The organism is Shewanella sp. SR43-8, assembly GCF_014163775.1.
GTDB lineage: Bacteria > Pseudomonadota > Gammaproteobacteria > Enterobacterales > Shewanellaceae > Shewanella > Shewanella vesiculosa.
Window position 1 is genome coordinate 57,672 of the sequence record NZ_JACJDX010000015.1, and the last position, 57,671, is coordinate 115,342.

A 57,671-nucleotide genomic window follows, 5' to 3' on the forward strand; every position below is an offset into this window, starting at 1 on the left:
CAACCAATACAGGTTAAAATGGTGCCTAATAGCGACCCATTAAAAGAGATATGGCAGATCCAATTAGCGGTTGATGAATCAGTGGTGATACTGGCACAAACACATTTTGAATTTGAGTTAGTTGGTCCTGCCGGTTTATCGCTGCCTTTAACCGTTCAAACCGTGACCAGTGCAAATCAAATTCTCTTTTTACCTAAAGTGACCGAATATGGCAGTTATCGTGTTCAAGGGCATGCGTTCTCCACGACTGTCGATGGTCGTGAAATTGTCCTGAATTTACCTGAAATGTTTTTTAATTTGATTGAGCCTCCAGCTCCGGCTCCATCGGTTGAAGAACTGGCTGAAAAAGCGGCTATTCAAGCTGAATTTGAAGAGCAAGAGGCTAAAGATAATGCAATGTTCTGGATTATTACCATCAACGGAATACTGTTTTTGTTCGGTGTTGTGGGCTTAGTTATATGGCGTAAAAAGCAGACTCTTGCCAAAGCGATGGCTGCAGCAGAAGAAAGGCTAAAGCAAAATCCTGAAAGTAATCAAAATTCCCAAGAGGGTCTGCTTGAAAGTGTTGATTTAGACGATATTGACCTGACTATGCCTGATGATAAAAACTAATATTTTGAGTGTTTTTTAGTCACAAAATGCGCAATTGAGCAAATTTTGACTAATTGAGCTAAAACAATTAAAAAACAGTTGACGATTAATTATCACAACTTTATTATTCATCGCACTTGTGTGGAGCGGTAGTTCAGTTGGTTAGAATACCGGCCTGTCACGCCGGGGGTCGCGGGTTCGAGTCCCGTCCGCTCCGCCATTCAAGTACCTGTTTGCACTTAATAAAATAAACAGTAAATCGTTTAATATTGTTAGTTTTATTAAGTGTATACAAACCGTTTTGGAGCGGTAGTTCAGTTGGTTAGAATACCGGCCTGTCACGCCGGGGGTCGCGGGTTCGAGTCCCGTCCGCTCCGCCAAATAAATAAAAAAGCCTCTACAGCAATGTAGAGGCTTTTTTATTTTAAGACGGAGCTGAATGCTTAAGCCAATCGAGATAACCACAGAGTGATTTCAGCATCAGATTGAGTAAATAGCCATTACGGCGCAAAGCAAAACATTATCCTTAGGGTAGGTGACATCTAAATCCTACCCATCAAGTAAGCCGCTTTATCGAGCTTGTTTTGCATTCAATTAACCGCAGTATGAATTGTAGCGTCTTGGCTGACGACTCCGTCTAAAAGCTAACTTTTATTTATTTAAACATAATTCATTCGAGGCTATATCGCATCTTGGCTGTTGCCATTATTGATAACTATCACCGCTGCTCAGCAGCACCCACTCAGTTCCGGTCATAGTGGGTGCTTTTAATACTGAAAATATATAGCTAAGCAATGTGATCTCGACGGCTTAAGGTAATTGTAATCGATACTTTTTTCGCTAGTATCTACCCAGCACTAGAATGCGTAATTAATATTCAATTCAAGCGATCGTCCAGCTCCGGCTATTTGTTCAAAGCCGTTACTGTTGTCTGTTTTGTATTGTGCAATACTGACCCCGCCTAAAGGCAGTTGATAATATTCGGCGAGTAAGTTTTTCACGGCGACAGTCATTGTTGCACCTTGCCATTGGATACTGCTGCTTAAGTTAAGCAGAGAGTAACTGTTGGTTGTATTTTCTAAGCGCTGACTATCAACGCGATCTTTGCTCGCGACCCATTGCCAGCTAAGGCTATTTTTCCAATCACCAAGTTCTTGGTGAAGAGCAAGTGCAGTTTGTAATGGCTTTATTTGATACAGAGGCTCGTCACCGTTATCTCTTTCGCCGTGAGTGGCAGTGGCATTAGCAACCATGAGCCATTTGCCACTGCGGTTTTCTGCTAGTTGGTATTCAGCATCAATACGTGCCCCAAACAGAGTCGCGTTAACATTGGTAAACTGTAAAATATTGCGGCGAGTATTAGTCATAGGTGTTTTGTTAAAGCTATCAACCTCATCGGCATCAATATAATCATTTATTCTGCTGTACCAAGCGGTAGCGCTGAAGGCTAAGTCATCTTGTATCAATTTATAGGCTGTACTTAAGGTATGTGCTGTTTCGGCATTGAGGTTTGGGTTACCTATATAGCCATTTCCATCACCAAACCAACCGATCATGGTTGTTGCCATGGTGCTTTGACCCCAACTGTAACGTTCATATAAATTTGGCGCTCGGCTTTTTCTCGCTAAACCAACCTCTATGACTTCAGTGTCACTCAATTGATATCGAGCCAGAAGAGTAGCGTCGATAATATTGTCATTACGCTTACGATAAAGGCTGTTAAATTCATCTGCGGCTATGGCATTGACATTGGTGATGCCCATCATCGCCATAGTGTTATAGGGTTGTACTTCAGCAGCGTTTGTTGACACGTATTCATATCGGACGCCAGCTGATAACCACCAACGACTATTTAGAGTGTGTTGCCATTCACCATAAAGAGCAGCACGTTGACGCTTGCCGTCATTAATATTGACATAATCATTAGGTCCCATCATAGATGAACCTTCGATAGCGGGCCAAGTATCGTCAAGTTGATAAACATAATATTCTTGTCCAATCAACAAGGTACTGTCTGAACTTATGGGTAATTGCCAATGCAACTGGTAGCTATAATCTTTTCCTTTGGTTTCCATCGGCATCTTGCCGGTTTTTTCGTCAGTAAAGAATCCCATTTCATGTTCGACGCTGTGCCAATTGGCTTGTGCTGTAAACTCGGCATCATTTTCTAGTGAACGCTGATAACGCACTAACGCTCCATAGCTGTCATTGTTAGTCATATCCATATATTGGTTAGCGAAACCCTGATAAGGAATATGTTGATGAGTGAGCTTAATGGCTATTTGTTGGGTCTCATCTTGCCAAGCTGCCGTTAGCGCATGGTTTTGAGATTGATATAGGGTGTCGAGTACTTTATCGCCATGACCATCGGTATAACTGTTGGCATCTTCAAATGCCCCTTGATAGCTAAAACTTAACGTTTTACTGGCAACGGTGGCATTGACGCCAGCAAGAAAAGCATCATCGGTACTGCGATAACCACTAGAAACATTACCACTGTGCCATGTTACAGCGTCGCTATCAGTGAACAGTGGGTTTAAACTGCTGATTTTTATCACACCAGCAATATTATCACCGCCAGCACTTACCGGAGAGACTCCCGCGACGACTTGCGTTGAACTGATTTGATTTGCAGATACATATGAGAGCGGCGGGTTCATCTGGTTTGCACATGATGAAGTGATGTCACTACCATCGATAAGGATTTTTATCCGATCGCCCATCATGCCGTTTAAGACGGGTAAGGCTGACACACCGCCAGCCTCAGAGAAATCGACGCCTTGCTTTTTTAAGAGGTTTTCAGCCGAACCTAGTAGGTCTTTATGTGTTGTGTGCTGTCCTTGTACTTTGACATGTTCAACACCTTGGCTGTTTTGTATGTCATACGATTCAGCTCTTACTTGCGGCGTTATGGCCAGTGTTACTGCCAATGCAATTGATGAGTAAGCCCATGGGGCGTTATTCGTTAATTTAATGGTTTGCATTACTTTGTGAGTCAAAGCTATCACCTTTATTGTTTTTTTATAAACCTTTGATGAGTTAATTTCAAAGGAGATTGTTCACCTTAATAAATTATAACCTGCTAATAAATATGAAGAGTGCGACATGATGTCGCACCTTTATAAATATATGCATCAAGTGTTGAGTGAATACGATAGATAAGGGATAAAGCTAAACTAATGCCGGCATGTTAACTCATAGATGTCATAGCAATAGATGATAGTTAGGGCTTGATATTTTGTTTAAAGCTTGCCTATACTGACGCACATCTTGTCGGAGTGCCATTATGGCTGAGACCGTTTATTCGGGATCCGTTGAACCTGATCAGGCTAGAACCTGCGAAGGAAACAAGCGTAATAATCATTATTATTGGGAAGATAATAACGTTTTAACAAGACAGTAAATGGACGTTTACCTCCGAGTTTTTTATCGGTTTATATGTCCAGTTAAGTTATTACTTTAGTATTTTTCTATGTGGTTATTGACGTAAGCGATAGTATTTTTATTGTTTACTGCTGCTATCAACACCTCTCCAGACAAGCAACTCTACTCTTAATAATGAGGTTGCTAATGTCAAATCCAAACCGTCGTCAAACTCGAGCTAATGCTCAACAATTTATTGATACCCTTAAACCGTTACAACATCCTAATTCTGAAAAAGTCTATTTAACGGGTAGTCGAGCTGATATCAACGTTGCTATGCGTCAGGTTAATCAAACTGAAACCGTCATTGGCGGCACCGATGCAAAGCCCATTAAACAAGCCAATCCACCTATCATGGTCTATGACTGTGCGGGCGCTTATTCTGATCCCCTTGCCGACATTAATGTGCGTCAAGGTTTAGCTAAAATCCGTCAAGCATGGATTGATGAGCGACAAGATACCGAGCAATTAACCGGTGCAAGTTCAGGTTTTACTCAACAGCGACTGGCGGATGATGGCTTGGATCACTTGCGTTTTGATGTCCTAGTTGCGCCGAAGCGAGCCAAGCCGGGCAAATGCGTGACCCAAATGCATTATGCTCGCCAAGGTATTGTTACCCCTGAAATGGAATACATTGCCATTCGTGAAAACATGGCTCGTGCTGAGCTAACTGACACCGTATTGACTCAAAAGGCACCAGGAGAGGCTTTTGGTGCGCATATTGGTCAGCTGATCACTCCTGAGTTTGTCCGCGATGAAGTCGCTCGAGGTCGAGCGATTATCCCACTCAATATTAACCATCCTGAAACCGAACCTATGATTATTGGGCGTAATTTTTTGGTGAAGGTGAATGCCAATATTGGTAATTCGGCGGTGACATCGTCGATTGAAGAAGAAGTGGAAAAACTGGTGTGGTCAACTCGTTGGGGCGCCGATACCGTCATGGACTTGTCGACCGGACGTTATATCCATGAGACCCGTGAGTGGCTTATCCGTAATTCGCCTGTTCCAATTGGTACTGTGCCGATTTATCAAGCATTAGAAAAGGTTAATGGCGTTGCCGAAGATCTCAGTTGGGCGGTATTTAGAGATACGCTAATAGAACAAGCCGAGCAGGGAGTAGATTATTTTACCATCCATGCTGGGGTGTTATTGCGTTATGTACCCATGACCGCCAAACGCCTTACTGGTATTGTGTCGCGTGGCGGTTCAATTATGGCTAAGTGGTGTTTAAGCCACCATCAAGAAAGTTTCTTATATGAGCATTTTCGCGATATTTGCCAGATTTGCGCCCAATACGATGTGTCCTTGTCGTTAGGCGATGGTATGCGCCCCGGTTCAATTGCCGATGCCAATGATGAAGCGCAATTTGCAGAATTAGAAACCTTAGGCGAATTGGTTAAAATTGCATGGGAATATGATGTGCAAACCATCATCGAAGGCCCTGGTCATGTGCCAATGCAGTTGATTAAAGTCAATATGGAAAAGCAATTAGCTCTTTGTGATGAAGCGCCTTTTTACACCTTAGGCCCACAAACTACCGATATCGCGCCGGGTTATGATCACTTCACCTCAGGGATTGGCGCTGCCATGATGGCTTGGTATGGCGTGGCGATGTTGTGTTACGTCACCCCCAAAGAACACTTAGGCTTACCTAACAAAGAAGATGTAAAACAAGGCTTAATTGCCTACAAGATTGCAGCTCATGCTGCTGATGTCGCTAAAGGTCATCCAGGTGCACAAGTGCGTGATAATGCGTTATCCAAAGCCCGCTTTGAATTCCGTTGGGAAGATCAATACAACCTAGGCCTTGATCCTGATACCGCTCGTGCTTACCACGACGAATCGTTACCACAAGAATCAGCAAAAGTGGCTCATTTTTGTTCAATGTGTGGGCCTAAATTTTGCTCGATGAAAATAACCCACGAAGTGCGTGAATATGCCGCGAATCTTCAACAAGCAGAAGCACTTAAGATTGAAGTCTCTGCTGCTAGTGCTTATCAAACTCAACCTATGGCTCAAGCCATAAATCCGTCCGAGGCTATGGCGCAAAAGTCGGCTGAGTTCAAAGCGTCGGGATCGGCGCTGTATCACGCCGTCAAACCAGCAGCACAAGTTGATACCGACTTAGCGGTAGAGGTTGAATAACTATCATGAATTCATCGACATTTGTCACTGAATCCATAACGCAAACCCCACCCATTGTCTGGACCATAGCCGGTTCAGACAGTGGTGGAGGTGCGGGGATTCAAGCTGATTTACTCACCATGCAAGACTTGTCATGTCACGGGTGTAGCGTAATAACCACATTAACTGCGCAAAACTCAGTCAGTGTAAGTCTTGTTGAAACTGTTTCTGAATCCATGTTACTGGCTCAGTTGACCAGCTTATGTGCAGATCTGCCGCCGGTAGCGATTAAAATTGGCCTGTTGGCATCCCAAGCACAGGTAAACATTTTGGCTGATTGGTTAACCCAGATACGATCTAGACTAAATATGGCTCCTTTTGTGGTGCTTGATCCTGTGATGGTCGCCAGTAGTGGTGCCAGCTTTAATCCTATGGATCTCGATTTTAGTCCTCTCATTGGCTTAATTGACTTATTAACCCCTAATCAGCATGAGTTAGGTCGCTTATGTCATCATTGCGTTTTAGCGCAACATCGAAATGATAACCTTAATCTCGAATCATCGCTTGAGATCGATCCCATGAGGACTCTGCAACTGCAGATGATTAATGACGCTAAGTGGTTATCAAATATATTTAAATGCCATGTACTCGCCAAAGGTGGTGATGCTCATTGGCAGCACGATGCGACAGATATTTATGTCAGTTCAAGCGTGCTAGGCGCCAGTGTTGCACACAGTAATGCAGTGTTTATGTTAAGCAGTCAGCGGATAGTCACTAATAACAATCATGGCAGTGGTTGCACTTTATCATCTGCAATAGCGTGTTTTATTGCCCATGACTTCGTGATCCATGATGCTATTGTGTTGGCAAAAGCTTATGTCAATAAGGGCTTAGCATTAGGTTTCAGTCTAGGGCAAGGTCCTGGGATTTTAGCCCGTACCGGTTGGCCCGATGATTTACAGGCTATGCCGTTAATCAACTTGATTACATCAGACGATCTCGCTCAAGCTTCATTTAAACACACAGCCCATAATGACTTTAAATCGCTGCTAAAACCACTCGGTATTTATCCTGTTGTTGATGATCTAAATATACTCAAACAGCTGCTATCAGCTGGCTGCAAAACCATTCAATATCGCACTAAACTCGATAGCGACACTTGTTCGGACAGTCTGCAGCGATTAACACTCGAAACTAATATTATTGAGGTGATTAAACTGGGTCGAGAGTTTCATGCTCAGTTATTTATCAATGATCATTGGCAACTGGCGGTTAAACACGGTGCGTTTGGGGTTCACTTAGGCCAAGAAGATTTGGCGACTGCAGATTTAACCGCGATAGCTGCAGCTGGAATGGCATTAGGGTTATCGAGCCACAGTTATTTTGAAGCCTTGTTAGCTCACCAATACTCACCTTCCTATATTGCCCTGGGGCATATTTTTGCTACCACCACGAAACAAATGCCATCAGCCCCCCAAGGGATCACTAAGCTTACACGTTATGTCAGCTTATTTTCGCGTCATTATCCAACGGTAGCGATTGGCGGAATTAATCTCAGTAATCTTGAGGTCATTGCCATGACTGGGGTGGGTGATGTTGCGGTTGTCAGGGCCGTGAGCGCTGCTGCAGATCCCGCTAAAGCTTATCAAGCGTTAAATCATAAGTGGTTACAGTTGACGCGATCATTATCGAAACCGAGTGTCTCTGCGGAGGTGAGATGAATATACTATCGGATCAGCAGTATATCCAGTACTCACGCACCATGTTACTCAGTGATATTGGCGAGACTGGCCAACTCGCCATTATGAATAGTTCGGTCGTCATTATTGGCATGGGCGGATTAGGGCATCTAGTCGCTCATTACCTCGCGGCGGCTGGTGTTCAGCATATGTTGTTGATTGACCATGATGTTATTGAACTATCTAACTTGCCACGGCAGCTATTATTTACTGCCACAGATATTGGCCAAACCAAAGTTGCTGTTACTAAAAGAGTGCTTAATCGTGCTTACCCTGAAATCAACATCAATACTATCGCGGAAAAAGTGACTGCCCAGCATTTTTATCAGCTTATCAAGCGAAAAGTAACCAAGCCTTTAGTATTTGACTGCACTGATAATTTCAAGACACGGCAGCTTATTAATCAACTCTGCGTTGAACAGAAATTGACTTTGGTTAGTGGCGCAATCAGTGGCTATCAAGGACAACTATTTTGTATTGATTTTTCAGACTCAGGCTCTAATTTACACCCAAATAGCGGCTGTTATCGTTGTTTATATCCACTTGATATGACGATTACGCAAAATTGTACTCGAGCAGGAGTTCTTGGGCCTGCTGCGGGCATTATTGCCAGTATGCAAGCGCTGGTGGGCATACAACATCTTAGTAATACCTTCACTCAATACGGTATTTTACATTGCTTTAATGCTAAAAACTTACATTGGCAGCATGCCCACATGAGCCAAGATCCTGAGTGTGCAGTATGTCATCAGCAGTCAGTCACTCAGCTTTCGGAGCAGCCCAATGACGCATATTAATTGCCACTCTCAGATTGCCTTGCAACTCAATGGGGTCGAACAAATCGTTCGGGCTAATTTGAATTTGGCCGAATTACTGATTTTAAGTGATCTACCCACTCAAGCGGTCGCCATAGTCGTCAACGATAGTGTTGTACCACGAAGCCGATGGGTGCACGTATTGTGTCAAGCGAACGATAATATTACGGTTTTTTCTGCCGTTGCTGGAGGTTAATAATGTTAACGATAGCCGATCATCAATTTTCGTCTCGATTATTCACCGGGACGGGAAAATTTTCAGATCACAACACTATGTTACAAGCTATAAACAGTTCGGGATCGCAGTTAGTTACCTTGGCGATGAAGCGGATTGATTTAACCCGCGGCCATGACAATTTACTCGGGCCGCTGCAAAGTATGGGGGTAAAGTTATTACCTAATACCGCGGGTGCGCGTAATGCCAAAGAAGCTATTTTTGCTGCCGAACTGGCTTATGAAATACTTGGCACTAAATGGATTAAACTTGAAATTCATCCAGATCCTAAATATCTCATGCCAGATCCTATTGAAACATTAATCGCGGCTCAACAATTATGCGAGCAAGGCTATATTGTCATGCCTTATGTGCATGCCGATCCTGTGTTATGTCGCCGATTAGAAGAAGTCGGCTGCGCCGCAGTGATGCCTCTTGGTAGCCCCATTGGCAGTAACCAAGGCCTGGCCACGGAAACCTTTTTACGCATTATCATCGAACAAGCCTGCATACCAGTGATCATTGATGCGGGAATTGGTGCACCCTCGCAAGCTTGCAGAGCAATGGAAATGGGGGCCGCAGCCGTATTGGTTAATACCGCGATTGCAAGTAGTGCTTATCCTCAGCAAATGGCGAAATGCTTTGCTGATGCGGTCGCGACAGGAAGACAAGCCTTTCTTGCAGGATTAGGGGCTGTGAATCATCACGCCGATGCAACCAGTCCATTAACCGGATTTCTGACAGAAGCATCAATCAATTCACTGACGCAGTCAGTGAACATCAAGGAGGGTTAGCATGTCATATTCAAGCGTATTTACGCAATTAGCCCCCGATGCATTATCGATGAAATTGTATTCGACTACCGCCAAAGACGTTGAATTGGCTTTGCAAAATCCAAACGGCAATCTTGATAGCTTGTTGGCACTATTATCTCCTGCCGCAATGCCATATATTGAACCGATGGCGCAGCAAGCAGTTCAGCTGACTCGAAAGCGATTCGGTGCCAATATCGGTCTTTTCTTACCCTTGTATTTATCAAATCTGTGCGCCAATGAATGTGATTATTGTGGCTTTAGCATGAGCAATAAGGTTAAGCGTAAAACCCTTAACAGTGATGAACTCACAGCAGAAATGGCTATTATCAAACAACGTGGCTTCGATTCGATATTGCTGGTGTCTGGTGAACACGAAACTAAAGTTGGAATGGGGTATTTTGAGTCGGTGTTACCGTTAGTTAGTAAGGCTTTTAATTACGTGGCAATGGAAGTTCAACCATTGGAAACAGAACAATATCAGCGTCTTGGTAAGTTAGGTGTTGATGCCGTTATGGTATACCAAGAAACTTACCGGCCTCAAACTTATTCAAAACATCATACTCGCGGTAAAAAACAAGATTTCGTTTATCGCTTAGATACCCCAGATCGAGTCGCAAAAGCAGGGATCGATAAAATAGGTTTAGGGGTATTACTTGGGTTAGATGATTGGCGACTCGATGCATTATTAATGGGGTATCATCTTGATTATCTAGAAAAAACCTACTGGCGTAATCGTTACAGTATTTCATTACCTCGCTTACGTCCATGCACTGGTGGTATTTCACCTAAGGTTGAATTAACCGATGCCGGATTAGTGCAATTGATCTGTGCATTTAGGTTGTTTAATCCGCAACTTGAAATCAGTTTATCAACACGTGAACTGCCGTCGTTAAGAGATAATTTACTGCCACTTGGAATTACTCACATGAGTGCCGGAAGTTCAACCCAACCAGGAGGCTACATGACACCTGACAGCCAACTTGATCAATTTGAGATCAGTGATAATCGCTCTGCAGAGCAAGTGATAATCCAAATGAGGCGACGAGGATTGAATCCGGTATGGAAAGATTGGGAGATGGGCTGGAATAATGATTAAAGTTTAAGATTGGTTTGCTTATAAACTGTACATATTAGTCGGTTTAGATCATACTAAATGAAAGTTTTTATGATCAGGAGTCGTCATTATGCAAGTTCAATCAGCGTATTCATCTGGTTTACAAGGTTTACAAAGTGCTCAGCAAGGTTTAGCGCAAGCAACAACATCTGTAGCAACGCCAGATCAGCAAAAGCCAGCAGTCGCTAATGCATCAACTCAAGATACTGTGACACTTAGTTCACGTGCAGTTGATCAAACTGACACCACAGCAGCTTTAGTCTCTGCAACTCAATCATCGAATCAAGCTCAAGCTTCAACACGAGTGATTGAAGAGGCTTCTGAAACAGTGGGTAGTTTGATTGATATAGAAGTGTAAACATGAGTGCGCCAATGGTTTCTGCTAACATTGGTTCATTCATTAATGCTGCCCATCACAATACAATATCCGCAGCAGCTATTCACACCAGTAGCGTTGCAAACAACAGTCTTAAAATCTCTGCTATTGAAACTACTAGTCATATTAAACCCACTAGTATTAATCCAATCAGTACCAAATCTATCAATACTGATGTCGGTCAAAACTTCACTTCTCAACAACACGCTTATCAGCCACAAACGGCTCAAGCTACAGCGAGTCAAACTGCTGCAGCAGACAAAACTCAATCTTATAAAATTGTCGGTTCTGATCCACTTAACAGTTATAACCTAAAGAGCGGTCCTGCGAATCTGGCTGGCGTATTGAATAATTCATCCGTGCCTGCAGTCACACTTGCTGAAAAATCAGTCAGTGCAGATGTTACAACTAATATTTCAAGTGATGCGGCAAATACGCAACAGCCAGTGGTTAGAACTATTGCGGCAACAAATGACACAGTAGCGGATCCCTTTGCTGCTGAGTCTGATTCACAATCAGCTCCTCAGGCATCAAATAATCAAGATGAAACAGCTACACAGCAAGTTGAGCAACAGATTGTAAAAAAGCAACAGCAAATAGAACAAGCTCAAACAAAGCAGATTGAACAACTTGTACAACGAGATACCGAGGTTAAAACTCACGAACAAGCTCATGCAGCAGTGGGCGGTAGTTTAACTCAGAGCCCTAGTTATCAATATGAAAAAGGGCCAGACGGCCGGCGTTATGCCGTAGAAGGTGAGGTGAGTATTGATGTGTCGCCTGTTTCAGGCGATCCTAAAGCAACATTAAGTAAAATGCAGAAGGTATATGCGGCAGCGATGGCGCCAGTGCAACCATCAATGGCAGATATTCGTGTGGCTGCGCAAGCGCTACAAAACATGAATGAAGCAAATAAACAGTTGATACAAGACCGCCAGCAAGATACTGGTTCAACACTGAATAATCAAACCTCAGCTGAGAGCGGCAATATTTTTACTCGCGCACAGAATCAACAGCCATTGACTCCAGCAACTAACTCAAACAACTCTATCGCGCCAAATAGTAGTGTTTTGAAAATAGACACAACACATGGTATTGATAACGCAAATATCAATTCATCGTCGTCTAAGCGTCCTGTATCTGCAGCACAGGGTAATGAGGCATTGGTTAATAATGGTCTTGCTAATAATACAGTTACAAATAATGCAGCGATAAATAATAACAGTAATGACGAACGAGACTCTAATCGTCAAATACAAACGTCTTTATCTTCATCAGAACGCGACCAATATCAATCGATTGAAATTTATGTGTAGTCCTTCAGCACCTCCTGCTGATTTAATCCATTCAACCTGTTCACGACCAACTCAAACATTGGCTCATCTGTTAATCGGAACGTGAAACTCGTATTATTAATTGTATTGTGAGTATCTTCAGCGACTTAACAAATAACCTCTGCTGCTCAGCATTAGCCATTAAAGGGTAAATCATGTTGTTTCAAAATGAGGCTTTCTAATAATTTACAGGCGGGTCCTTGTTGATCTCGATTGGGAATGACCAAGTTAAGCATTATTTTGCGCTGATAACTGCCACGTAAATGTAAGCGGATAAGCTGTTTATTGGCAATTTCTTGTTCAACTAAAAAGCTAGGTATCCAACAAAAGCCAATATTACGGGCCAGAATACTCTTTGCTTCGTGAAAGTTAGAGACGGTCCAACGTTGTTCTGCTTTTAACCACCCAATATCGTTACTGGCATTAATTCCGGTATCTTTAATGACAATTTGTAGGTGCTGGGCTAATTGCTTGTCATCTTCAATTAAAGTCAGTGTTGCCAGAGGATGATCTGGATGGCAAACCAGTTCAAAACTTAATTCACATAATGGTTCAGATATATGGCCTTTAGGTGCGGTGGCACAAATAGCAATATCAGCTTGATTATTATTGATAAGTTCGTGGGTTCCGGAAATAACAGAATCAATAATGGTTACCCGAGTACCACGGCTGTCCGGTAAAAATTCTCTCAATGATTCCACAAGATTGTCCATTGGGTAAACAATTTCTCTGGCAATAGTGAGGTTAGGTTCCCAACCTTGGCCTAAATTTGAGGCCAGTTGTTCAAGTTCTTCAACAGATTGAGTTAGGTGGCGAGAGCGACGCAATAACACTTCACCTTGCTCAGTTAAATATGCTTTTCGACCTTTGACTTCGAGTAGATTGATCCCCAATTGATGTTGTAACTTGGCCACGGCATGATTTAACGATGATTGGCTTTTGTTGAGTTTTTCTGCCGCTTGAGCATAGCCGCCAAAATCAACAACAGCTTGGACTATTCGCCATTGTTCTAAGGTTGATTTTGCTCTGCTCATTAAGTGCTCTCTTTATTGTTGGCTGAAAATGAAGGAAACTAGCGTATTTTTTATCATAAAAAAGGCAAATGCACTGCAGCATTTGCCTCAAATATATCTTGGCTAGTATTGAGTGTTATTTAGCATTGTTCAGAGAAGCTTTAGGCTTCACTAATTTTGGTAAGTACTTTTTAGTACTCGCAATATTATTTAAATACGGACCTTTGTGTAATGTTTCAGGCCAATTTAATAACATCATTGCTAGCACGTTTCTGTGTTCACCAGAAGATAATTCAGCTTTGCCATGTGGTGACGGGATCATCATGATTTTTGGATCATAAGCCGCAATCACGTGTTGTTTCACTTTATCCACAACTGGGTTATCGCCGTTACCCGTAATTAAGAAACTAATCCCAACTTCAGTAATAATATCTTCAGTCGTATCGGTCAGAATACGATCAATATTTTTCTCAAAGTAATCTAAAATCCACTGATATTCTTTTGGATCGACAGGGTGTTGATAATACTCGCTGGCAGAAAAAATAAAGTGAGTCATACCATAGACTTTGTTTTTATATTGGCCTTTTTTGAGTTTATCATCATTGCTATCTGGATAGGTTTTAATAAAAGCTTGTTTGTAAGCTTGGTAATAGTCGCCAACGCCGATTTGTTTGGCCCAATATACATAGTTGATTAACTGCGCGGCCCAAGCCTTAATCATTTTTGTATCAGTGAAAGCAGGCTCTAAATTAGCATTTTTTAGGGTTTTTATCATTAAATCATGACAAGGTCCGGTAAAACCAAACTCATCCACTCGACTGGCATAGCGCAATAGCACGTCGGTATATAACATAAAATTAGGGTAGGGAGCGATGGCTTCTTTACGGGCAATAGCCCGTGGGCCTGAACCTAATTTATCCGCCTCAATTTTTGATTCACTTTTAATAAAACCGGGCTTATCCAGATTACATGAATAGTAAGCTTGACGTTCAGCAATAGTGAGGAGATCAATTAATGAGCCGTTAGCGTATTTTGGTTCCCCAGTCATACGGAATTGGCGTATAGCATAGTGGCCTTGAACTCGTGGGGGTAAGGAGTAAAGGTTGGTTTCTAAATTGGATTTTATGCCTTGATAAACTTGTTCAGCTGTTAAAGTATGGGCGGTTTTTTCTGCCGATTCTTTTGCGAAAGCCACACTACTAAACAACGTAGCTGACAATAGTAAATACGAGAGTGTTTTACTCTTGCGTAGTTCCAGCATGTTTAAATCTCCTGATAAGTGAATGTGGGTCAATCGGTAAGCCTATAAGCTGCTCGAGTTGATCGTTTAAGGTTAAATGTGTTTCATTGACTACCAGTAAATTAAATATCTCTCCAGTCGATATATAGGCTGGTGTTTGATTCATAATTAGCTGAGTCAATGCGCTTTGCCATAGCGGAAGATAATAATTAACTCCTTCGTTAGCAATAGCTTGATAGCTGTATATTGCATCTGTTGCTTGCGGCCATTGTTGACCAAAACTTTGTTCAAAGTACGCTGATAGCTGATGGTTATGACTTAACCATGTGTCCTGTTCAGTGTTGTTGAAGTCGCCATCATATTGATAAAAATCCAGTGCAACCTTGGCTCTAAATACCCATAACTGTTGCTGATATTGAGCGACTAACTGATATCGTTTAGAGATACTTTCTAATTTAAGCTGCTGTTTAATATAGTTAACTAGCCACAGTGTTGCAATGGCGTGAGCATCCGTATTCTGCGCTTTATGGTTGAGAAAATAAAACTCTCCACCTTGTGCTAAGGATACTATTGCTTGGCTTAATTGGTTAATTAATTTTTGTTGTTGTGTTGCACGGGTTAATTGTGGTGGAAAACTGAGTGCATATTGGCCAAATTGATGACCAACGACGGTTTGTTTTATCAATTGACCATTAACGTCTTGACGTGATTGTTGATCCGCTTGTGGATAAGTAAAAATTTCACCGAGTAAGCGTTGTTGATGCCATACCCGAATAATCTGGGTTTCATTTAAGCTGTTTTGTTGACCATCATCAGATGACGTTTCTCCCTCTACTCTCTGCTTTTCGATTGTGATGAGTTCAAATTTAAGGTTAAGAGGCTTAAGACTGGTGAATATTTGCTGTAGAAATACATTTGTTGTCATCATTTCCATACTAGATGATTTACTTATGTCACTTAACGTCTGGGCAATATTCCAGGGCGCAATATCGATATTGGCAGTTTGGCTATCTAAAAATTGTTGTAATAACTGCGGCGTTAAGCGATGAGAGGCCAGCTGAGCTTGAGCTGTATTGGTATATCCTTGACGATGGGCTTGCTGCTGTTGCAGAAAATGGATTGATTCAACCGCTGCTACCTGTTGTTCTTTAGCGCGAGTTTGATAGGCGAGCCAGGCTTGTTTTCTGCAGTATTCTTTGGGTTGTTTAATTAAGTATTTGGCAATACTGATATCAATATTCGTATTTTGGGTAGGCTCAGTATCTTGATGCTTGTTTGTGGTTTCTGTTCGTTGTGGTAACACACAATCTTGTTGATTAAACTGCAGGGTAAAGTGTTGCTGCGATAACGCTTGATCTATGCTGGCTTGGGCACCATGCAATTTTGATTTTTCGATGACTGGCCATTGTGCACGTTTTATGGTCTCTAAACGTTGTCCTAATTGGTTATAAGGCGGAGCAAGGTAGGGTAATTGGTCAATGAGATATAAGGTTTGTGGTGCGCTAACGACTGCATTAAGTTCATCAGCAAGGTGAAGTTGGCACCATAATAAGCCTTGTCTATTGATGCTGTTATTGGCAAAAGGGCGATAGTATTGAATTCTGTCGTTAATATTATTTAACGCCAGTGTATTTTTTTCAAATGTAACCGCTTGTTGCTCTACAGACTGAAAAGAAACAAGCGTCTGTTGTGCTAAATCTGGTTGATATTGTAAGCACTGTTCGATGAACAGTGCTAAAGGATTAGCCACAGCATGTGTTGTGGCTAAAAGATTAAAAAATAGGGTTGCTACAAAAATGCTTTTTAGCATAAGCCACACGTTCCTCAACTGACATTGCTGAGCTATTCATCGCTTCAACATGCTTAAGTCGAGGTAAGATCCCTCTTCCATTGGCAATTTGAATTGTTAAACCGGGGCGGGCATTCAATTCGAGTAACAATGGGCCTTTGTTTTTATCTAGCACCATGTCAGTGCCTAAATAGCCTAATTCACACATTTCATAAGCACTAGATGCCGTGTGAAGTAAGGTTTCCCAATGAGGAACGACTATGTTCGACAGCGGGAAGTGGGTATCTGGGTGTTTATCAACAGGCACGTCAAATTGCACCGCGTGTAAACTGTTACCGGTAGCAATGTCTAAACCAACACCGACAGCGCCTTGGTGCAAGTTTGCTTTACCGTCAGACGCCGCCGTCGATAATCGCAACATTCCCATGACAGGAAAACCTTTAAATACAATTAAGCGGATGTCAGGGACACCCTCATAACTTAACCCTTCAAAGACCGGATCAAATTCAATTAATCCTTCGACAATCGCCACATCAGGCTTACCACCAAGTGAAAATAAACCACTTAAAATATTAGATACATGGCGGTAAATTTCATTCTGAGTCACTTCGTGGCCATTGGGTTTATAATAACAACCATTGCTCACCCTAGTGATCACCATAATACCTTTGCCACCAGAACCTTTGGCAGGTTTTATCACAAAACCACTGCGGTCAAGGACCATTGCTGGTATTTCTTGGATTTTATGTTGCTGATGAACAACCCCAATTAAATCGGGAACAGCAATGCCATTAGCAAGCGCAAGTTGTTTAGTTATTAGCTTGTCATCAACGCGTTTATAAAACTTACGCTGATTATAACGACCAATATAGCTAATATTGCGCCTGTTCATGTTGAGTACACCGCTACGGCTCAATTCCCAGGGCCAGGCGTACTTCATTATTGTTCTCCAACTAATGGTCTAAAGCGTTTTAACTCAGTTAAACGGTAACCTGTGTACTGTCCCATTACTAATACCAACGCTAAGATCACTAAATGGATCCCTAAGAAGTTGAATACCCAATGCTGAACTAATTGGTTGTCCATAGCTAAGTAAGCCAATGTCGCCACAAATAAGCTACCACCACCAGAAACAAAGACTTTTTTAGGGCCTTCTTCTTCCCAAAGAATCGACATACGTTCAATGGTCCAAGCCAGAATGATCATCGGGAAGAACGTAATGGTTAAGCCTTCACTTAAGCCTAATTTGAATGAGATTAAGGTAAATAAGCCGATAATAAAAATAACCACAATAATAACCGCCGATATTCGGGATATGAGCAGTAAGTTAAGTGTCGACAGATAGGAGCGGATCATTAAACCAAAGGCAACAATCAGTAAAAAACCAATTAAGCCAGTGAGTAGGGTCGTTTGAATAAATGCCAAGGCGATCAATACCGGCATAAATGTACCCGATGTTTTGATGCCTACAATCACTCGCAAGAACACGACAACTAATACTCCAATGGGTATTAATAAAATGCCTTTAAATGTGCTTTGTTCTTCAAGTGGTAACTGATACAGGGAGAAATCCATGGCATCGTCATTCATCATCATGTCGATAGATGTCGCTAATGCTGAACGAGTATCTTGTAGCATGGAGAAGTTAACTAATGAATTAGTACCTCCCATGACATCAAGTACTGGGTGACCTGCGTATTCCCATAATACTAAGGTATTATCACGGCCTTTCTTGTTGTTGGGTACATCAAAAAGCTCCCATTGACCGTCATTATAGACTTGAACATATGATGTCAGTTGTTGGCGACGGCGTTGATCTTCAAGTTGTAAACCGTTCACTATGCGTGCCGGTACACCTTTAGAGTGCAACATGTGGACAAACAAATTGGTTGAAGTGTTAGCCGATAGTAGCAAGGCCATATTTTGGCTTTGGTTATTATCATTAATCAAATTCATTAATTGCTGAGCAAATGACAAATTCGTTGCACTACGAGCCCATACTTCTTCAATTATTTGGTCGGCTGCTGATTTCTCAGTTGCAGGCCATAAATAGGGTTCAGGTGTTACAGGTTCCTGGTCTGCTTCGATAGTGAGTTTACCGGTTGGAACCAAAGTTACGCGATAATATAGTGCTTGTGAGCCTGTCGCTTCACGAATCGACCATATTGCCCGACGATTATTGGCATCGGCTGAAATGTTTAAGCCATAACCTGGCGATGATGCGTTTTCAACTAAAATATCAAATGCAGGATCGTCAGGTAATGAAAAATTGACTTCAGCAGGTTCATTGTTGCCATTGAAACTAATTTTAGCGTCCACGGCCCAACTTTGAACCTGTTCACCAGGTAAAAAAGGCACATTGTGTTCAATACCACGGTATATGCTGGTACTGATCCCGATGATAAATAGCAGCGCAACGAATATGTAAAACGGTTTACGAGAATGCATTACGGATCCTACTTAATTAACGTGGTAATTTGGTTTTTGTCTTTACCATGAATGTAGATTTGACCTACATCAACAATGGCAATATCTTTCATAAACTTGCGACCGAGTAACAAAGGATAATCAAGATGGCTTCGATCCGTTAAATTTAAATCAGTTTCGGCGGCATATTTACCTATTTTCAAATGGGCATGAATAACCGGACGACGATCATCATCTGAATCTGCATCTTGTTTAATACGAACAAAGCGCTCTACTTTAAATTCAAAGGTATTTTCTGGTTGATCTGCATTATTAGTGACGACGCCGAAACGAACCCATTGAACGCCTTCGCGTTCAAATAACACGATATTGCGCGCATCCAAAGATGATGACTCGGCACCGGTATCAATGCGGGTGGCAAACTTTGCTTTTAACTCATCAATAAAAACACTTTCGACTTCGCCAAGGAGAAATTTTTCACCAATAAGACTTTCAGGGCATTGTAGTGGCACTGAAACCGGTTTGGAGACTGGAGGTTGAACTATTACCGTTTTTGGTTTCTGACTCATTGCAGTGCTGACTTGCGTCTTTAACTTTCTGACTTCATCAGAAAGCGCACTAATGTCGGCAATGTGCTGACTGCTTTGTGAATGTATAGCATCAATAATGACGGTTTGCGAAACTTGCAAACTGCTATTCAAATCAGCATTGGTTAGCGGAGGTGTTATTGGTTTTTGAGTAGTTGTACAACCCGATATGAGGGCCGCTACAACGGATAGAGCAATTACCTGCTTTAACATGTCAATTCCTGTTGAATAGTATTATTTACACTAAATCGTGATTCGGTTGGTTCTTTGTTGCAATGATGATGGCTCTCTTGGGAGCGGGATAACCTTCTACAGTTAAACTGACATCATTTGGATCGAGATAATCAACTAGAGATTCATTTTTCATCCATTGGGTACTACGTTGTTCTGCAAGCGAGGTGATATCGATGTCAACGCATCTAATATCAATAAACTCGCATTTTTTTAACCATAGCATTAAGGCTGCAACAGATGGTATAAACCAAACGTTGTTCATTTTGCCGTATCTATCTTGTGGAACCAATACCGCGTTTTCGTCGCCATCTATTACCAGTGTTTCAAGTACCAGTTCACCACCAATTCTTAATTGGTCTCGTAATTGTAGTAAATGATCGATTGGTGAGCGACGATGATAAAGCACTCCCATTGAAAATACGGTATCAAAGGCATCTAAAGCTGGTAACTCTTCGATACCAAGAGGCAATAAGTGCACTGGGTGTTGATTACCCGCAATGCGTTTTATTGCTTCAAACTGGCATAAAAATAACGGTGACGGATCAATGCCCACAACACGCGTTGCCCCAGCCCCTAACATGCGCCACATGTGATAACCACTGCCACAACCGACATCTAATACGGTGCGATTTTTTAAAGGCGAAATATAATCTTTAACCCGATCCCATTTCCAATCGCTGCGCCATTCGGTATCAATTTGAATACCATGAACGGAAAATGGACCTTTACGCCATGGTTGAAAAACGGCCAACAAATTAGTTAGTTTTTCGGCTTGTCCCGAGCTGAGTTGCTCTCCGGTTCCAATGGTCACACTACTGCTAAAATCTATATTATCGGGTTGCGGATAATGTAATTTATTGAGCACTTTTTCCCATTTGGGTAAGTTACCGTGTTTATGATCTCTCTGCCATTTACCTAAAATTGCCGGTAATGTTTCTAACCAGTGTTGTAGGTTAGAATCGGCAATGTCTTTATAAAAAGAGCTGAAATTGATCATTTAATCGCTACCATAGATGCAAAGTTAAAACATTGAAACCAAACTGAGAAGTGACTAAAGCCGTTTTCGGTTAAGCGTTGTTGATGAACATTTAAGCTGTCTGGACGCATCACGTTTTCTAACGCACTGCGCTTTTGACTGATTTCGAGCTCACTATACCCATTTGCGCGCTTAAAATCTAAATGCTGTTCATCTAATAACTGTTGTATATGATTATCTTCAAAGAATAGCTTTTCCGAAATGACTAATATTCCGCCCGGAAGCATGCCATCGTAAATACGTTTTATTAAAGCATCGCGATCATGAATAGGCAAAAATTGTAGGGTAAAGTTTAGCACCACCATCGACGCATTTTGAATGTCAATTTCTCTGATATCGGCACACAGTAAATTAACTTTGATGTCGCTGACATATGCCGCAAGGTTTTCATTACAACGGTCAATCATCGACTGGCTGTTATCGACAGCGTAGATCTGGCATTGACGACCTTCAATTTGACGACGAATACTTAAGGTTGCAGAGCCTAACGAACTGCCGAGATCATATATATTGCTGCTAGGTGTGACAAATCGATGAGCAAAATCGCCAATAGTATTGATGATTTGGGCATAACCAGGAACAGAGCGGCGTATCATGTCATTAAATACACCTGCAACACGTTGATCAAATTGAAAATCAGTGATTTTATCTGTCACATGAGCGTATATCTTATCTTGTTGGGAGTTCATGAGTTGCAATGTGAAAAAATGATAGCAGTATTTTAACTAATCATGATGAACGGCAGCAAGTATTCTACTGCTAATTTGTACGTTTTTTTTGATATATTTAACGATATAATAGGTAGCTAAGGTTCTGAATGCTTATTAATGCTGATAATATGTACAAAGAGCTAAAAAATTAATTTCTATTCATAAATTTAGCACGACACAAGATAGATTAATGATATTATTTAACCTTGTTACAAAAAAGCAACAAAAATATACGCCATATCGTTTTTGTGTATTTGTGTATTTGTAACCAACATTAGCAATATTTTTCATTTGCGACATGTATTGATAATGATATTAACAAGGTCTTTTGGTCGCCTCATATCGGGATCGTCATCGGTTAAAATGCCATCTTCACCTTGGTCTTGTGTGTTGATGCACAGCACACAGCTATGGATGTTAATCAAGCTTGTTAATCAATTGGCAACATGGACAAGTAATGCCTGATAAGTCTCATATTGACTCCATTTTGGATTTATTGCTTGAGTTGTTGGTTGTTATAACAAGTGAAAGTATTAGGGAAAAAACTTGAAATTTATACCTTGGATATTCGCAATAGTATTTGCGTTAGCATTATCACCTGCGCAAGCAATGCATTCAGATAAAGTCGATACTTCAGTACCATTGGTGATAGTGATGGGTGAAGATACTTATCCATTTGAATATTTAAATGAAAACGGTACTCCTTCAGGTATTTTGGTTGATTTATGGCGTGAGTGGTCTGTCATTACTGATACCAAGGTGCAATTTGTATCGCGACACTGGCAGCAGTCCCTTGATCAACTTGAACAGCGACAGGCCGATATTCACATCGGCATGTCTAAAAATAGTGCGCGTCTCAAAAAATTTGATTTTGCCAAGCCATTCACCTCAGTAAATTCCTACTTATTCGTTCATAAATCTCTCAATAGTAAAAAACAAATTAGTGACTTAGTGCCTTATCAAATAGGTGTTGTGACAGGATCATCCCATGAGGCAACATTATCAGTGCTAGAGCCAAAGCTGAGCTTTAAGCATTATCAAAATCGTGAACAATTATTACAAGCTGCCGTGAATGGAGAGTTGTTTGTTTTTGCTGGTATGGAAGGCTATCAACGTAATTTGACCTTAGAGCAAGATATCGCGGCGAATTTTTATAGTTCGTCACGTATTCCTATTGAAAAAATCAATATATCACCTGCAGTAGCCAAAGGTGATCAAGACCTTATTAATAAAATTAATCATGGTTTTGAATTAATACCGCCTAACGTTATCCAACAAATAGAGCGTCGTTGGTTAGGCTATCATCGACAAACATCGGGTGTCATTATTGCGATGCAAAACGGCGTTGAACCTTATGTCGATATTGGTACCGACGGTTTGCCACATGGCATGTTGGTAGATTTATGGAAATTATGGTCAGAAAAAACCGGTATTAATGTTGATTTTGTGGCTGGTGACATGAACAGCAGTATTGATGACGTTAAACGTGGTGTTGCTGATGTCCATATTGGTTATCCTGAAAGCAAAGATATGCGCACAGGTTTGAAACAAGCTTGGCATATTATTTCAGTCAAAAGTCGTTTTTTTAGTGCTAACTTAAGCATCAATAACATTGAAGATATTGCGATGCGAATCGGTGTATTTCCAACGGCACCTTATATTAGTGAGATGAAAAAAGCGTTTCCCAAAGCTCAGTTACGTTTTTATGATTCATTAGACAGCATGGTAAAAGCGGCTCAGAATAAAGAGATCAGTGGTTTTGTGTCTTCTGCAGCTATGGCATCGCATTACTTGCTGGCAAATAAACTGTGGGCAGAATTTCGTCAATATACGGATATCGAATTTTCCACCGATATGTATGTCTTAACCCGGATTGATGACAGCGGTCTAGCGGACCGAATTCAAGCCGGTTTTAATCTAATTTCTGTCGAAGAACAAATGCAAATAGAGCGTAAGTGGTTAATTAATCCCGATGATCGTTTTTTTGCCAATTCTGCCCATAACATTAAATTGACGACCCAGCAAAAGCAATATATCAGTAGCTTAGGAGCCATTAAAATGGGTTACCTAAAAAACTGGGCGCCGATGGAATTTCAAGGGAGAAATGGGGAATTTTTAGGGATTAATGCAGACATTAAAAATTTATTAGTCAAACAACTTAATTTAACGATTATCCCTGTGCCTTACGATGATTTTCGCCAAATGATAGATGATCTTATTAAAGGCGATATTCATCTTGTTGCCAGTATGGCCAAAACCCCTGAACGTGCAAGTAAACTGGCATTTTCATTAGTCTATTGGCCATCTCCCTGGGCGATAGTCACTTCTTTAACTCAACCTCCCATTTTTAATATTTCACAAGTAACCGGAAAACGCTTAGCGGTTGTCGAGGGGTATCAGATTGTCGATCAGTTGCGTCAGCAATATCCGGGAATAACATTAGTGTTTGTTGCAGATACTAAACAGGGGATGGCAGCCGTGCTTAATGGGTCGGCGGATATGTTTATTGAGCAGGTGGCATCATTAGCGACAACCTTAAAAAGCGGCCAATATCCCAGTTTAAAAATGTCGTTATTAGCTGAGCTTACCGAGCAACATAGCCACATTGGTTTATTTCCAGGGGTTAAAAATTTGGTGCCTTTAATTGATAGGGTTCTTGCCACTATTGATGAAACCGAACAACAAAATATGTATCAAAAATGGGTATCGTTAGATCTCAACAGTGACACGGTACAGTATCAACCTTGGTTTAAATATTTGGTGATTGTTTTGTCTATTGTCACCTTAGTTGCCATTGTTATACTCGTGTCAAGTAGACGCTTAAATATTGAAATTCAAAAGCGCGCTAAAGTAGAAGAAGACCTAAGGTTTATGGCCAGTCATGACAACATAACGGCTTTGCCTAACCGATATATTTTCGAAGATAAATTAGCGCAAACAAGCCTAGTCCATCAGCGAGATAAATTAAAATTTGCATTGTTATCTATCAATTTGGATGGCTTTAAAGTCATAAATGATAAACATGGCTATCATGTCGGTGACAAGTTACTGCAACGTATTGCGGTGCTACTGACTCGCCATTTGAAAGATTCTGATACTGTAACGCGGTTTGTAGCAGATGAATTTGTGATGCTATTAAATCAGATTGAAACCAAAGAAGATGCTCGCCAAGTTGCGGAAAACATACTCAGCACGTTAAAAAAACCGCTGCTAATCGGTGATATCAGTATTACTATTTCTGCCAGTATCGGTATCGCCATATTTCCTGATGATTCTGATAACGCAGCCTCATTATTGAAAAAATCAGATCAGCTCATGTATCAGGCTAAAAAAGTAGGTGGCCATCAATATAAAATGAGCTAGTTTTGATTGATGGTTTTTCAGTCAGTCAATCCAGTTTATTCGCTATAGGTCTGGTTAATTGCCTTAATCTGATTGATACTTCAATGCATAAGTTTGAGTCACGGTATATAATGCCGTTTTTATCATTTTCGATTTCCAAAATACCGCTTTGTGGATAAAGGATAGAGTTCAATGCGCAGTCATTATTGTGGAGACATTAATCCGTCTCATCTAGGTCAAGAAGTTACTTTAGTCGGTTGGGTAAACCGTAGTCGCGATTTAGGCGGAGTTGTGTTTTTAGACTTACGCGATAGAGAAGGGCTAGTTCAAGTTGTTTTTGACCCAGATCTAAAAGACGTTTTTGATATAGCCAGCACATTGCGCAGTGAGTTTTGTGTTCAAATTAAAGGTGTTGTGCGCGCTCGTCCAGAAAGCCAAGTCAATTCACAAATGAAAACCGGTGCGATTGAGATTTTAGGTACGCAACTGACAGTGATTAATGCATCAGCTCCGTTACCTTTAAGCATGGATAATTATCAAAATAACAGTGAAGAACAACGCTTAAAATATCGTTATTTAGATTTACGTCGTCCAGAAATGGCCGAGCGTCTTATCTTCCGCGCTAAGGTCACCAGTTCTGTTCGTCGCTTCTTAGACACCAATGGTTTCTTAGACATCGAAACGCCGATTTTAACCAAAGCGACCCCAGAAGGTGCACGTGACTATCTAGTCCCAAGCCGAACGTATAAAGGTCAATTTTTTGCGTTACCTCAATCCCCACAGCTGTTCAAACAGTTGTTAATGATGTCAGGTTTTGACCGTTATTATCAAATCGTTAAATGTTTCCGCGATGAAGATTTACGTGCCGATCGCCAACCTGAATTTACCCAAATCGATATCGAAACATCTTTCATGTCTGCTGAACAAGTCATGGAAAAAACTGAGCAAATGATGCGCGGTTTATTTCACGATTTATTGAATGTTGATTTAGGCGATTTTCCGCGTATGACTTACGCCGAAGCCATGAAGCGTTATGGTTCTGATAAACCCGATTTACGTAATCCACTTGAATTAGTTGATATTGCTGATTTAGTTAAAGACGTCGAGTTTGCAGTATTTAATGGCCCAGCAAACGATGTGGAAGGCCGCGTAGCCGCATTACGTATTCCGACAGGCGCATCATTATCACGCAAGCAAATTGACGATTATACCAAGTATGCGGCAATTTATGGCGCGAAAGGCTTAGCGTGGATGAAGATAAATGACTTAGCTGCAGGTATTGAAGGTATTCAATCTCCTGTACTTAAGTTCTTAACTGAATCGATAGTTAACGATATTATCAGTCGTACTAATGCACAAACAGGCGATATCATTCTGTTTGGTGCCGATAAAGCCAATGTTGTTGCCGAGGCTATGGGAGCATTGCGCTTAAAAGCAGGTGAAGACTTTAAGCTGCTTGAAGGTCAATGGCGTCCAATGTGGGTTGTTGACTTCCCTATGTTTGAAAAAATTAACGGCGGGTTCCACGCTGTTCATCATCCTTTTACAGCTCCTCGTGGTATGAGTGCTGAACAGTTGGCTGCAGATCCTGCAGCAGCAATTTCAGATGCCTATGATATGGTATTAAATGGCTGTGAGTTAGGTGGTGGTTCAGTTCGTATTCACAACGCTGAAATGCAAAGCACAGTATTTAATATTTTAGGTATTGAAGCTGAAGAAGCCAAAGAAAAGTTCGGTTTCTTACTTGAAGCATTGCGTTATGGTACTCCGCCACATGCTGGTTTAGCATTCGGTTTAGACCGTATTATTATGTTAATGACCGGCGCCAGCTCTATTCGTGACGTGATGGCTTTCCCGAAAACGACTACCGCTGCATGTCCGTTAACCAATGCTCCAGGATTTGCTAACCCAGTGCAACTCGCTGAGTTAGGCATCGCCGTGGTTGAAAAGGTTAAAACAGAAGAGTAAAGCGCTAACGTTAGCCATTTGCTCGCCCTTAACAGGGGACTACATACCGAGGCTTTTGCCTCGGTACGTTTTTTACAAGTAAACGAGTTTACTTGGTACGTCCTATTGAATAGTAAGGAGATACAATGGCTGGACACAGTAAATGGGCCAATATTAAACACCGCAAAGCAGCACAAGATGCTAAACGCGGCAAGTTATTCACCAAATTCATTCGTGAACTGACCGTCGCGGCCCGCGAAGGTGGTTCAGATGTTGATGCCAATCCTAGGCTACGTGCTGCAGTTGATAAAGCCTTATCCAATAATATGACTCGCGATACCGTTGAACGCGCCATAAAACGCGGTGCCGGTGAGATAGATGGCCAGCAACTAGAAACTATTATTTATGAAGGCTATGGACCTGGTGGAACGGCGGTGATGGTCGAAACCATGACAGATAATCGCAATCGTACTGTTTCAGGCGTGCGCAATGCCTTTAATAAATCGGGCGGTAATTTAGGCACCGATGGTTCTGTTGCCTATTTGTTCACACAATCAGGTATTATTTCTTACGACAGTGATATCGATGAAGACAGCTTAATTGACAGTGCCTTAGAAGCGGGTGCAGAAGATGTTATCACCCATGAAGATGGCTCTATCGACGTTTTTACTACGCCAGAGGCCTTTGGCAAAGTCAAAGATGCACTTGATAGTGCGGCTTTTGGGGCGGTTCATGCTGAGGTGACCATGGTAGCGTCATTAAAAGCAGAGCTTGATGCCGATACGGCTGAAAAGTTTTTACGTTTAATTGATAACTTAGAAGATCATGATGATGTACAAGAGGTATATCATAATGCTGAGATTTCAGATGACGTTATGCAAGCGTTAGATAACGCATGAGGCATCAATGGCCATTATTTTAGGTGTTGACCCGGGTTCACGTATTACCGGTTATGGGGTGATCCAATGCCAAGGCCGTCAACAGATTTATCTTGGTAGTGGCTGTATTCGAACATCCGCCGATGAGTTACCGCAACGCTTACAGCAAATTTATGCTGGCTTATGTGAAATCATTACCCAATATCAGCCCGACGAGTTTGCTATCGAGCGGGTGTTTATGGCCAAGAATGCGGATTCTGCCCTTAAACTGGGCCAAGCGAGAGGTGCGGCGATTGTTGCTGCAACCTGTGCTGGTTTACCGGTTGCAGAATACAGTGCAACACAAATAAAAAGTGCCGTAGTTGGCACTGGCAGAGCTCAAAAAACGCAAGTACAACATATGGTGAAACAATTACTTAAGCTACCAGCTTCACCACAAGCTGATGCGGCCGATGCATTAGGAGTAGCAATATGTCATTTTCATACTTATCAAAGTCTTATCGCTATGGGCGGTAAAGCTAGCAGCAGAACATATGGAAGATACAAATGATAGGTCGATTAAGCGGTATTTTAGTTGAAAAGCAAGCGCCTGAAGTGGTGCTAGACGTTAATGGTGTAGGCTATGAATTACAAGTGCCGATGACCAGTTTTTATGAATTACCTGCGTTAAATCAAGCTACCATGTTATTCACCCATTTTGTGGTGCGCGAAGACGCTCAGTTGCTTTATGGTTTTATCACCAAACAAGAACGGGCGTTATTTCGTTTACTGATTAAAACTAATGGTGTCGGCCCTAAGTTGGCGTTAACGATTTTATCAGGTATGACTGCATCTGAGTTTGTATCATGTGTTGAACGCGATGATATTGCCACCTTAGTGAAATTACCTGGAGTGGGTAAGAAAACGGCTGAACGTTTAGTGATTGAAATGCGCGATAAGCTTAAAAGTTTGCTTGAAGCTTCTGCCGGTTCTGAGCGCGAGTTTATGCTACAGAGTAATTACACCCCCGCGCCAGCAGCTGAAAGCGCTGAAGAAGATGCTATTTCTGCCTTATTATCTTTAGGCTACAAGCCCGCTCAGGCCAGTAAGTCGGTTTCTGCCGCTTTTAAGCAAGGTATGAGTTCTGAAACGTTAATTAAAGCTGCTTTAAAATCAATGTTATAAGTATGATATGCATAAACAGGGTACGTAAAAATGATTGAAGCTGATCGCCTGATCCAGCCGCAAGTACAAGGTCAAGATGAACTGATTGATCGTGCTATGCGCCCTAAAATGTTGGATGAGTATACTGGTCAAGATGACACTCGTGCCCAGCTTAAGGTTTTTATACAAGCTGCGATTAATCGCCGCGAGGCCCTTGATCACATGCTGATTTTTGGCCCTCCAGGTTTAGGTAAAACAACCTTAGCAATGATTGTCGCCAATGAGATGGGGGTGAACATCAAATCCACTTCTGGCCCCGTGCTCGAAAAAGCCGGCGATTTAGCGGCCTTGTTAACGAATCTTGAAGAGGGTGATGTACTGTTTATCGATGAAATACATCGGTTAAGCCCTGTGGTTGAAGAAATTCTTTATCCGGCGATGGAAGACTACCAACTGGATATTATGATTGGTGAAGGCCCCGCAGCACGTTCGATTAAGTTAGATTTACCGCCATTCACGCTTATTGGGGCGACCACTCGAGCTGGAGCACTAACATCACCACTGCGGGCGCGCTTTGGTATTCCACTGCGTTTAGAGTTTTATAATGTTAAAGATCTTACCACTATCGTGACACGCTCAGCGAATGTGATGGAGCTTGAGATTGATCAGCAAGGTGCGATTGAAATTGCCAAACGTTCACGAGGCACACCGCGAATTGCTAACCGTTTATTACGCCGCGTTCGCGACTATGCGGAAGTTAAACATGATGGCAAAGTCACCCAAAAAGTGGCCGAATATGCACTTGATTTGCTTGATGTTGATGAGCAAGGTTTCGATTACTTAGACCGTAAACTCTTGCTGGCAATTATTGATAAATTTATGGGTGGTCCAGTAGGATTAGATAACCTTGCTGCCGCGATAGGTGAAGATAGAGAAACGATTGAAGATGTATTGGAGCCTTTTTTAATTCAACAAGGCTTTATTCAGCGCACACCTAGAGGACGAATAGCCTCCCAGCGTGCCTACGATCACTTTAGTTTGCTAAAGCCAGAATAGTCAGTCTCGATGGGTTAACGTTGAATCATTAATTTTGGTTTGTGTTTTGGGTATAAGATTAGCCCCAAATTTTTTAATCAATTGTTTATCAGCATATTATCCGCTGCATGCTATTGCAGCTAACAAAAAAGCCAGCAATTCGCTGGCTTTTGCTATTTTTACTTATCACCAATACTAAGACGTACCGTATTAACCTAAAGCTGCAGTTGCTGACTTTTTCTGAATTAATTCAATTTTATATCCATCAGGATCTTCAACAAAAGCGATTTCAGTGCTTCCGCCTGCAACCGGCCCTGGTGCTCGGGTGACTTTACCTCCTGCTGCAGTAATTGCATCGCAGCGGGCATAGATATCTTCTTCGCCAATGGCTAAATGACCAAAAGCATTACCTAAATCGTAACTGTCGACACCCCAGTTATAGGTTAATTCAATCACAGCTTGGCCTGTGGTTTCTTCGCCAAAACCGACAAAGGCAAGCGTGTACTTGTATTCTGGGTTTTCTGATTTACGCAGTAATTTCATCCCCATTACATCAGTATAAAAAGTGATGCTGCGATCTAAATTGCCTACGCGGATCATCGTATGAAGTAGTTGTGACATGATATACTCTCTTATTAAAAATTTATCTGACTGTATCAAGCTCAGATGCTAATGAAAAGTCTGGCGGTTAATACCCATAAAATTTTGCTTTAGCTCACATTTGTGAGGATATTTTTTGGGTTAACTCATAAAAAGCGTTATTCTTGCAGTATACACATTTGGAGGCAAGACAATGACTACAGAATTAAAAATGGCTTTAGGCACAACAGTTGTAATCGCAATTTGTTTCAGCGCATTTTTTGTGTCGATGTTTTAAGCACCCGCAAAAATAGATCGCTCCATTTGACCCAATGCCAAATGAACGTACAGCATGTTAATTGAGAAGTTAATATGCTGTACGTTTTTTTATAAACTCTCACAGTGCTTATGGTGCTTTGAGAGTTTATTTTTTACAAATTTTGTTTTGCAGACAACTCCCACAAGGCTTCAAAAATACAAACGCCACCGAGAGGTTTTGTCGCTAAGCACAGTTCACTGGTCCTGGAGTGTTCGATGGTTGCAGATCCGAACGTGACATTTCATCGGCTCTGATCACGCTAATTTCTGGACGCCTAACTCAGTTTGAACTGTAATATAACGACGAGAAGGGCTAACCAAACTTGTTTTCATGATGTTTTAAGGTTAATTCTACCCGTTCCAATGCTGTCATGATCATCGCCGCAATTGATGGCGATTGGTTTTTAATAAACAATGTTGACGAATGAGCCGCACATAATACTTCAGCACCGCTCCATTGCTCCGCTAGATCCGCGACCCAATGCCGAAAATCATCAGCAGCGCCTTTGCGTCGTTCCAATGTTTTCGACAGTGTCATATGAAAAGCCAATTCTGGACTTTTTAAAAAACGGAGTAAACCGGGTAATTGAAAGTACATTAACGTGTCGTCAACGTGAATGGTTTTTGACTCTTTGTGGTAAGCAAGCACCGATGAAAAATGTAGGTGCTCGTTTTTGGAAATAAAATCGACCCCGCGGGGCACTGAAAATTCAAAATCCTCTGAAAACAAAGCAGCAAACTCGTTTGAATTGGTTAACTCTGTTTGCCATGTTAGGTTGGGTAATTTATCGATATGGCGCTGCGTTCCATAGAGTTTTGCGTGTGGATAATCGCCATGTATTTTTTCAATATGCACTGTATGGAATGGATGCAAGTTAATAATCGCTTCAATGTCGACTCCATTGTTGGTCAGCGAATCGACTTGCTGTTTAATGTCGTCTTGCATTTCATAAGCGTCGAGCAAAACAAACTTGCCGTTACCGCGCTTTACTAAAGAAGCGTGTGTTCCAATATTTAGTAAACCGAAAATCTTAAACTCACCACGAATATTCCAAAACTCATCTGAAATTTTTAATATTTTGTCAGTCATAATTAATACTCATCGTTTGCTTCTCCTCAGGATAATTCACCAAGAATGATAAAAAGAGTGAAGTAAATTGTTATTTACTTCACTCTGACGGCTTATTCCCTAGTTGCTAGGCTCTTATGTTTTATCTGCTATCTAAAATAGCGACACAGAGACCGAAGAGCAAAAAGGATTTGCTGAGAAATGACAACATAAGCACTCAAGCAAGGGATCCTTCCGATCTAGCATTTTTTCCTCTGGCCCGACAATCCGTTTGAGCCCGCATGCTAAAAATCGCTCTCTTGTGTTGGCTTACAATGTAACTGGTTCAACAGCAGACCTAAGCAGCTGTGATTTTTATCATGCCAGTTTGCATCTTGCTCCTGTCCAATAGAGTGGCTTTGCGCTTACAGTGGCTGCCTAGTGGGGCGAATGATAATCTCGTTGACATCAACATCTGCCGGCTGCTCGATGGCATAAGCAATTGCTCGTGCAATCGCATCTGGGTTAATGGCCATCTCATACATTTCATCAACACCCTTGGCTGTATCGGGGTCGCTGATTTTACTGGTCAGCTCGGTCGCTACGGCACCAGGCGAAATATTGGTGGAGCGGATTTCCCCATTGCCTTCTTGACGAATGCCTTCTGATAGCGCCTTGACGGCAAACTTGGTAGCGGAATAAACGGCGGATGCCGGAAAGACCTTATGCCCAGCTACTGACGAGAGATTAATAATGTGGCCGACATGCTGCTCGCGCATGGTCGGCAGCACCGCGGCAATGCCGTAGAGAACGCCTTTGATATTGACATCAATCATTTTCTCCCATTCGTCGACCTTGAGTTCATCGAGGGGCGATAGCGGCATCAGACCAGCGTTGTTGACCAGCACGTCGATGCGGCCGTAAGCTTCCTTCGCCGCTTTGGCCAGCGACTCGACCTGAGCGCGGTCAGTGACGTCGGTAACCTGATAAATAGCTTCACCACCCTGATCCTTGATCGTGTCACGCAGCTCCACAAGGCGTTCCTCGCGGCGGGCAGCAAGCACCAGTTTGGCGCCACCTTTTGCCAGGCGTAGTGCTGTGGCTTTACCCAGACCACTTCTGGCACCGGTAATGATAACGACTTTGCTATTGATCTCTGACATGGATTTTCTCCTGTTGAAATGAATGATTGAATTTCATACGTTAACGGTTCCAAGCTTAATGTTACGCCAGAGACATTAGGGTTAGGCTGACTGCATATTCTGCGTCATACCGTCGTAACGGCCTGTAGTGGCGGCCTCCATCAGTACGTGGGCGACATCTGCTCGAGACGCCTTGGCCGATTTGTCGACATTGTCACCCAGGATCACATCCGTGCTGCGGCCCTTGTTGGTCAGTGCTACAGGGCGCAGGATCGAGTAAGTTACTCCGGAAGCCTTGAGGTATTCGTCCGCTTCGTGTTTGGCATTCAGGTAAGGGGCCATGTCGCCGGTAGGGTTGGATTGATCTGCGCCGATCGAGCTGAGCATCACGAAACGCTTTACGCCTGATTCTTTCGCTTGATCAATCAGTCGCTTCGCGCCGTCCCGATCCACTTTTTTGGTCATTTCAGGGCCGGTGCTTCCTCCTGAACCTGCGGCAAAGATCACCACGTCCATGCAGTCGCACAGGCCGGTTTCCAGGTCGGTCAGGTCACCATGGCGCAGGTCTACACCTTGGGGCAAAGAACTGGTATCCGAACTTTCGCGAACCAGCGCTATCGGCTTATGGCCCTGATCTATAAGGTACTGGGCCAGAAGCTGGCCTGTTTTACCGGTGGCACCGGCGACAAGAATGTTCATACTCATAGAGAAATCCTTAATGTTGAATGAAATGGGCGAAATTGTGGGTGTAAAGCCAGGTCAGGGCAGGAAAATCGACTTTACGTTGACGAACTCCTTGATGCCAAAACCACCGTGTTCACGTCCGTATCCGGAATTCTTGACCCCGCCAAATGGCATATTCGGATCAGCAGCCCCAAACGAATTAATGCGGATCATGCCTGTGTCGAAGTCATTGCGCGCCAGTTTGAGGGCTCGTTCCTCATCCTTTGAAAAGATCCCTCCGCCAAGTCCATAGCGGCTTTCATTAGCCAGTCGCATGGCGTCCTCATCATCAATGGCGCGGATGATTGACGCGACCGGTCCGAAGATTTCATCATCGTAGGCTGGCATTCCGGGCGTAAGATTTGCCAGCACAGTGGCGGGATAATAGGCACCCGTGCGTTTTGTCACTTCGCCACCGCAGAGGATTTTTGCACCCTTGGCGACGCTGGCGTCCACCTGCTCCTTAACTGTGTCAAACTGCTCCTGGCTGGAAAGCGGCCCAAGCTGGGTATTTTTATCCATGGGGTCACCCATGTTGATTTTTTGCATTTGAGCGACGAAAGCCTCGACAAAGGCGTCATAGACCTTATCGGTCACGATGAACCGCTTGGCAGAAACACAGGTCTCTCCGTTGTTGTAAAGTCGGCCCATAACCGAAAATTTTACGGCGGTTTCAACATCGGCATCCTCAAGCACCAGATAAGCGTCATTCGACCCCAGTTCGAGCACTGTCTTCTTTAACTCTTTGGCGGCCACAGCCCCGATGTGTCGCCCAGCGCCATCGCTACCTGTCATTGTGACACCACGGACCATTGGATGGGCTATCAGCTTGTCGCTGGTGTCGTGATCGATCACCAAAACCTGGAACAGGTCCTCGGGCAAGCCGGCCTCAATACACAATTCACGCAAACGAAGTCCGGAGCCAGTGCAGATGCTGGCGTGCTTCAGAACACAGCCATTACCTGCCATCAGATTGGCTGCCAGCACACGGATCGGCTGGTAAAGGGGAAAGTTCCAAGGCTGGATTGAATAGATGACGCCGATTGGCTGATAACTGATGACGCCGCGTTTGCCGTTGAGTCCTTGCACACGCTCTTCATCAGTCAGCGCTTCTGGTCCATTTTCAGCGGTGTAATCTAAGATCGCAGCACAGAGTTGAACCTCAACAAGACCATCTTTCAGGAGTTTGCCGGTTTCGTTGGTCATCAAGGCGGCCAATTCATCGGCATTGTCACGTAGTTTTTGACCGATGTTATTAAGATAGGTGGCCCGTTCCAGATGGGGTAGTTTACGCCATTGCAGAAATGCCCCATGGCAGGACTCAAGCCGAGCCGTCGCCTGCTTTTCGGTCATTATGTCGTAGGAATGGATTGCTTTTTCAGTCGCGGGATTAATGGTGGTGATTGTCGTCATGGTTGCTCCTTCCGAGTCTGATGGGCAAATGCCGTTGGCGCTAGCTTTGGTGTATTATCAGTCCGTTGGCGGGATCTGTCTGTTCGCTTGCCAACACTACCGCGTTGCAAACAGCGCCGAGCTCCTGCTGGTAGTGTAAAAATGGCCCAAAGAAAAAAGCACATACTTCATCGATTCAGCATGGTCTGGTGTGTTGGCTTGAGGGTCATTGAACCCTATGTTGGAACAAGTCAATCGATTAGGCAGTTAGGATTTGCTAGTGCTAGGTATCAATTTTATCTGGTCAATCGACTAAAGAGCGCTAGGCAGGTATGTTGGTTTTCCCCCTTTTCTGTAAGAATGCGGCGGCCAGAGAACAAATTTGATGGTGCTAATTCCCCAGGCGATATCTTGTTGTGAGGGGACTCGCATAGGCGGCAGTAAATTGCTTGGCGCTGAAATGAGCGGTGACGTTGGCATTGACCCACTTGCTGTAATGCCAGCAAAATAGTTTATCTTTGACCGCTTGATATGTTTTTCCTGTGTGGCAGGAAAAGATTAAGTGAACCACTGGACTCTCGAAAGTATTCAGTCCAATAATTATGTTATATGTCGGATCAGTAATGCTATATGTTGGATCAGTTATGCTATGTGTCGGATCATTAATGGCAAATGTGCGCATTCGATGAGTCAATATAAGCCTATTCGAGCGCTTATATTTACATCCCAGAGAAAACTTGAACGTCGGCTATCTCAGTATTACCGACCTTCAAGCCGCCTGGAAGAATTAGTGTACTCGTAGCAAAAGCCGATGGTCGGCTCTTTTTCCAGAACGCCAGGAGCGATCTGCCGACCTTCAACATTTTTGGCAGTCTAATTAAATTAGACCGATGCGACAAGCTGACGTTCAGTTAATGAAAGTGCCTCTAATCCCAGAGATTACTTTTCATTTTCAGACGATGATGACTTCTGTGAGTCTGCTGATTTTTCTTCTGACGTTTCTTCTGACTTTGTTTCCGACAACATAGTATTGAGCTTTTCACCGCCTTTGGCGCCAAAATCCAATGTTCTGATAGGAAAGGGAATTAAGATATCAGCTTTTTCTAGCGCTTTTTTAATTTCTACCACCGCAGTATGTCGAGCTTTCATAAAGCCAGTGTCGCCTGGGTAATCGATCCAGAACCAGACCACTAAGTTTATACTGCTGTCTGCAAACCCCTTAGCAAATACGGCAGTTTGTTCTTTTTTGATAACAAAATCACAGGCGTTTATCGCTTCTTCGATAGCTTCAGCGGCCTTTTGTGGGTCGTCTGCGTAAGAAATACCAACGGGCACTTCGATTCGCCTGACCCCTGTAACCGTATAATTAGTGAGTACGTTTCGAAATAAGATTTTATTTGGAATCACTTCTATTTGGCCAAAAAACGTTTCGACTAATGTGTTACGCAAATTAATGGTTTTTACTGTGCCGAATACATCTCCTGCCTCAACCACATCGCCAATTTGAAATGGCTTACGAATACCCATAGCAATACCAGCAATAAGATTCTCTGCCATGTCTTGAAAAGCAAAACCAAGCGCTAGGCCAATAATACCTGCGCCAGCTAAGAGTGACGTTACGGTGCCGGTTAACCCCAAAAACTCTAGAGCGATAAATAGCCCTGTCAACAACACCAGCATCTTGATTATTGATGAAAGTAGATCGGCAATTTGTTCAGACTCTAAGGCTTTATGAAGCACTTTTCGAACGACTCTACCAACATATTTAGCCAGTAAGCCAAAAAACATGGCTAAGAGAAAGGCGACTATAAAGTTTGGCAAGTGTTTAATGCCAGCTTCTAGCCAGCCTTGTAATTTTTCGTTAATTAGCTGCCAGAATTTGTCTAATACAGAGAGGTCCATTAATATTATTCCCACTATTATTTATCATCGTTCTTTAATGCAGATACAGCCCATGTATTGAGCTTTTCGAGTGTCGAGGAGAGGTAAAATAAAACGACATTTTTGACAAAATGAAAATCCATGTAGCCTCATATTTTCCATACTAACATCTCTTTACTATCCTTGAGGGAGTGAAAGTCAGCGCACTGTCGTCTATTACCTAAAAAAGCTCAGTATATGCTGCGGACAACAGAGCTTTTTACGCCGTCATCACCCGATGTTATTCTCCCAACGTTAAAGATGTCACAAGCTGAGTTTGCGCGGCGACTGGCGTAACTATGAGCACGTTGATGTTTCTCTATTTCCGAGGGGGAGTTTGGTATGATTTGTTAAGCTAAAAATATGTGTCAATAGCAATCGTGGGCTAGCAAAATATGGGAATATCGCTATTAATAAAACCAATTTTATCATTGAAAAAGAATAGGTTAGTGCAAGAAGTGCACATTGTTAAGTTAAGTTAAACCTAGTCTTTTTGGTTCTTTTTCTTTAAGCCTTTGCTTCTTGAGGCAGTCCAGTTTCGCGCAATGCTTTTGTATCTTTTAATGGAGACTCACCAAAAAAACGGCGGTATTCTCGACTGAATTGAGAGGGGCTTTCGTAGCCAACTTTGTATGTTGTCGTCGTCGCATCTAAGTTTTCGGTTAACATTAAACGACGAGCTTCATTCAAACGTAAACTTTTCTGAAATTGTAGAGGCGTCATAGCCGTCACTGAACGAAAATGACTGTAAAATGCAGATTGACTCATTCCACTGTAATCGGCTAGATCACTTACGCTTAATGGTTTAAAAAAGTTATTTCTGAGCCAATCAATTGCTTTAGATATTTGGTAGCTGTGGCTCTGAGTTGTGACGATTTGATTAAGCAGGATACCTTGCTCTGTTGTCAAAAGACGAAAGAAGATTTCTCTTTGAATTATGGGTGCTAAAGCTCCTATATTATCGCTCTCATCCAACAGATCTATTAGTCGAGTGAATGCGTTTAATAGCGACTCAGAAAGTTGTCCAACGGCAATCCCTTTTGTGGTCTTTTTATCGTAGGAAAACAAATTCTTATTTTCAGCAATCAGCTCTGAAATAATTTGTAGATCCAGCTCCATAACCAGCCCGAGATAAGGATGCTCATCGCTTGCTTGCATAATATTAGCAATGACCGGCAAGCCAACAGATGAAACAAGAAAATGATTGGCGTCATAAATATAACTTTCATCACCTAATAGAACACGCTTCTTACCTTGAGCAATTAAACAAACACTCGGGTGATGAATATAACTCGTTGGCGCGGTAGTAGATGGCCATCGGGTTAATTTCAATCCTGGAATTTTAGTCTCGACCTGGTTAACGCCTTTTTCCATCCATTTATCAATTTGTCTCGCCAGCTTTTCAGTATTGGCAACTCTACTTTGTGAACCGTTCATCATCATCCTAGTGGCAATATATATCGTAATGTTTAGTTTTAACATTTGGAATTTGCATAAGCTAATCGCGCTGATTAAAGCACTAGGCTATTAGTACAAATCAAATCCATCAACCGGTTTATATTTTTGTTCATTTTACAGAGACTAACTACCATTAAGTGCTATTGACTCCGACTGATGGCGTTTTTAAATAAAATGATTAGGCAACTTTAGCTATTGCTAGGCTAGTAGCGCTGATTTTATAAACCTTAGCAAAAATAGATGTTCACACTTAAGGCATTGTACTTCTGCCAGGACCAAAACAGCCAATGACATTAATGACCACCACAAACCACCGACATTACCACTTATTCAATGCCAAAACTGAAAACAAAGCTAACTCATAGAGGCAAAAGTTGCCATATTATTTTATATGCAGGAATAGGCAATGATAAAAAAACTATAGGCAATAGTTCAGCAAATATAAATGATAAGTTAATCACATCAAAATTGAGCAGCTAACTTAGATGATTTATTTGATTATTTTTCAGAAAAGTCTCTTTCCTTACCATCAATTTAACAGCGATTTTATTTATGAATATAGCGTCAGTAACAGACTCGCTTGAACCTTCAGAGCAAGCCATTATTCCAATCGCGGCATTTACTGCAAGCGGTGATATAGAAAAGTTACAAGTCAGTTTACATGAAGGTTTGGATGCCGGCTTAACGATCAACGAAATTAAAGCAATTCTGGTTCAGATGTATGCCTATGCAGGCTTCCCCCGCAGTTTAAATGGACTTTCTGCGTTTATGAGTGTTGTGGATGACCGGAAAAAAACTGGCATGACTGACATTGTCGGCTCTGAGCCTAAGCCTTTACCTACAGACCGAACCAGCCTCGAGTTCGGTACTGAGAACCAGACCAAGCTAATTGGTGCTGAAGTTAAAGGGCCATTATTTGAATTCTCGCCTGAAATTGATACTTACCTGAAAGCTCACCTGTTCGGCGATATTTTCGAACGAGATTCCTTAAGCTGGAAGCAGCGAGAAATTGCCACAATAGCAGCTTTGGCTAATTTAAATGGTGTAAATAACCAGTTAAGTGCTCACTACACCTTTAGTATGAATAACCATGTATCTGTCAGTCAGCTCAACGAATTTATTCACATTATTGAAAAATATTGCGGCCCTCAGATTGCCGCAAATGCACTGCAAGTACTTAACTCTGTGCTTGACACTCAATAAGGTATAACAGACTCGACAAAGATTTATTTAACCCTAATTCTATCGTTTAATCAGGAGGCCATTTCATGAAAAAAATATTTCGTCGACTGTAAAAGCTAAATTACTCAATAGTTTGGAAGTGATATCGACCGCCAATGCTGAAGCCGATACTAATACAGAACAGACAGCTAATCATTCAAAAGACCATCAATCGTTTCAAGGCCCAGACCTCCTTTTTAGCGGCCAAGTTAACGTCGATATGTTATTCCCAGAAAATGACGTCACGAATTACAGTGGCATGGGGCTACAGCTGATGCTGCGATAAAACACCTTGTTATTACATCCTCAAAAAGAGGGTGGAAATGTTATCTGGAAAGAAAAAAGTAGTTAATGAGCAATACGCGACAGCTAGCTAATAAAATTGTACTGGTATCGTTAAATTCAGCTATCGCGTTAGAAATGCTAATACACAACAGCAGGTTACTTATGGTCATGAGGTCGTTGGCTATTACTGTTGAGAACCAAGTTTACATTAACAACAACCCTAATTTTTAAACTGCAAATGTTAAGGATTTAAAATGAGCAATAACGTAGAGAACAAAGTCATCGTAATTACTGGAGCATCAAGCGGTATGGGCGAAGCTGCAGCGCGTCACCTTGCTTCTATGGGAGCCAAAGTCGTTCTCGGTGCTCGCCGCGCTGATCGCATAGAACAATTGGTTTCAGAGATTAAAGCAAAAGGTGGTGAAGCACTCGCTCTGGCAACTGACGTAACCAACAAAAACGATGTTAAAAACTTAGTTGATGCGGCAATTAACACATTCGGACGCATTGATGTTCTTATCAACAACGCTGGAGTTATGCCTCTTTCGATGTTTGAAAGTGTCAAAGTGGATGAATGGGATCAGATGATTGATGTTAATATAAAAGGTGTTCTATACGGTATCGCTGCTGCACTGCCGCATATGATAGAACAGAAAGCTGGACACATAATTAACACAGCATCGGTCGCAGCTCATCTCATTTTCCCTGCATCATCGGTCTATTCTGCAACCAAATTTGCTGTTCGCGCATTAACCGATGGTTTAAGACAAGAAGTCACGCCACACAATATCCGTACGACTTTAATTAGCCCTGGCGCCGTCAAAACTGAGTTACTTGAGCATATTAGTGATAAAGAAGTGCAAAGTGCCAACCAAGATTATGTCGGCCAAGTAGGGATCCCAGCTTCTAGCTTTGCAGATATGGTTACGTTTGCAATTAGCCAACCAGAGTATGTTGATGTAAATGAAATTATTTTTAGACCGACGGCTCAATCTTTGTAACTCTGCCAATTAATCGCCAATATTTTAAGTTTAATTATTGGCGATTTTTATTAGCCAATATCGAGTAACCCTATCGCAACGATTACATACCGTAATTTGTTAACCTACTCTGAGAGAGACTAGTTCAAGATAATTGGCTGCATAAAATACATTTTCATCAAAATACAACCAACACAACGGAGGCGTTCTACTATGGAATATACGACACTAAATAATGGCTCTAAAATGCCCATGTTGGGCTTTGGTGTTTTTAAAGTCACCGATAAAGAAGAATGCAAAAATTCAATCCTCAATGCAATCCGTGTTGGCTACCGTCTTATTGATACCGCAGCCGTTTATGGCAATGAAGATGCCGTAGGTGACGCTGTACGTGAAGCAATTAAACACGGCCTCTGCACTCGTGAGGAGTTATTTATTACTTCAAAATTATGGGTACAAGACATGGCCTGCTACGATACAGCGAAAGTTGGCATTGAGGCATCACTTAAAAAATCAGGCTTAGAATATTTCGATTTATATCTACTTCATCAGGCTATGAGCGATTATTTTAGCGCTTGGCGTGCAATGGAAGATGCGTACGAACAAGGTAAATTAAAATCTATTGGTGTATCTAATTTCTATGCTCACGTATTAACCAACTTTTGTGAAACGGTCAAAGTTCTCCCAGTGGTGAATCAGGTAGAAATGCATCCTTACTTTTCACAAGCTGCGGCCATTGAAACAATGAAGTATTACAATGTGCAGCCAGAAGCATGGGCGCCCTTAGGTGGCGGTCGCCATAAACCGTTTGAAGATGAAAAGCTTCAGGGCATTGCAGTAAAACACGGTAAAACTATTGCTCAAGTCATTTTACGTTGGAACGTACAACGTGGCGTCACTGTAATCCCTAAATCGATTAAACCAGAGAGAATTCAAGAGAATTTTAATGTCTGGGATTTCACGCTATCTGCTGATGAGATGGACAAAATCAATAGTCTAGATTTGGGTTACGTTGGTGAAGCTATCAAGCACTTCGACCCAGAATTTGTTCGCGCTTGTCTCGGTGTCAAAATTCACGATTAATCATGCCTCCATTATGACTGATTGAATCCAATATTGGGGCGGTTCATTTAACATTGAAAATATGACTAAACTGTTTGGGATTTCAATTGTTCGAGGATGGAAAGCCCAATAGTCTCACTTTTACAAATTAACCTGTGCTTTGCATTTGTTCCTTGGGATCTATTCTCTTGTTATCAAAATAGTGACTCATGCGCCACTTACTCGATGAGTTTCTGCTCGACATTGTTTGAGGGTAATTTTTAAATTCATTTGGATACTTCAGTCTTTGCCCGTTGTCGTATTGCCTCAATATGTCGCTTTGTTGATTGAGCCAATGAGTGCACAACAACGAGATCTCTAGCTTCAACAGTATTAAGGATAAAGTCGAATTGTCATTTATCGACGATACAAGATAATTTTTTGATTCGCCCAGTGCAATCTACCTCGAAAACGTTTTTGTTCGGTAACCTTGCTTTGATCAGTCGGTGTACAACCGAGCTCTCTGTTTATACCTTTTGTCCAGTGGTCACTTATTGAGCCGTTATTAAAGCTTTGCGAATGTTGATTTTTCAATAGTCGCTTGAGTCAGTGCTTATATTAAGTGAAATGCTAGTTTTTTGGAGTATCAAGCAATTAATTAGCAGGATCTTACTAACAAAACATACGCAAAAACTGCAAAACTAAACCCTCGAAAGACTCTCAATCTAAGCGCTATTAATCAAGGCTGGGTAAATCAGATACAGCCTATGAACAATTACTTAAAGGTGATGTTAACTACCGTTTTGTGAGCGTGAGCTCAACAGTCTCAGCCAAAATTTTAACTTGTCCGGAGAATAACCATGGATATACATACTGAAACGACCAAGATTACTACTGAACAAGATATGCCTAATGAAGGACGTCGCAATATGATGAAGATGACTGGTGCAGGTATTGTTGCGCTAGGGGTTGCCTCGCTAACCACTGGCCAAGCTTTTGCTCAATCATCAATTGCACTAACCGATGAGTGGGACAAAAAATTTGCTAAAAGTGACAAGGTCGATCATAAAAAAGTCACTTTCAAAAACCGCTATGGCATAACCCTTGCCGCTGATCTTTATCAGCCGAAAAACAGCACTGGCAAGCTGCCTGCTATCGTCGTAGGTGGCCCTTTTGGTGCGGTGAAAGAGCAATCATCGGGTCTGTATGCGCAAATAATGGCAAAACAAGGCTTTGTCACCCTTGCTTTTGACCCCTCATACACAGGTGAAAGTGGCGGCGAACCTCGCAATATTGCCTCGCCAGACATCAATACGGAAGACTTTAGCGCTGCGGTAGATTGTATTGGTATGCAAGCCAATGTGGATCGTGAACGCATCGGGATGATCGGCATTTGTGGTTGGGGCGGTATGGCATTAAATGCCGTCGCGGTCGATAAACGTGTTAAAGCCGTTGTAGCAAGCACTATGTATGATATGACGCGTGTTATGTCAAAAGGCTATAACGACAGTGTTACCCTAGAACAACGCACACAAACTCTAGAGCAACTGAGTCAGCAACGTTGGCAAGATGCAGAGAAAGGCACACCAGCCTATCAGCCGTCTTACAACGTGTTAAAAGGCGGCGAATCGCAATTTATGCTCGACTATCATGATTATTACATGACACCACGAGGCTACCATCCACGTGCGGTCAACTCAGGTAACGCTTGGTCACAGACGACGCCATTGTCGTTCATGAACATGCCTTTATTGACCTATATTTCTGAGATTTCTCCTCGTCCGGTGTTGTTTATCCATGGTGAAAAAGCCCACTCGCTCTACATGGCTAAAACAGCCTATGAGAATGCGGCTGAACCAAAAGAGTTGATGGTTATTCCAGGCGCAAGCCATGTTGATTTATATGATCAAGTGGATGTCATTCCGTTCGAGAAGCTCACAAGCTTCTTCAAGCAACACCTCGCTTAATAAATAGTGGGGTATTTGAAGTGAGATGAGAAGGGCACAAGGTAAACCTTTTGCCCTATTAACTAATGAAGTCAATCCGCATCATGTTTAATGCCCACACTTACGATTTAGTTAACTAAGCAGTATTTCCTAAACCATGTGGGCTATTTGAGCACGCATAGCACTTTTGTAAAACCGAGGCGTAACTAAAAAATCTATGAAATCCACTACATCTGATACCTATGATGGAACACCCTCTGATACGGCAAATACTACCGCTCACTGGAGTGGCGTTTTTGCAATGTCTTTATGCGTATTCACGCTTATCGCCTTCGAATTTATGCCAGTTAGCCTGCTAACTCCCATTGCCAGCGACTTACAGATCACTGAAGGAATGGCTGGCCAAGGTATTGCAATATCCGGCGCCTTTGCCGTGCTAACCAGCTTATTACTTCCTACGCTGATCGGCACCATGGACCGCAAAAAGTTAATGTTAATATTAACTGTTTTGATGGGGATCTCTGGAACCATTGTAGCGCTGGCTCCAAACTACCTAACTTATATGCTTGGTCGCGGAGTCCTAGGCGTAGTCATTGGCGGATTCTGGTCAATGTCAGCTGCGATGGCTATTCGATTAGTGCCGCCTAATAAAGTCCCTAAAGCATTGGCTGTTTTCAATGGAGGTAATGCGTTAGCAACGGTTATCGCTGCGCCATTGGGCAGTTATTTAGGCTCTTTTATAGGCTGGCGTGGTACCTTTTTAGTGCTTATTCCTATCGCGCTCATTACCTTGATATGGCAATGGCAGGCATTACCTGCAATGAAAACTGAGGTGAGCTCTTCAGGTTCCAAGAATATTCTTAAGGCACTTAAAAATCGTGCTGTTGCCTATGGCATGGCTGGATGCGGTGCTTTCTTTATGGGGCAGTTTGCATTATTTACTTACCTGAGACCCTTCCTTGAAACTGTCACCCATACCAGCGTATCTACATTATCTCTGTTGTTGCTTACCATTGGATTTTCAGGGCTTATCGGCACGTTAATCATTAGTACAATCTTAAAACGCACTTTATATGGTTTGCTTGTCGGCATTCCTGCTTTTATGGCGATGATTGCCGTCGCACTGATCCCCTTCGGCAACAATGTACTCATTGTCGCAATACTACTTGCACTGTGGGGACTGGTTGCAACCGCGGCACCTGTTGCGTGGTGGACTTGGCTTGCGCAAGCGATGCCAAATAATGCTGAAGCCGGTGGCGGTTTGATGGTGGCAGTAGCGCAATTATCTATTGCCCTAGGCTCTACTGTCGGAGGAATACTTTTCGATGCAGATGGCTACCAAAGCACTTTTATTGCAAGCGCAGCAGTATTACTCATTGGCGCTTTTCTGGCGTTTCAAGCCTATCGCACACGAGTACACTAAAATATATCCGTCTATTCAAACAATAAAATTTACGAGGCCGCTATTATGAATAACCCTGTTGCTGTCAACATACATAAGGTCAACACCTTATTCATAATAGCACCTCATCAGCGCTTAGCATTCATCAAACCAATTGGGCTATTAGTACTGTTTTTTTTAACACTCGATAGCAGCTATGCAACTGAGTTAACGGCAAGTCCTATCGCAACTAAACACACAGCCATTAAACTGGAGAGTTCGCATATGTGGATAACCATAGGAGATCATCGTTTCAAAGCAACCTTAGCCAACACCAGCGCAGCACGTGAATTTGCTGCCATGCTACCACTGACTCTCGACATGGACGATCTTAACAGTAACGAAAAGCATGCCGAGTTACCAAAATCATTATCAACTGATCCGTATCAACCTGTGACGATCAACAATGGCGATCTGATGCTGTGGGGCTCTCGCACTATGGTTGTATTCTACAAGAAGGTTAATACCTCATACTCATATACGCGTATTGGGCATATCGATGATACTTCAGGCTTGTCGCAACAATTAGGACAAGGTGATGTCACGCTGATATTTACAAAATCGGCCAACTAGTTTCAATGCTTTTCTGTCGGTTTTATCTTTCAATACACACAACATTTCGTTAATACAAGAATCGCAACCGGTTTTTTGGCGAAACAAGTGTAACGTCTGTAAATAATAAACCAATGATAAACATCAACTTTAAACTCACTCGGCACCAGTTTAAGCATATTCAGTTCAACTTGATCGACATTTTACCTGAGGCGAATTTGTTAAGCCGCCTAGTTGGGTGGTGTGGAATGACGACAAAAGATAGTTTGAGTTTGAGCCTCATAATAAAACCATGATTTTTGAAAATTGAGCTGTTTAAAAAGGCTATGGTGTAAAAATCGCTGAGTTAATTAATGGTTAGTTTGGTGCTGGGACTGTTCACTATAATTGGGTGCATGTTTATAAAGCAGTAAAGCGCCGAGTACTGATTGGTAAGCTCAATGCCAAAGTAGGGGCGGGATTACGTTCTTGAAGACAACTACCCGCCATTGATGAATAAAGCTGAGGTTAATTATTTAGTTGCTGACGGGTCTAAGCGCGGCGCCACTAAAGACTCACAAAAGTTTGTTGGCATATTATCTGGTATTGATGTGTTTAAGTGTCGCAGTTACGGTAAGTCGCTAGGCTCTCATAGTATTTAACGTAATAAATGTATTGATAAAGTGAAACGTAGTCATTGAGGCTTTATATATTGCTAAGTCACCACCAAAATCAGCATTGCCTATATTAGAGCGTGTATTCTTATGAGCTGCCCAACCAAACATGAGAGTTTACGTCGGCGGGCTAGCAGTCCTACCTGCATAAAAATTCACCTTCTTGCGCAGGGTATTGGTCAGAGAACCATGTATTTTCACTTTTTGCTCAATATTTTACATCTGGTTTATTATCGTTTTGGTCGGAATAAATAATTGCTTGTCCATTTTCAAATCTTACCCAATCAGGTACTTCAAAGTTAAGTGGTTTATTAGCCGTATATAGGGCAATTACTGCATCTGCGTCATACCGACTTGTTAACAATATTCAATAGTTATTAGTTTGTTTATTGAAAAATACTCCAGGATCACGAAAACAAAGTCGCTATAAGATCCTGTACCAATCAAGGGGTAGTCAATATCAATCACTCGAACAAAACTGAGCATTTATAGCCAAACAGACACAGACTATTTATGTGTTACTAAACGGCGCCATAGCGATTTATTGCCGGTTAAGGGTAAGCATTACTATAATTTAGGTTATTCCACAAACGTCTATAACACTGTTTTTGCTCTATATTACTTCTTATTGGCGCTTGGTTATCAACTTTGTCTTAATAAATCACCACAGCAAGGGATTGATTTTGCATGTGCGGTTGGGGCTATGTGAGCTCAATGTCACGGAGCAACTTCAACGTTATCTCATAAGCAGATTAATGAGTTTATCTAACCGCACAGATTGACTATCTTGGTAATAAAATAAATAGAATTATACATAAAGTTTGCAATATATGTTGAAACTTAGTTTCTTTGATGTTAAAAAGACAACGTTGTTTAAATCAGCAAAAGCTACTTCGAATTTGAATAAATATTCTAATATGTAGACTTTGATAACTAGCCTAAAAACAAAAAAAAGACAACGTTGTTAATTTGTAGTGAGTAATATCAACATTAATTAATTTGATCAATTGGGGACACACATAATGCAAAGGTTTCGTAAAAAGCCACTTACTGCGAGCGTAAGTGCTGTATTAATAGGCTTGCTCTTGCCATACAGTTCTTTAGCAGCTCAACAAGAACAAGTACAAGAGCCTCCTGAGGATGACGATATAGAAGTTATCGAAGTGTCTTATGGATATGGCAGTGTTAAAAAAAAGGACCTAACAGGTGCTGTAAGTTCTGTTAAGTTAGACGATGTAGTTGATATGCCTTCGGGTAATATAATGCAAAACTTGCAGGGGAGAGTACCTGGCTTACAAATTTCAACTAATGGTTCACCGGAGTCTACTGCAACGGTAAGGATACGTGGCCAAGGTTTAGGGCCATTAGGCAATAATGACCCTCTATATGTTATTGATGGTATTCCTACCAAGTCAGGAATGCATGAACTTAATAGCCATGATATTGCTGATATTCAGGTTTTACGAGACGCAGCCGCTGCTAGTATATTTGGTGCACGTTCTGGTAATGGCGTGATAGTCATCACAACGAAAAAAGGTCATGAGGGACTTGATTTTAATTTCTCTGCTAACCAATCTCAAGATGACTATAGCTATGATCTAAATCCGCTTAATACCCAACAACGTGGACAAGCTGTATGGCAAGCTGCTGTTAATGATGGTTCAAATCCAAATTCAGCCAGTTCGCTATATCGTTATGATTGGAATGGTGACTTCAGTAACCCCCAATTAAACGCGGTGATCTTACCTACTTATACCGATCCTCAACAAGTGCAACGTCCTGCAGACACTAATTGGTTTGATGAGGTAACCCGTACAGCTAAAGTTAGTGACCTTAACATTTCTTTATCAGGAGGTTCAGAAAATGCCTCTATTTATACTTCTTTAGGCTATTTCAATTCTGAAGGTGTTGTTGATGGTTCGGAATTTGAACGAATTAGTTTTCGAGTTAATTCTGATTACCAATTAACCGACAAATTAAAAATAGGCGAAAACTTCACTGTTACTAATCAAGAGTCAAATCTCATCAATGCGAGAGCTAGTGAAATTCTAGGGCTGGCAATAGAGCAACAATCTATTGTGCCCGTTTACAATGATGAAGGCGGCTGGGGTGGCCCTGTTCCTGGTGTCACGGACCGCGATAATCCAGTTAGAATAATCGAAATGAACCGCGATAATGTCAGTCGGTTTAATAAACTAATGGGTAATATCTTTTTTGAATATGAATTAATTGATGGGTTAACGCTAAAAAGTACTGTTGGACTTGATTACGGACAATACTACTTCAGAAACTATACTCGTGCGTTTCAAGCTGGCTCATTAAACTACGGAGATCAACTTTCAGTTACTGAAAACTGGAATAGTAGTTTTAGTTGGACTAACACTGCAGAGTATAAATTAGATGTTGGTGATAATCACAGTTTTACCTTTTTAGCCGGTACAGAACAAATCGATTATGAGTATGAAGGCTCTGTTGGTTTTGGTTCAGGTTTTGCCTCTGATGATCGTGATTATGCTCATTTATCGCAAGCAACTGGAGACGTTCGTGTTGAAGGTGATGGTGATAAGTGGACACTCGATTCTTACTTTGCTCGTATGGATTATAACTTTGATGATCGCTACCTCGCTGGACTCACAATTCGTCGCGATGGTTCATCTCGGTTTGGTAGTAATAATAGTTACGGTAATTTTCCAGCTGCTTCAGCGGGATGGGTCATTAGCAACGAATCATTTTATGACTTCGAGTTTTTAAGCACCTTAAAAGTACGAGCTAGTTGGGGTAAAACGGGTAACCAAGAAATTCCTACAGATGCAACATATACAACGTATTTAAGTCGTTATGCAACACAGTCTTTATTCACTGATCAGCAAGATGAAGGCACCGCTTATGATATCGGCGGCGCTAATGGTGGCACCTTACCTTCAGGTTTTGTCAAAGCTCAAACAGGTAATGATGATTTAAAGTGGGAAACTTCAACGCAAAAAAATATTGGCATTGATTTTGGAATGCATTACGACACGATTTACGGCAGCATTGATTGGTTTGAAAAAACCACTGAAGATATCTTAACTCTTACCAACCCTATTGCGACGCTAGGTGAAGGCGCTCAGCAGTGGGTTAATGGTGGCACAATAGAAAACGCTGGTTTCGAATTTATAATTGGCTACGCAGATTACCTTTCATTCGATAGCCTAGATGATGATATTGATGTTGATATAAGCTTCAATGTTTCTTCCGCTAAAAATAAAGTTGTTTCCCTTCCAAAAGATGTTGTTAACTCCTTTGGCGGCAATGGCGCTGATAAGACAATTGTTGGTCATTCTATTAATTCAGTTTATGGCTACGTTGCCGACGGTTTATTTCAAAATCAAGGTGAAATCGATGCTCACGCTGTTCAATCAGGTGCTGGCTTAGGAAGAGTTCGTTGGCAGGATCTTGATGGCAATGGTGTTATTAATGAAAACGACCAAACATTTTTTGCCGATACCGATCCTGATTTTATCTATGGCATGAATATGAACTTCAAATACAAAAGCTGGGATTTCACTATGTTCTGGCAAGGTGTTAAAGGCGGTCAAATTCGAAATGGTTGGCGTGGATTCACAGACTTTACATCACTCAACATAGGTTCTAACTATGGCGATCGTGTTCTTAATGCTTGGTCAAGCAGCAATACTGATACCGATGTTCCTGCGTTAACTGCAATTGATAACAATGGTGAGGGTCGTCAATCAAGCTTATTTTGGGAAGAGGGTACCTATCTTAAATTGCGCAATTTATCTATAGGGTATACCCCCGATGAACAGTGGTTAAGTCACTACGGTATAAGTTCTGCACGAATTTATTTTCAGGGAAGTAACTTATTGACCATTACGCCATCAGGGACGTTAACTCAGGATCCTGAAACTCCGAACGGAACCTTCCCAAATCCTAAACGTTTCACGTTAGGCGTGAACCTCACTTTTTGATTTATTAAAACAAAAACGATACGAGCACTTATTATGAATAAAATAAAAACGCTATTTTCAGCAACTACATTTGCTCTTTTTTTAGCTTCGTGTGGTGGTTCTGATCTTGATGTTGCACCTTCAGGGGTATTGACCGAAGAACAAGTTTCTAACAGTAAAAATGTAGATGCGTTGATCATCGCAGCCTACTCATATCTAGGTAACGATCATTATACCGCGCCTAACTTTTTATGGCCTACGGGGAATTTACGCGCAGGAGACGCCCATAAAGGCGGTAATGGACCTGGTGATATTTTTGCTTATCATGCTTTGTCTTTATATCAGCCTGTAGTGCCTGATATGGAGTCATTCCCGCCAGATTTGATTGATTTGAACAACAAAAAATGGGTACGTAATTACACCGGTATTTCAAGAGTCAACTCAGCATTAGCGGTAATCGCAAATGCGCCAGATGCAATTGAAGACAGTGCTGCAAAACAATCCGAACTGCGGTTTATTCGCAGTATTTTCTACTTTGATTTAAAAATACATCATAAACATATCCCGTGGATTGATGAAACAATGACACAAGATCAGATACTTCTCACGACTAATAGTGATCTGAGCGATCAGGAGTTATGGGATAAAATTGCTGCTGATTTTGAGTTTGCTGCCAATCATTTACCGCAAACTCAAAAAGATGTCGGGCGAGCTTCAGCGTTATCTGCTAAGGCATATTTAGCTAAAACATTACTCTACCAGGCTTATGAGCAGAATGAGTTACATCAAGTTATCAATATTAATAAAGATAAACTTGTAAAAGTGGTCGCTCTTGTTAATGAAATTGAACAGGCGGGCGTATATGGCTTATTTGATGATTACGCGAATAACTTTTTGTTCGAAAGTGAAAATGGCAAAGAATCAGTATTCGCTATTCAGCGTTCTTTAAATGACGGTTCGCCAGATGGACGTGGAAGCTGGCCTAGTGCATTAAATGCCCCATTGGCTGGAGGCTTTGGTTGCTGTGGTTTCCATGTACCAACAGAAAATTTTGTCAATGCGTTTAAAACAGATCAACAAGGCTTACCGTTATTTGACACTTTTAACGATTTCAATTACGACAAGGTGACCGATGCAGTTGATCCTCGCCTAGATCATACTGTGGCGATGGAAGGTAAACCATTTAAATATGACGAGAATTTGATCCACGGCGGTGATAGTTGGGCTCGAGCTCCGGGGATATATGGCAACTTTACAGCGATGAAGGATCTTGAACACCCAGATTGTAGTTGTCGTGGTCAGAATGGACCATTTCCTATCTTTTCATTAAATACACCGCTCATTCGTTACGCTGATGTATTACTTTGGAAAGCAGAAGCGTTAATTGAGTTAGATCGGTATGACGAAGCATTGCCAATCATCAATCGCATTCGTGAGCGCGCTAAAAATAGCACCGGTAAATTACACAACGCCAGTATTTATAATATTGGCTCTTATACAAGTTTTGTTTCTAAAGAGCAAGCAAGAGAGGCATTGCGCTTTGAGCGACGTTTAGAATTAGGGCTTGAAGGACATCGCTTTTTTGACTTAGTGCGTTGGGGAATAGCGAAAGAAACGATTGATAGTTATTTAGCAATTGAAGCGTTACGCAAACCTTATTTGGCCGATGCTGTTTTCACTAAAGGTCGTGATGAGTATTTACCTATTCCGAATCAGCAAATGATTTTAAGTGGTGGGTTGTATACACAAAACCCAGGTTATTAATAGCGGTTGCTTGTATACACAAACTCAGGTGATTAATAGCGGTGGTTTGTATACACAAAACTCAGGTTACTAATTAATGGTGGGTTTCGGCCCACCTTTTAAATTTAACGTGTTAAGAGTGATTATGAAAAAAATTATTTACTGGTCAGCGACTGTTGCAGTTGCTGGATTTTTATTCGGTTTTGATACCGCGGTTATATCCGGTGCTGATAAACCTATTCAAGCATTATGGAATACGAGTTCGTTATTTCATGGTCTTTTTATTATGTCTTCGGCTTTATGGGGAACACTACTTGGTGCATTAACCGGTAATTACCCATGCGATAAGTGGGGGAGAAAACCGACATTGATTTTAGTCGGGGTGTTATTTTTTATTTCGGCACTTGGCTCTGCCATGGCTCCTGAAGTTTACAGCTTTGCTTTATTGCGATTTATTGGCGGTGTGGGAGTGGGGATTTCTTCAATTGTTGTACCTGCCTATATTTCTGAGATTGCGCCTGCTAAGTTCCGTGGCCGTTTGGTTGCGCTTTATCAGTTCCAAATTGTATTTGGTATCTTAGTCGCGTTTGTTTCTAATTTTTTAATTGCAGGTACATCCTCAATTGATTGGCGTTTAATGTTAGGTGTGGAGGCAATACCTGCCTTAGCTTATTTGTTAATGATCATTAAGGCACCTGAAAGCCCACGTTGGTTATTGCAAAAGAAAAATCAGAGAACCAAAGCGCGTTCCATTTTAGTTACCTTAGGTGAAGAAAATCCAGACCAAGTATTAAATGAAATTGAGCGCGACAAGTTACACAACAGTCAATCAAAGCTATTTGGTGGTAGTTACAATAAGGCCATATTATTTGCATTTTTATTTGCCGCATTTAATCAATTATCTGGCATTAACTTTATTATTTATTATGCCCCGCGTGTATTTGAACTTGCTGGTTTGGATGTAAATCAATCATTACTTTCAGGCGCAGGGATCGGTGTGGTTAACTTATGTTTTACCATGCTAGGTTTATCTTTGATTGATAAGTATGGTCGCCGTGCGCTGATGTATATAGGCTCAATTGGCTATGTTATTTCTCTTTCGGTGGTGGCATGGGCGTTTAGTACGGATTCTGGCGGCTTAACGGTTGTAGCGTTTGTATTTGTGTTTATTGCCGCTCATGCCATTGGCCAAGGTACCGTTATTTGGGTCTTCATTGCAGAAATATTTCCTAATAATGTACGTTCAAAAGGTCAGTCTTTGGGCTCCGGTACGCATTGGTTTTTTGCCGCAGCAATCACTTTACTTATGCCATTTTTCTTAGAGCGCTTTAGTGCCACTGAAGTATTCACTTTCTTTACGTTAATGATGTTAGGGCAGTTAATTTTTGTTGCGTGGTTTATGCCAGAAACAAAAGGACGGTCTTTAGAAGCAATTTCATTAGATACCAATAATAAGCATGGAGCATTAGATGCGAACCGTTAATTTAGTGTTAATTTCATCATTTTTGGCAGCATGTAGCATGACAAACCAAACTGAAAAAACTGCCCTTGAGGGTGTAGATAAACCTAGCAAAGAGGTGTTTCGTCCCGCTTTTCATTTTACCCCTAAAAAGCATTGGATGAATGATCCTAACGGTATGGTTTATTACCAAGGTGAATATCATCTGTTTTACCAGCATAATCCTGATTCATCTGTATGGGGGCCAATGCATTGGGGACATGCAATTAGTAAAGATATGATTCATTGGCAGCATCAAGACATTAAGCTGTTTCCTGATGAGCACGGTACTATCTTCTCCGGTAGTGCGGTGGTTGATTGGCAAAATAGTAGCGGCTTTGGCACTAAAGAAAATCCACCATTAGTGGCTATATTTACCTATCACGATGATAAAAAGGCTGCACTGGGGGCGATTGATTTTCAAACCCAAGGTATAGCATATAGCACCGATAAAGGCCGTACATGGAAAAAATACGCTAATAATCCGGTATTAAAAAACCCTGGGATCCGCGATTTTCGTGATCCTAAAGTAAGTTGGCATGAGGATACCCAGCAGTGGGTCATGGTATTGGCTCAAGATGATCATATTGGCTTTTACAGCTCAAAAGATTTAAAAACATGGCAATTTGAAAGTAACTTTGGCGCCGATTGGGGAAGTCACGCAGGTGTATGGGAGTGTCCAGACCTTATTCGCGTGCGTATTGAAGGCACAGATGAATATAAATATGTTTTATTAGTGAGTATCAACCCAGGCGCGCCAAATGGCGGCTCTGGTACACAATACTTTGTCGGCGATTTCGACGGTGAAAAATTTGTACTTGATAGTGATTATCAAAAAATGCTTACTGCAACGCCAGCCGTTTTCCCCCAAGGACTTGATTTTTCTAATTTCAAGAGTGGTTTAAAAAATTGGCAAGTATCTGGTGATGCATTCCATATAGTTAATGATCAACCATCAAATACGATTGCCAGTTCTTTTAAAGGTTCTGATAAGGCAATTGGCACATTAACCTCAACATCATTTGCGATCGATCATGATTTCATTAACTTCAAGATTGCAGGCGGAAAGCATCACAATAGTACCGCAATACAGTTGTTAGTTAATGGCGAGATTGTTAAAACCGCAAGCGGAAATAATACCGGTACTATGACAGAGCGTTCATGGAACGTGAGTCAATTAAAAGGCCAGCAAGCTTATATTAAAGTGGTCGATAATGAACGAGGTGATTGGGGGCATATAAAAATCGCTGATATTGTATTTTCTGATAATGCAGCAAATGAAAGATATGAACCTTCAATATGGTTAGACTACGGCACAGATAATTATGCAGGTGTCACTTTTTCTGATGTCAAAGACGGTAGACACTTATTTATGGGGTGGATGAGTAACTGGCAATACGCAAACCAAGTACCCACTGAAGTATGGCGCAGTGCAATGACGATTCCCAGAGAATTAACCTTATTGCAAACAGCAAGTGGCGTGCGTTTAGCATCTCAGCCTATTAAAGAACTCGATAGTTTACTGAGTAATACACAACAAAAGGCAAGCCTAACTGGTGCAAATAGCTATCAGTTAGATGAGCTTTTTACTGTTGAACCTGGGCAATTTAAGGTGAGCTTTAGTTTATCAAACGCTGAGCAAGTTACTGATATCGTGCTTAGCTCTTATATGGGCGAATACACTAAGCTGCAGCTAAACCCAGCTCAAGGGCAACTTGTACTTGATCGCAGACAATCAGGTTTAAAAGACTTTGAAGATGGTTTTGCATCTTTACAAACAGCCCCATTACAAAAGGGCCTTGAGTATTACGATGTTGAGATATGGGTAGATAAAGCGTCGGTAGAAGTGTTTGTAAATAAAGGGGTTAGCTCTATGACCTCGATTGTTTTTCCAACCTCTCCTTACAATAAAATACAAGTAAGTGCTGAGCAGCCTTTGTCGCTTAGTGACGTTAAGTTAAATAATATAGCAATAGAAAAATAACTTCCAAAATGACTCTATATTATTATAGAGTCATTAATCTTTCTCCAAGGCTATGCGATATATGAGTAGCAACTATCGACTCTTAAGTGTCATTTTGTTTGTTTATTTTATGGCATGGTCTTTTTCTTTTTCATTATTTCCTATTTGGCTTAGTCAAGAAGTAGGCCTCAATAGTGCTAAAGTCGGGATTATCTTTAGTATTAATTCCATCATGGCTTTACTCGTGATGCCTTGCTACGGCATTTTGCAAGATAAACTCGGTTTACAAAAAACACTGCTTTACTTCATTGCATTTTTCATCATGTTGATTGGCCCGTTTGTTAGTTATGTATACGCGCCACTACTACAAACGCAGTTTTATCTGGCTGCTATTTTAGGCGGTGCCGTTTTTTCATGTGCATTTTTAGCTGGAGTAGGGACGCTTGAAAGTTATATTGATAAACAAAGTCGCTCGACGAACTTTGAATTTGGTAAAGCTCGAATGTGGGGGTCACTGGGTTGGGCCATGGCAAGCTACTTTGCCGGTTTATCGTTTAATTTATCCCCTAGTTTAAATTATTGGTTATCAAGCATTGCGGCGGTTTGCTTAATAGGTTTTTTAGCCTTTGTTAAGGTCGCACAAAATCAGAGTGAAATAGCGCCTTCTCGAACTTTTACTCCTGTAAAACAGCTTAAAGCCTTTTTTAAAATCGCAGGACTGTGGCGGTTAAGTGTGTTTGTGATCGGTGTTAGTTGTATTTATGCGGTATTTGATCAGCAATTTGCTATTTATTACACCTCTTTTTTTGACACCCCAGAGCAAGGTCGAGAAATTTTTGGCTATTTAACTTCAGCGCAAGTTATCCTTGAAGCGGTCATTTTGTATTTAGCTGTAAAATGGGTGAATTATTTGGGCGTTAAAAATTCGTTGCTGTTAAGTGGTGTATTGATGGCGATACGAATATATTGCTCGGGGGTTGTTAGTGATCCTATCAGCATTAGTTTATTGAAATTGTTACACGCCATTGAATTACCGCTGATGCTGATTGCGTTATTTAAATATATAAATATGCATTTTGATGCTCGCTATTCAGCGATGATCTATATCATTGGTTTTCAATTTACTACGCAATTGGTGGCGTCAATGTTAGCCGTCGGGGTAGGCGTTGTATATGATCATGTAGGCTTTGCGTTAGCCTACCAGTATTTGGGTTTGGTTATCTGTGTGTTTATCGTATTATCGTTTTTTGCATTAAAGGCAGATGCTATTAAAACGAATTGCGAGCAATCAATTTAAACGGTAAGTGGTGGTGAACAATATCAGTGCGCTGCTCTATAAGATACTCCATTGCCCAACGCCCCATCGCATGATGTGGTAGTGCCATGGTGGTTAAATTTGGTTGTAATAATTCTGGAATACTGCCCCAATCATCAAAACTTGCAATACCAATGTCCTTACCAACTACCATTCCTTTATCATGTACAACAAAATAAATTTCCAGCGCCATGGGATCTTGCCCGCATATAATAGCATCAGGTTTAAACTCGTCTATCACTCGCGCCGCAGATTCTCTCGAGGTAGAAATATCACTACCATCGGCTTGACAAAAAATAACCGATTCAATGAGTAAATCATCGAGCGGTAAGCCGTGCTTTTTAAATGAATTTATAACGCCTTGTTTGCGACCTTTGGCAGCAATTATATGCTCATTTAAGTTTAAGAAAGCAATTCGGCGATAGCCTTTACGTATTAATGCATCGGTAATATCTTCACCGGCTTGTTGCTCATCAGGTACTACGCAAGGAAAGTTATTTGAAGCAGGGAAGCAGTTAGCTAAAATAGTTGGGATTTTTTTTAGTTCATCAGCGATTACAACTTGGCGATGATACAT

The 57,671-nt window shown here is 41.7% G+C and carries 46 protein-coding genes, 2 tRNA genes and 1 riboswitch (2 of these 49 cut by a window edge); of the genes, 31 read left to right on the forward strand and 17 right to left on the reverse strand.

Annotated features, from left to right (window positions below):
* The 3 genes from H5114_RS17825 to H5114_RS17835 form a co-directional block, all read left to right on the forward strand.
* A protein-coding gene (locus H5114_RS17825) for a TIGR03503 family protein (RefSeq protein WP_182723666.1) crosses the window boundary here: on the forward strand, positions 1 to 612 show its end. 726 nt of this gene lie to the left of the window's left edge; the window shows 612 of its 1,338 coding nt (coding positions 727-1,338); its start codon lies beyond the left edge, outside the window; it ends in the stop codon at positions 610 to 612.
* Between the two features lie 122 nt (positions 613 to 734).
* Positions 735 to 811: transfer RNA gene (locus H5114_RS17830), tRNA-Asp, on the forward strand.
* Between the two features lie 83 nt (positions 812 to 894).
* A tRNA-Asp gene (locus tag H5114_RS17835) sits at positions 895 to 971 on the forward strand.
* Between the two features lie 477 nt (positions 972 to 1,448).
* Here the strand turns inward: H5114_RS17835 and H5114_RS17840 are convergent.
* On the reverse strand, positions 1,449 to 3,575 hold the full coding sequence (locus tag H5114_RS17840; protein WP_182723684.1) for a TonB-dependent siderophore receptor: 2,127 nt from the start codon (positions 3,573 to 3,575) through the stop codon (positions 1,449 to 1,451).
* Positions 3,576 to 3,855: 280 nt separating this feature from the next.
* Positions 3,856 to 3,955: riboswitch (TPP riboswitch) on the forward strand.
* A gap of 206 nt (positions 3,956 to 4,161) precedes the next feature.
* Here H5114_RS17840 and thiC point away from each other — a divergent pair.
* The 8 genes from thiC (at position 4,162) to H5114_RS17880 (ending at position 12,530) form a co-directional block, all read left to right on the forward strand.
* Positions 4,162 to 6,162, forward strand: a complete 2,001-nt coding sequence (gene thiC / locus H5114_RS17845; protein WP_182723667.1) for a phosphomethylpyrimidine synthase ThiC — start codon at positions 4,162 to 4,164, stop codon at positions 6,160 to 6,162.
* Between the two features lie 5 nt (positions 6,163 to 6,167).
* On the forward strand, positions 6,168 to 7,862 hold the full coding sequence (locus H5114_RS17850; RefSeq protein ID WP_182723668.1) for a bifunctional hydroxymethylpyrimidine kinase/phosphomethylpyrimidine kinase: 1,695 nt from the start codon (positions 6,168 to 6,170) through the stop codon (positions 7,860 to 7,862).
* A complete protein-coding gene (locus H5114_RS17855) occupies positions 7,859 to 8,677 on the forward strand; it encodes a HesA/MoeB/ThiF family protein (RefSeq protein WP_182698556.1) in 819 nt (272 codons plus the stop codon). Before H5114_RS17850 ends, H5114_RS17855 begins: the two co-directional genes overlap by 4 nt.
* Positions 8,664 to 8,891: a sulfur carrier protein ThiS gene (gene thiS, locus H5114_RS17860; protein WP_182698557.1), complete on the forward strand. Its 228-nt coding sequence runs from the start codon at positions 8,664 to 8,666 to the stop codon at positions 8,889 to 8,891. Before H5114_RS17855 ends, thiS begins: the two co-directional genes overlap by 14 nt.
* Before the next feature lie 2 nt (positions 8,892 to 8,893).
* Positions 8,894 to 9,703: a thiazole synthase gene (locus H5114_RS17865; protein ID WP_182723669.1), complete on the forward strand. Its 810-nt coding sequence runs from the start codon at positions 8,894 to 8,896 to the stop codon at positions 9,701 to 9,703.
* Between the two features lies 1 nt (position 9,704).
* On the forward strand, positions 9,705 to 10,820 hold the full coding sequence (gene thiH, locus H5114_RS17870) for a 2-iminoacetate synthase ThiH (protein ID WP_182723670.1): 1,116 nt from the start codon (positions 9,705 to 9,707) through the stop codon (positions 10,818 to 10,820).
* An 88-nt stretch (positions 10,821 to 10,908) separates the two neighbouring features.
* On the forward strand, positions 10,909 to 11,196 hold the full coding sequence (locus H5114_RS17875) for a chemotaxis protein (RefSeq protein ID WP_124018173.1): 288 nt from the start codon (positions 10,909 to 10,911) through the stop codon (positions 11,194 to 11,196).
* Positions 11,197 to 11,198: 2 nt separating this feature from the next.
* Positions 11,199 to 12,530, forward strand: coding sequence for a putative metalloprotease CJM1_0395 family protein (locus H5114_RS17880; RefSeq protein ID WP_182723671.1), 1,332 nt, complete (start codon positions 11,199 to 11,201; stop codon positions 12,528 to 12,530).
* 152 nt (positions 12,531 to 12,682) lie between these two features.
* On the opposite strand, the gene H5114_RS17885 is transcribed toward H5114_RS17880, so the two are convergent.
* The 8 genes from H5114_RS17885 to cmoA form a co-directional block, all read right to left on the reverse strand.
* Positions 12,683 to 13,582 (reverse strand): LysR family transcriptional regulator, encoded by a 900-nt coding sequence (locus tag H5114_RS17885; RefSeq protein ID WP_124018175.1) that lies wholly within the window; start codon positions 13,580 to 13,582, stop codon positions 12,683 to 12,685.
* Between the two features lie 115 nt (positions 13,583 to 13,697).
* Entirely contained in the window at positions 13,698 to 14,822 is a 1,125-nt protein-coding gene (locus tag H5114_RS17890) for a DUF3541 domain-containing protein (protein WP_182723672.1), read from the reverse strand.
* Positions 14,800 to 16,611: a hypothetical protein gene (locus H5114_RS17895; protein WP_182723673.1), complete on the reverse strand. Its 1,812-nt coding sequence runs from the start codon at positions 16,609 to 16,611 to the stop codon at positions 14,800 to 14,802. Before H5114_RS17895 ends, H5114_RS17890 begins: the two co-directional genes overlap by 23 nt.
* Positions 16,574 to 17,530 (reverse strand): alpha-L-glutamate ligase-like protein, encoded by a 957-nt coding sequence (locus H5114_RS17900; protein WP_124018178.1) that lies wholly within the window; start codon positions 17,528 to 17,530, stop codon positions 16,574 to 16,576. The genes H5114_RS17895 and H5114_RS17900 overlap by 38 nt, the downstream gene beginning before the upstream one ends.
* Entirely contained in the window at positions 17,530 to 19,038 is a 1,509-nt protein-coding gene (locus tag H5114_RS17905) for an inactive transglutaminase family protein (protein ID WP_124018179.1), read from the reverse strand. The genes H5114_RS17900 and H5114_RS17905 overlap by 1 nt, the downstream gene beginning before the upstream one ends.
* Before the next feature lie 8 nt (positions 19,039 to 19,046).
* Positions 19,047 to 19,817 (reverse strand): ATP-dependent zinc protease, encoded by a 771-nt coding sequence (locus tag H5114_RS17910; RefSeq protein ID WP_182698564.1) that lies wholly within the window; start codon positions 19,815 to 19,817, stop codon positions 19,047 to 19,049.
* A 25-nt stretch (positions 19,818 to 19,842) separates the two neighbouring features.
* Positions 19,843 to 20,835: a tRNA 5-methoxyuridine(34)/uridine 5-oxyacetic acid(34) synthase CmoB gene (cmoB, locus tag H5114_RS17915; RefSeq protein WP_182723674.1), complete on the reverse strand. Its 993-nt coding sequence runs from the start codon at positions 20,833 to 20,835 to the stop codon at positions 19,843 to 19,845.
* A complete protein-coding gene (gene cmoA, locus H5114_RS17920; protein WP_124018182.1) occupies positions 20,832 to 21,563 on the reverse strand; it encodes a carboxy-S-adenosyl-L-methionine synthase CmoA in 732 nt (243 codons plus the stop codon). The genes cmoB and cmoA overlap by 4 nt, the downstream gene beginning before the upstream one ends.
* Before the next feature lie 567 nt (positions 21,564 to 22,130).
* Between cmoA and H5114_RS17925 the strand changes: the two genes are divergently transcribed.
* From H5114_RS17925 to ruvB, 6 genes are all read left to right on the forward strand, one after another.
* Positions 22,131 to 24,947: a transporter substrate-binding domain-containing protein gene (locus H5114_RS17925; protein ID WP_182723675.1), complete on the forward strand. Its 2,817-nt coding sequence runs from the start codon at positions 22,131 to 22,133 to the stop codon at positions 24,945 to 24,947.
* Positions 24,948 to 25,118: 171 nt separating this feature from the next.
* Positions 25,119 to 26,894: an aspartate--tRNA ligase gene (aspS, locus tag H5114_RS17930; RefSeq protein ID WP_124018184.1), complete on the forward strand. Its 1,776-nt coding sequence runs from the start codon at positions 25,119 to 25,121 to the stop codon at positions 26,892 to 26,894.
* Positions 26,895 to 27,019: 125 nt separating this feature from the next.
* Complete coding sequence (locus H5114_RS17935; protein WP_124018185.1) at positions 27,020 to 27,772, forward strand: YebC/PmpR family DNA-binding transcriptional regulator; 753 nt, start codon at positions 27,020 to 27,022, stop codon at positions 27,770 to 27,772.
* 7 nt (positions 27,773 to 27,779) lie between these two features.
* Positions 27,780 to 28,301 carry a crossover junction endodeoxyribonuclease RuvC gene (gene ruvC / locus H5114_RS17940; protein ID WP_124018186.1) on the forward strand — a complete coding sequence of 174 codons (522 nt, stop codon included), beginning with the start codon at positions 27,780 to 27,782 and terminating at the stop codon, positions 28,299 to 28,301.
* Entirely contained in the window at positions 28,298 to 28,915 is a 618-nt protein-coding gene (ruvA, locus tag H5114_RS17945; RefSeq protein WP_124018187.1) for a Holliday junction branch migration protein RuvA, read from the forward strand. The genes ruvC and ruvA overlap by 4 nt, the downstream gene beginning before the upstream one ends.
* Positions 28,916 to 28,945: 30 nt before the next feature.
* Complete coding sequence (ruvB, locus tag H5114_RS17950) at positions 28,946 to 29,950, forward strand: Holliday junction branch migration DNA helicase RuvB (RefSeq protein ID WP_124018188.1); 1,005 nt, start codon at positions 28,946 to 28,948, stop codon at positions 29,948 to 29,950.
* Positions 29,951 to 30,139: 189 nt separating this feature from the next.
* On the opposite strand, the gene gloA is transcribed toward ruvB, so the two are convergent.
* From gloA to H5114_RS17975, 5 genes are all read right to left on the reverse strand, one after another.
* A complete protein-coding gene (gene gloA / locus H5114_RS17955; protein ID WP_124018189.1) occupies positions 30,140 to 30,550 on the reverse strand; it encodes a lactoylglutathione lyase in 411 nt (136 codons plus the stop codon).
* Between the two features lie 589 nt (positions 30,551 to 31,139).
* Positions 31,140 to 31,916 (reverse strand): hypothetical protein, encoded by a 777-nt coding sequence (locus tag H5114_RS17960; protein WP_182698569.1) that lies wholly within the window; start codon positions 31,914 to 31,916, stop codon positions 31,140 to 31,142.
* A gap of 383 nt (positions 31,917 to 32,299) precedes the next feature.
* Complete coding sequence (locus H5114_RS17965; RefSeq protein WP_182723676.1) at positions 32,300 to 33,037, reverse strand: SDR family oxidoreductase; 738 nt, start codon at positions 33,035 to 33,037, stop codon at positions 32,300 to 32,302.
* Between the two features lie 81 nt (positions 33,038 to 33,118).
* The gene (locus H5114_RS17970) at positions 33,119 to 33,721 is read right to left on the reverse strand and encodes an SDR family oxidoreductase (RefSeq protein WP_207891333.1); all 603 of its coding nucleotides are present in this window, start codon (positions 33,719 to 33,721) and stop codon (positions 33,119 to 33,121) included.
* Between the two features lie 54 nt (positions 33,722 to 33,775).
* On the reverse strand, positions 33,776 to 35,152 hold the full coding sequence (locus tag H5114_RS17975) for an NAD-dependent succinate-semialdehyde dehydrogenase (protein WP_182723677.1): 1,377 nt from the start codon (positions 35,150 to 35,152) through the stop codon (positions 33,776 to 33,778).
* 364 nt (positions 35,153 to 35,516) lie between these two features.
* Here H5114_RS17975 and H5114_RS20575 point away from each other — a divergent pair, with 364 nt between their 5' ends.
* Complete coding sequence (locus H5114_RS20575) at positions 35,517 to 35,642, forward strand: hypothetical protein (RefSeq protein ID WP_259395335.1); 126 nt, start codon at positions 35,517 to 35,519, stop codon at positions 35,640 to 35,642.
* Between the two features lie 428 nt (positions 35,643 to 36,070).
* On the opposite strand, the gene H5114_RS17980 is transcribed toward H5114_RS20575, so the two are convergent.
* Together H5114_RS17980 and H5114_RS17985 are read right to left on the reverse strand one after the other, a co-directional pair.
* Positions 36,071 to 37,033, reverse strand: a complete 963-nt coding sequence (locus H5114_RS17980) for a mechanosensitive ion channel family protein (protein WP_124018192.1) — start codon at positions 37,031 to 37,033, stop codon at positions 36,071 to 36,073.
* A 525-nt stretch (positions 37,034 to 37,558) separates the two neighbouring features.
* On the reverse strand, positions 37,559 to 38,488 hold the full coding sequence (locus tag H5114_RS17985; RefSeq protein ID WP_124018193.1) for an AraC family transcriptional regulator: 930 nt from the start codon (positions 38,486 to 38,488) through the stop codon (positions 37,559 to 37,561).
* A 573-nt stretch (positions 38,489 to 39,061) separates the two neighbouring features.
* Here H5114_RS17985 and H5114_RS17990 point away from each other — a divergent pair.
* From H5114_RS17990 to H5114_RS18050, 13 genes are all read left to right on the forward strand, one after another.
* Complete coding sequence (locus tag H5114_RS17990) at positions 39,062 to 39,712, forward strand: carboxymuconolactone decarboxylase family protein (RefSeq protein ID WP_124018194.1); 651 nt, start codon at positions 39,062 to 39,064, stop codon at positions 39,710 to 39,712.
* 118 nt (positions 39,713 to 39,830) lie between these two features.
* On the forward strand, positions 39,831 to 40,016 hold the full coding sequence (locus H5114_RS20425) for a hypothetical protein (protein ID WP_207891334.1): 186 nt from the start codon (positions 39,831 to 39,833) through the stop codon (positions 40,014 to 40,016).
* A 253-nt stretch (positions 40,017 to 40,269) separates the two neighbouring features.
* The gene (locus tag H5114_RS18000; RefSeq protein WP_124018195.1) at positions 40,270 to 41,016 is read left to right on the forward strand and encodes an SDR family oxidoreductase; all 747 of its coding nucleotides are present in this window, start codon (positions 40,270 to 40,272) and stop codon (positions 41,014 to 41,016) included.
* 192 nt (positions 41,017 to 41,208) lie between these two features.
* Positions 41,209 to 42,078, forward strand: coding sequence for an aldo/keto reductase (locus H5114_RS18005; protein WP_182723678.1), 870 nt, complete (start codon positions 41,209 to 41,211; stop codon positions 42,076 to 42,078).
* 818 nt (positions 42,079 to 42,896) lie between these two features.
* A complete protein-coding gene (locus H5114_RS18010; protein WP_182723679.1) occupies positions 42,897 to 44,003 on the forward strand; it encodes an alpha/beta hydrolase in 1,107 nt (368 codons plus the stop codon).
* A 196-nt stretch (positions 44,004 to 44,199) separates the two neighbouring features.
* The gene (locus H5114_RS18015) at positions 44,200 to 45,405 is read left to right on the forward strand and encodes an MFS transporter (protein ID WP_182698576.1); all 1,206 of its coding nucleotides are present in this window, start codon (positions 44,200 to 44,202) and stop codon (positions 45,403 to 45,405) included.
* Between the two features lie 45 nt (positions 45,406 to 45,450).
* Complete coding sequence (locus H5114_RS20430) at positions 45,451 to 45,996, forward strand: cyclophilin-like fold protein (RefSeq protein ID WP_220492610.1); 546 nt, start codon at positions 45,451 to 45,453, stop codon at positions 45,994 to 45,996.
* Positions 45,997 to 46,466: 470 nt separating this feature from the next.
* On the forward strand, positions 46,467 to 46,616 hold the full coding sequence (locus tag H5114_RS18025) for a hypothetical protein (protein WP_182698577.1): 150 nt from the start codon (positions 46,467 to 46,469) through the stop codon (positions 46,614 to 46,616).
* Positions 46,617 to 47,650: 1,034 nt separating this feature from the next.
* Positions 47,651 to 50,596: a SusC/RagA family TonB-linked outer membrane protein gene (locus tag H5114_RS18030; RefSeq protein WP_182723680.1), complete on the forward strand. Its 2,946-nt coding sequence runs from the start codon at positions 47,651 to 47,653 to the stop codon at positions 50,594 to 50,596.
* Positions 50,597 to 50,629: 33 nt separating this feature from the next.
* The gene (locus H5114_RS18035) at positions 50,630 to 52,339 is read left to right on the forward strand and encodes a RagB/SusD family nutrient uptake outer membrane protein (protein ID WP_182698579.1); all 1,710 of its coding nucleotides are present in this window, start codon (positions 50,630 to 50,632) and stop codon (positions 52,337 to 52,339) included.
* Between the two features lie 124 nt (positions 52,340 to 52,463).
* A complete protein-coding gene (locus H5114_RS18040) occupies positions 52,464 to 53,801 on the forward strand; it encodes a sugar porter family MFS transporter (RefSeq protein WP_182723681.1) in 1,338 nt (445 codons plus the stop codon).
* Positions 53,788 to 55,800 carry a glycoside hydrolase family 32 protein gene (locus H5114_RS18045; RefSeq protein ID WP_182723682.1) on the forward strand — a complete coding sequence of 671 codons (2,013 nt, stop codon included), beginning with the start codon at positions 53,788 to 53,790 and terminating at the stop codon, positions 55,798 to 55,800. Before H5114_RS18040 ends, H5114_RS18045 begins: the two co-directional genes overlap by 14 nt.
* A 61-nt stretch (positions 55,801 to 55,861) precedes the next feature.
* Positions 55,862 to 57,076, forward strand: a complete 1,215-nt coding sequence (locus tag H5114_RS18050; protein WP_182723683.1) for an oligosaccharide MFS transporter — start codon at positions 55,862 to 55,864, stop codon at positions 57,074 to 57,076.
* On the opposite strand, the gene H5114_RS18055 is transcribed toward H5114_RS18050, so the two are convergent.
* On the reverse strand, positions 57,048 to 57,671 hold the 3' portion of the coding sequence (locus H5114_RS18055; RefSeq protein WP_182698583.1) for a LacI family DNA-binding transcriptional regulator. 372 nt of this gene lie beyond the right edge of the window; 624 of the gene's 996 nt are visible here — the last part of the coding sequence; its start codon lies off the right edge, out of view; its stop codon occupies positions 57,048 to 57,050. The two genes, H5114_RS18050 and H5114_RS18055, sit on opposite strands and share 29 nt — an antisense overlap.

Excerpts from the sequence above, each read along its gene's own strand:
- H5114_RS17900 (WP_124018178.1), bottom strand. The coding sequence starts at position 17,530 with ATGAAGTACGCCTGGCCCTGGGAATTGAGCCGTAGCGGTGTACTCAAC.
- H5114_RS17840 (WP_182723684.1), bottom strand. The coding sequence starts at position 3,575 with ATGCAAACCATTAAATTAACGAATAACGCCCCATGGGCTTACTCATCA.
- thiH (WP_182723670.1), top strand. The coding sequence starts at position 9,705 with ATGTCATATTCAAGCGTATTTACGCAATTAGCCCCCGATGCATTATCG.
- H5114_RS18035 (WP_182698579.1), top strand. The coding sequence starts at position 50,630 with ATGAATAAAATAAAAACGCTATTTTCAGCAACTACATTTGCTCTTTTT.
- H5114_RS17850 (WP_182723668.1), top strand. The coding sequence starts at position 6,168 with ATGAATTCATCGACATTTGTCACTGAATCCATAACGCAAACCCCACCC.
- ruvB (WP_124018188.1), top strand. The coding sequence starts at position 28,946 with ATGATTGAAGCTGATCGCCTGATCCAGCCGCAAGTACAAGGTCAAGAT.
- H5114_RS17990 (WP_124018194.1), top strand. The coding sequence starts at position 39,062 with ATGAATATAGCGTCAGTAACAGACTCGCTTGAACCTTCAGAGCAAGCC.
- H5114_RS17855 (WP_182698556.1), top strand. The coding sequence starts at position 7,859 with ATGAATATACTATCGGATCAGCAGTATATCCAGTACTCACGCACCATG.
- H5114_RS17985 (WP_124018193.1), bottom strand. The coding sequence starts at position 38,488 with ATGAACGGTTCACAAAGTAGAGTTGCCAATACTGAAAAGCTGGCGAGA.
- H5114_RS17865 (WP_182723669.1), top strand. The coding sequence starts at position 8,894 with ATGTTAACGATAGCCGATCATCAATTTTCGTCTCGATTATTCACCGGG.
- H5114_RS18045 (WP_182723682.1), top strand. The coding sequence starts at position 53,788 with ATGCGAACCGTTAATTTAGTGTTAATTTCATCATTTTTGGCAGCATGT.
- H5114_RS17970 (WP_207891333.1), bottom strand. The coding sequence starts at position 33,721 with ATGAGTATGAACATTCTTGTCGCCGGTGCCACCGGTAAAACAGGCCAG.
- H5114_RS18015 (WP_182698576.1), top strand. The coding sequence starts at position 44,200 with ATGAAATCCACTACATCTGATACCTATGATGGAACACCCTCTGATACG.
- H5114_RS17895 (WP_182723673.1), bottom strand. The coding sequence starts at position 16,611 with ATGCTAAAAAGCATTTTTGTAGCAACCCTATTTTTTAATCTTTTAGCC.
- H5114_RS17905 (WP_124018179.1), bottom strand. The coding sequence starts at position 19,038 with ATGCATTCTCGTAAACCGTTTTACATATTCGTTGCGCTGCTATTTATC.
- H5114_RS17910 (WP_182698564.1), bottom strand. The coding sequence starts at position 19,817 with ATGTTAAAGCAGGTAATTGCTCTATCCGTTGTAGCGGCCCTCATATCG.
- H5114_RS18050 (WP_182723683.1), top strand. The coding sequence starts at position 55,862 with ATGAGTAGCAACTATCGACTCTTAAGTGTCATTTTGTTTGTTTATTTT.
- H5114_RS17890 (WP_182723672.1), bottom strand. The coding sequence starts at position 14,822 with ATGCTGGAACTACGCAAGAGTAAAACACTCTCGTATTTACTATTGTCA.
- thiC (WP_182723667.1), top strand. The coding sequence starts at position 4,162 with ATGTCAAATCCAAACCGTCGTCAAACTCGAGCTAATGCTCAACAATTT.
- aspS (WP_124018184.1), top strand. The coding sequence starts at position 25,119 with ATGCGCAGTCATTATTGTGGAGACATTAATCCGTCTCATCTAGGTCAA.
- thiS (WP_182698557.1), top strand. The coding sequence starts at position 8,664 with ATGACGCATATTAATTGCCACTCTCAGATTGCCTTGCAACTCAATGGG.
- H5114_RS20575 (WP_259395335.1), top strand. The coding sequence starts at position 35,517 with ATGGTGCTAATTCCCCAGGCGATATCTTGTTGTGAGGGGACTCGCATA.
- cmoB (WP_182723674.1), bottom strand. The coding sequence starts at position 20,835 with ATGATCAATTTCAGCTCTTTTTATAAAGACATTGCCGATTCTAACCTA.
- H5114_RS18005 (WP_182723678.1), top strand. The coding sequence starts at position 41,209 with ATGGAATATACGACACTAAATAATGGCTCTAAAATGCCCATGTTGGGC.
- H5114_RS18040 (WP_182723681.1), top strand. The coding sequence starts at position 52,464 with ATGAAAAAAATTATTTACTGGTCAGCGACTGTTGCAGTTGCTGGATTT.
- cmoA (WP_124018182.1), bottom strand. The coding sequence starts at position 21,563 with ATGAACTCCCAACAAGATAAGATATACGCTCATGTGACAGATAAAATC.
- H5114_RS18025 (WP_182698577.1), top strand. The coding sequence starts at position 46,467 with ATGAATAAAGCTGAGGTTAATTATTTAGTTGCTGACGGGTCTAAGCGC.
- ruvA (WP_124018187.1), top strand. The coding sequence starts at position 28,298 with ATGATAGGTCGATTAAGCGGTATTTTAGTTGAAAAGCAAGCGCCTGAA.
- H5114_RS17975 (WP_182723677.1), bottom strand. The coding sequence starts at position 35,152 with ATGACGACAATCACCACCATTAATCCCGCGACTGAAAAAGCAATCCAT.
- H5114_RS17980 (WP_124018192.1), bottom strand. The coding sequence starts at position 37,033 with ATGGACCTCTCTGTATTAGACAAATTCTGGCAGCTAATTAACGAAAAA.
- H5114_RS17965 (WP_182723676.1), bottom strand. The coding sequence starts at position 33,037 with ATGTCAGAGATCAATAGCAAAGTCGTTATCATTACCGGTGCCAGAAGT.
- ruvC (WP_124018186.1), top strand. The coding sequence starts at position 27,780 with ATGGCCATTATTTTAGGTGTTGACCCGGGTTCACGTATTACCGGTTAT.
- H5114_RS18030 (WP_182723680.1), top strand. The coding sequence starts at position 47,651 with ATGCAAAGGTTTCGTAAAAAGCCACTTACTGCGAGCGTAAGTGCTGTA.
- H5114_RS17875 (WP_124018173.1), top strand. The coding sequence starts at position 10,909 with ATGCAAGTTCAATCAGCGTATTCATCTGGTTTACAAGGTTTACAAAGT.
- H5114_RS18000 (WP_124018195.1), top strand. The coding sequence starts at position 40,270 with ATGAGCAATAACGTAGAGAACAAAGTCATCGTAATTACTGGAGCATCA.
- H5114_RS17885 (WP_124018175.1), bottom strand. The coding sequence starts at position 13,582 with ATGAGCAGAGCAAAATCAACCTTAGAACAATGGCGAATAGTCCAAGCT.
- H5114_RS17960 (WP_182698569.1), bottom strand. The coding sequence starts at position 31,916 with ATGACTGACAAAATATTAAAAATTTCAGATGAGTTTTGGAATATTCGT.
- gloA (WP_124018189.1), bottom strand. The coding sequence starts at position 30,550 with ATGTCACAACTACTTCATACGATGATCCGCGTAGGCAATTTAGATCGC.
- H5114_RS17880 (WP_182723671.1), top strand. The coding sequence starts at position 11,199 with ATGAGTGCGCCAATGGTTTCTGCTAACATTGGTTCATTCATTAATGCT.
- H5114_RS20430 (WP_220492610.1), top strand. The coding sequence starts at position 45,451 with ATGAATAACCCTGTTGCTGTCAACATACATAAGGTCAACACCTTATTC.
- H5114_RS17935 (WP_124018185.1), top strand. The coding sequence starts at position 27,020 with ATGGCTGGACACAGTAAATGGGCCAATATTAAACACCGCAAAGCAGCA.
- H5114_RS18010 (WP_182723679.1), top strand. The coding sequence starts at position 42,897 with ATGGATATACATACTGAAACGACCAAGATTACTACTGAACAAGATATG.